Genomic DNA, 56,607 nt, shown 5'->3' with positions numbered 1-56,607 from the left:
CGACCAGGAAGTAAGGCGCCGAGGCCAGCAGCGAGACCGGCTCGAAGTCCTTGACCGGGTCATACGGCAGGTGGCGGTACAGGCTCTGGTTGACCGCGAGCTGCGAGGTCAGCGCGAGCGCCAGCGTGTAGCCGTCCGGATCGGACTTGGCCACCAGGTCCATGCCGATATTGCCGTTGGCGCCGCCGCGGTTGTCGACGATGATGCGCTGGCCCATGTGCTCCGACATGTACAGCGTCAGCGGGCGCGCCACGGTATCGCCGCCCCCGCCCACCGGATAAGGCACCACCAGCCGCACGGGGCGGTTCGGGTAGGTGTCGGCCTGCGCGGGGGCCGCCAGCGCGGCGCCCATGCACAGCAGCGCCAGCGCGGCCATGCGTTCCAGTATCCTGCCAATCCGGTTCATGGTTTTGTCTCCTGTCTGTTTGTCGTGTGTTTGTTGTGCGTGGCCCTGGCGCGCGGGCGCCGTCAGTCCAGCCAGCCGCTGGCCCGGGTCTCGGCCAGGAAGCGCTCGACGATGCGCGGCGCCAGGCCGACATAGGTAGCCGGGTCGAGCAGCGCCTTCAGCGCGGCCGGCTCGAGCGCGGCGCGGATGGCCGGGTCGCCGGACAGTGCCTGCTCGAAGGTCATGCCGCCCTCCATGCCCCGCATGGCGGCGGCGTAGACCAGTTCGTGCGCGCTCTGCTTGCCGACCTTGTCGGCCAGCGCGAACATCACGCGCTCGGACATCAGGAAGCCGCCCAGCAGGTCGAGGTTGGCGCGCATGCGCGCCGCATTCACGGTGAGGCCGGACAGCGCGTACTGCATCATCTGCAGCATCGCCGCGGCCATCATGCAGGCCTCCGGCACCGCCTTCCACTCCATGCGCACCGCGGCCACGTCGCGCTCGTGCTCGGCCATCTGGGCGTCGTGCATCATCGCCACGCTGTAGCGGATGGCGCGGCTGAGCGTGACCACGGTTTCCACCACGGCCGGGTTGCGCTTGTGCGGCATGGTGGAGGAGCCCACCTTGCCCTCGCTGAACGGCTCGGCCAGCTCGCCGGTCTCGTCGCCCTCGAGGTTCATGATCTCGTTGGCGATCTTGCCCAGCGTGGCGCCGGCCAGGCCGAGGACGCTCACGTACTCGCCCAGGCGGTCGCGCGCGGGCTGCCAGCTGATCGGCGCCACGCCCAGCCCGAGGCGCGCCATCACGCGCGTTTCCAGTTCCCCGGCCTGCTCCCCGAACGAAGCCTGCGTGCCGACCGCGCCCACCATCTGGCCGACGAAGGTGCGCTGCTCCAGCGCGCGCATGCGCTCGTGGTGGCGGCCGAGCTCCGACAGCCAGATCGCGCACTTGTGGCCGAAGGTGATCGGCAAGGCCTGCACGCCGTGCGTGCGCCCGGCCATCGGCGTGTGCTTGTGCTCGTCGGCCAGCCGGTACAGCTCGCGCGCCACCGCCGCGAGGTCGCGCATCAGGATGGCGTGGGCCTGCCGCACCTGGAGCATCAGGCCGGTGTCGTAGACGTCCTGCGAGGTCGGGCCGAAATGCACGAACTCGCCCAGGCCGCCCGCGCACTGCCGCTGCAGCGCGCGCACCGCCGGCACCAGCGGGTGCTTCACGCGGCGCGTCTCGGCGGCCAGCGCGGGCAGGTCGATGTCCGCCACGCGCGCCTTGGCGGCGATCTCGGCGGCGGCCGCCGCGGGAATGATGCCGAGCTCCGCCTGCGCGGCCGCCAGCGCGGCTTCGAAGTCGAACCACTTCTGCACGCGGTTCTCTTCCGAGAACACCGCGCGCATTTCATCGGTACTCCACATGTGCTGCTGGAGCGGCTGGTCGAACACGCTGCTTGTCATAGCGGGAAGCCTTTGTCTCCTCGATCGGTGAGGCCATTCTGGGCTTCCGGCTTCTTTCTGTAAAATGACATGTTCGTAGACAATCATTACCGGAATGGCATGATATGACCCTCCAGCAATTGCGCTGCCTGCAGGCGGTCATCGCCAGCCAGCTCAGCATCTCGCGCGCCGCCGATGCGCTGCACACCACCCAGCCGGCGGTCAGCAAGCTGATCCGCTCGCTGGAAAACGAGATCGGCGTGGAGCTGTTCGTGCGCCGGGGCAACCGGCTGGTGAGCCTGACCGACGCCGGCCAGGAAGCGCAGGCGCTGTCGCGCCGCGTGCTCAACGACACGCGCGCGCTGGCGGGGCTGGCCGGCGCGGGCCAGGGCGGCGGCAGCGGCACGCTGCGCGTGGGCACCACCCACATCCATGCGCGCTACGGGCTGCCGGACGTGATCCGCCGCTTCAGCAAGGCCTATCCCGCGGTCGGCCTGGAACTGCTGCAGGGACACCCCGCGCAGATCCTGCAGTGGGTCAGCGACAACGCCGTGGACCTGGGCATCTCCACGCTGCCGGACAGCACGCCGGAAGGCATCGTCGCGCAGCCGGCCTACCCCATCCCGCGCTGCCTGATCGTGCCGCGCCGCCATCCGCTGCTCAAGCTCGCGCGCGTGAGCGTGGAGGACATCGCGCGCTATCCGCTCGTGACCTATGACGAGCACTTCAACTCGGGATGGATGGTCACGCGCGAATTCCAGCGCCGGGGCCTGTCGCCGCGCGTGGTGGTGCGCGCCACCGATGCCAACGTGATCAAGGCCTACGTGGCCGCCGGCCTCGGCGTGGCGGTGGTGCAGCAGATGGCGGTGGAGCCGCGGCGCGACACCGACCTCGCCGTGATCGACACCGGCGACCTGTTCCCGCCGTCGATGGCCTCGGTCAGCCTGCGCGCGGACCAGTACGTGCGCGGCTACATGCAGGACTTCATCGACATGATCGCCGCGGGCGGGCCGCGCTGAAGCTCCCGCGGCCGCCATCGCCCGCAGCTCCCGCCGCGCCGCCCTGGCGCGCTCCCGAATCCCCCGCGCTTGCCCGCCGGCCGCCGCCGCGCCCGGCCTGCGGGCCGCGCGCGGGCGGCGCCGTTGAAATACCACTCGTGCGGGGGGATTTTAGGTGCATGTGCTTTCTACACGAATACTATAAAACTAGAGTCTGTTTGAAATACAGTTTTTTGCAGACCGGATTATTCAATCTCCAACAGTATCAGCCTTGCATTTAAAAAGGCCCGCCGCAATTCGACGCAGTTGAACCAGGGGGGAGACGCAGATGCAATTCAAAGTGCTTTTGGCTTTAGCTGTTTTCACGGCAGCGACCGCGCTGGGGGGATGCGGCGGGGGCGGCGACGGCCCGGCCGGCCCGGCCGACACAATCGCCTCGCCCACGCCAGCTCCGACACCGGCGCCCGTCGCCGACAACCCCGCCAACCCCGCCAACCCGCCCGCCACGCCGACCCCTGGCGGCTCCGACGCCCAGGCGCACACGCTGGTGCTGGCCGGCATCGACGGCCTGACCGAAGGCTCGCACGGCAGCACGTGGCGCACCTACTTCCTCGACGCGACCCGCGGCGGCCTCGGCGACGGCGGCCCGGGCTACATCGGCTTCGGCGACTCCGCCACGGTCAGGACCGCCGACCTGCAGCGCTTTCGCATCCGCGACGCCATGGGACGGCTCTCGCTCGACGGGCGCGGCCTCGCGGTCGCCGCGGGCACCGGCAGCGCCGCCTTCTCGCTGACGCCGCCCAGCCTGTGGTCGAGCGCGCGGCTGTTCTATCTCAGGCAGCCGGGCGGCGGCTCGATGCAATGCCAGGCCACCGCCGCCGACGCCGCCAGCCAGGCCGTGCAGACCGATGCCGCCGCCAACACGCTGGCGTGGATCGACCTGGCCTACCAGCCGGCCGCCGGCGGCGGCGGCACAGGCGTGGGCTGCAGCCAGATCACCGGCAAGGTGACGGTCTTCGGGACCCTGTTCTCGCTGGGCAGCGCCGGCATCCAGCTCAGCAACCTGGGCCGGCGCGGCGAGTGGCTGGCCTCGGTGGCGGCGCAGGACAGCGACATGCGCCGGCAATGGTTCGCCGCGCTCAAGCCGGCCGCCTACCTGCTCAACGGCGGCCTGAACGACCGCGACGCCCGCACCCCGCAGCAGCACGAGTCCGACCTGCTCGCCATCGTCCAGGACATCGTGGCGGCCAGCCCGGCCACCCGCATCCTGATCGTGCAGGCCAACGAGACCCGCGACTGGTACACCTCCGCGCTGGCCGCCTTCGCGCCCCGCAAGCAAAGCGTCGCCACCCGGACCGGCGCGGCATACGTCGATCTGCGCAGCCTGCTCGGATCGTTCCCACTGGCCACGGCCAGCGGCTACATGGCGGACGACTACCACCCCAGCGACGCGGGCAACCGGCTGATCGGCCCTTACCTGGCGGACCAGCTTGGCCTGCGGTCGCTGCTGCCCGACCCCGGACCCACGGCATTTCCCTCTTTGGCCACGCCGTAACCTTGCCAGGAGCCCACCATCGGTGGGCTCCTTTCACAAAGGACGCCGGGCCGGCACGGCCGGCGGTCCGCGAATGCCGTAGACCCGCAAATGCCTGTACCCAGGCTCTCCGAGGGAACGCATGAAAAACTCGACCGTGTTCACGAGCCAGGAACTAGACGCCTACTTTTCCTCCTACGTGGGGATGGAAGGCGGCAACCCCGGGGCTGCCGTCTGGTTCTGCGACAGCAGCCCGCAGCGCTGGACCGAGCCCCTGTCCGCCCCCCTGCTGCCGCGCCCGGTGCCGCACGCCTGGGACGCGGCCTTCCGCGCCGCGCACCGCGACAACATGGCCAGGTGGCTGAGCTACCAGCGCATCGCGCGCATCATGGCCGCCGCGCGGGCCGAGGTGCTGGGCCGGCGCCTGAGCGACACCGACTGGAAGCCGTACTTCGAGCAGGAGCTGTTCAGCCCCGACGGGGCCGAGTTCAAGCTCAACCTGTTCCCCGTGCCGGACCAGCTCGACGGCGTCACCAGGTGGTCGGCGATGTTCCGCGGCCAGCCCGCCCTGCTGCCCAAGGAGCGCTACCTGGACCTGTGCCGCCTCGGCGGCCGCTTCCGCTTCCTGGCCCGGATATGCGCCTGCTGGCAGCCCAAGGTGGTGGTCTGCTTCGGCCAGCGCCATGCGCAGGATTTCATCCGCGCGTTCGGGCTCGGCAAGGCGGTGGCCGAGGAGTGGCGGCTGCAGCCGGCCGACCAGGTCATGTCCCTGCGCGTGCTGCGCGGCAACGGCACCACCTGGATCATCTGCCCCGCGCTGGCGGGCGCCAACGGCCTGAATTCGGACGTGCTGCTGAACGCCTTCGGCAAGCTGCTGGCCGCCAGCCTGGCGCCGGCCGACTTCGGCGCCGCCCGCGGCGATCCGCTGGATGCCGCGCTGGGCGGCGCGCTGGACGCGCGCGCGCCGCAGTGGACCCCGCCCAAGGACGCCGGCGGCCACCGCTGCACGTGACCGCCGGCGGCAGCGCCTACAGCAGGGGCTGCGGCCCCTCGTCGTAGACCCTGGCGGCGGGCGCGCCCGCGCGCACCAGGTAGATGCTGTGCAGGGCCACCCGCTTGGTGGTGTAGCTCGTCGCGCTCGCGCAGATCACCTCATGGCTCGGCGCCCGGTATGTCCAGCGCCAGAAGCCGTGATCGTCCCTGTAGAGGACGAAGTACATGATCCCCTCCCGTTCATGACAAGACGCCGCTTGCCGTGCGCCTGCCGGCGCGCGGCATGCCTCATTGAGGCGCGCCGGAAATAAATGGATTGCCATTTATGAAATCACCGGCTTAGTGCATATTCCCCTGCCCTTGCCGGCCCCCTTTTCAGCGAACTCTCCGCGACCTTTGAGCGGCCTTATTGCCCCGCTATTTCTCCATTATTTACCTAAAAACAACTTAGTAGCTTGGTGGGGTATTTTCCATTCTCCCCGCATGGCAGCCGGACACCATGTATCCATATTAAGCGTTGGACGCCATATCGCCACTCTTTTGAAACAGAACGAGCGCCGCGCACCCCGGCCGTTGGGATGGCCGGCCATCCTGAAATGCCTGCGCAACGCCGGCGAAAAACCAGCCGCGCGCCCGGCCCGGCCATCCTTTTCGCCCAGCCCGCGCGATGCCGGCCGCGCCGCGCGGTTGCAGACAATGCCCGTGCCGCCGCGCATGCCCGTGCCGCTGCCGGTGCCACTGCCCGCCGCGCCCTCGCGCCGCGCCCGCGCGCCATCGCGCAGCCGTTGAGCCGGCCCGCCGCAAGCGCCGCCCGGCCCCCGGGAACAAGGCCACCGGGGCCGGCGGCGCGTGGATGTCTCCATCTTTCCGGCCATCCGAGAGCCTAGTGCTTTTAGCCGCTGTCGCAGCCGTGCCGCATCGCCAAATACTGCTTCGCGTGTGCCAGCAACGTGACATCCGGGTTTCAGGCGGCAAGCGATCACGGCAGGCAAGCAACAAGTGGCAGGCAAGTGCCCGCGGCGCCGCGATGCATGGCGCGCAACACGCGCCCGCCTTGGATGGGAAACACGGGCGTGGCCGGCGACGAGCCGGCAGCGCCTTCGCATCTGGTCGATGCAGCAGTCATGGCCCGGCAGCGCGGATCGCGCGCCGCCGCGCCAGCACCGTCCCCTCGCTTCACCGCAGCGGCGCCGGCAAACATATGCCGGGCACCGACGGGGACGCTTTTTCTGTAGTCGCAGCGCACTCCGGGGGAATCAACGTGAACTCATCGCAGCACAGCCGCAAGCGCTTGCGAACCACGCTCAAGACGACCGCCGTCTTGCTGGCGCTGTTCGCTCGCGAGCATTGCGCCACCGCCGCGGCCAGCCAGCCGGCGCCGGCGCGGCCGCCCGCGCCCGGCGTGGCGCAGCCCGCCATGGCCGGCGAGCATGACCGGCTCAGGCAACGCCTGTTCGACCTCGCCGAAGGCGGCTCGCCGGCCCTGGCGCTGGAGCAGGCCGCCGCGCGCCCGGATGTCTTCGGCACGCGCGACCTGCTGTTGCTCGAGCACCTGCGCCTGGCCCAGCAACTGCGCTGGGCGCGCCAGCAGGCCAGCGCCTCCAACGACCCGGACCGGCTGGAGCCGGCCGACCGCGCGCTGGCGGCGGCCGACGCGCTGCTGGCCCGCATCCCCGCCGACGCGGAGTACGACGCGGTGCGCCGCGCCGCCATGACCGACCGCCTGGTCGCGCTGGCCGTGCGCGGGCGCATGAAGGCCGCCACCGCGCTGTACGTGCAGCTCGCGCAGGCGCCGGAACCGCTGCCGGCCCCGGCCTACGCCGCCGCCGGCGACGCCTACAGCTACCTCGACAAGCCCGACCTCGCCGCGCGCGCCTACGAGCAGGCGCTGCAAAGCCAGGTCGATCCGCTCAAGGACACCACCGAGCCCTATGCCCTGTCGCTGCCGGACGTGGAGGAAAGCCTGTTCTTCGCCTACCTCGACCAGGGCCACTACGAAGCCGCGCGCGCGCTGATCGCCACCATGGCGGGCAAGACGCCGCAGCACGACACGCTCTCCGAGGACGCCGACAAGGTCAATCCGGAGTACGGCCGCGTGCAGAAGCTGCAGGCGCAATACCTGCTCTACACCAACCGCGTCAGCGAAGGCGTGGCCGCGCTGGAAGCGCTGCGCAAGGACGCCCCGTTCGATCCCACCCTGCTGAGCGCGCGCGCCGACGGCGCGCTGGTGCTGGAGCGCCCCTACGGCTCGCTGGCGCTCTACGAGCAGGCGCAGGCCGACCACCCCGGCGACATCGAAAGCCTGGCCGGGCTCGGCAAGAGCGCGCTGCAGATCTACCAGTACGACAAGGCCCGGGCGGTCGCGGCCGCCTTCGACGGCAACTTCCCCGACAACAACGCCGTCAAGAACTTCCAGCGCGAGTACCGCGCCTACGACAGCCCGCAGCTCATCGTCAACGCCACCGGCGAGCACGGCAACTCGGTGCTCGCCGACACCGCCTGGGGCATCGACACGCAGCTCTACTCGCAGCCGCTGGGCAGCTACTGGCGCGTGTTCGCCCACCAGTTCTCCGGGCGCGCCAATACCGGCGACGGCCAGAGCGTGAGCCGCGTGCGCAACGGCATCGGCGGCGACTTCCGGCGCGACGGCTGGGAAGCCGCCGCGGAAGTGCACCAGTCCGCCGGCGGCAACGGCAGGACCGGCGGCACCGGCACCGTGGCATTCCAGCCCAACGACCACTGGCGCTTCGGCGCGGGCGTGGACTCCGACGACAACACGCTGCCGTGGAAGGCCTACCAGGCCGGCGTCACCGGCCGCAGCGCCACCGCCTCGGCGCGCTACATGCAGGACGACACGCGCTACCTCAACGTGATGTACGGCGTGGGGCGCTACAGCGACACCAACCTGCACCAGCTCTGGGAAGGCACCTGGTACCAGCGGCTGATGAACCAGCCGCGCCACCAGGTCTCGATCTGGCTCGACGTCGGCACCAGCAGCAACACGCTGGCCGACACCGCCTACTTCAACCCGCGCCGCGACTACACCGCGCAGGTGCGCTCCATGTACCAGTGGACGCCGTGGCGCTACGCCGAGAAATCGTTCAGCCAGCGCGTCTACGCCACGGTCGGCGGCTACCGGCAGAACGACTTCGGCACCAGCATGCTGTGGGAGGTCCGCCTCGAGCAGTACTGGCAGCTCGGGCGCAAGGCGTCGCTGGCCTACGGCATCGGCGTGGGCAGCAAGCGCTACGACGGCACCCGCGAGACCTCCAAGCTGATCTACCTCAACCTCAACGTCCCGCTATAGGTCATCATGAGCCAATTCAATCGCCGAAAATTCCTGGGCCTGGCCGGCGCGCTGTCGGTGACCCAGAGTGTCCACGCCCGCTACGGCCTGCCCCTGCTGCCGCCGCCGGACCGCGACGACGGACTGACCTTCCGCGTGCTCGCCTTCCACGACATCCGCGACGACCTGCGCGCGGACGTGGACACGGTGGCCGATACCTGCGCCATCAGCACCGCCACGCTCAACAACATCTTCGCCTGGCTCAAGGGCAACGACTTCCACCCGGTCAGCGTCGACCAGATCATCGCCTCGCGCGGCGGCGGCGCGCCCCTGCCCGCGCGCGCCGTGCTGCTGACCTTCGACGACGCCTACCAGAGCCAGTACACCAAGGCCTTCCCGCTGCTGCGGCAATACAACTACCCGGCGCTGGTGGCGGTGGTGTCGAGCTGGACCAACGCCTCGGCGCAGCGGCCGGTGCGCATCAGCCACAAGTCGGTGATGCCGAGCGGCTACTTCATGAGCTGGAGCAACCTGCGCGAGATGGCGCAGTCCGGCCTGGTGGAGATCGCCTCGCACACGCACGACATGCACTACGGCGCGGTGGCCAACCCGCAAGGCAACGAGCTGCCGGCGGCAAGCACGCATCTCTACCTCGCCGCGCTCAAGCGCTACGAGACCGACGCCGAATACGAAGGCCGCGTGGGCGCCGACCTCAAGCAGAGCGCCGACCTGATCCTGGCCAATACCGGCGTCAAGCCGCGCTCGATGGTGTGGCCCTACGGCATGTACAACGCGGTGCTGATCGGCGCCTCGCGCAAGCTCGGCATGCACGTGCACTTCACGCTCGACGACGGCCCCAACACGCCCGACGTGCCGCTGAGCAAGATCCGCCGGCTGCTGGTCTCCTATGACTGGGACGCCGGCATCATGCTCGGGCAGTTCCGCCAGCAATCGGCCTACCGCGGCGACAGCGAGCCGGTCGAGCGGGTGGTCAACGTGGCGCTCGACGACGTCTACGACCCCGACCCCGAACGCCAGGAAGCGCGGCTGTCGCGGCTGCTCGACCGCATCAAGGACCTGGAGCCGAAATCGGTCTACCTGCAGGCCTACCACGACCCCGACGGCAGCGGCACCGCGCAGGCGCTCTACTTTCCCAACCGGCACATGCCGGTGCGCGCCGACCTGTTCTCGCGCGCCGCATGGCAGCTGATCACGCGCGCCGGCGTGCAGGTCTACGCGGCGATGCCGGTGCTCGCCTTCCGGCTGCCGGCGGGCCATCCGGCGGCGGCGCGGCTGGTGGTCGCCGCGCCGGCCGCCACCACGCCGCGCGACGGCTCCGGGCCGCGCCAGCGCACGCGGCTCAGTCCGTTCGACCCGCTCGCGCGCAACACCATCCGCGAGATCTACGACGACCTCGCCCGCTACACCAGCTTCAACGGCATCGTGTTCGGCGAAGACGCCAGCCTGGGCATGGACGAAGACGCCGGCGAAGCCGCGCTGGCGGCCTACGCCGACTGGGGGCTGCCGCGCGGGCTGGCCGCGATCCAGGCCGACCCCGAGCTGCTGCGGCGCTGGTCGGACGCCCGGCTCGAGCACCTGGTCAGGTTCACCGGGCAACTGGCCGACGCCATCAAGGACTACCAGGGCGGCGGCAACGTGCTGACCGTGCGCAGCCTGCCGGCGGACGCGGTGCTCCGGCCCGGCGCGGCGCTGCGCCTGGCCCAGGACCTCGACGTGTTCGCCGCGCGGTACGACTTCGTCAACCTGATGGCCTATCCCGACCCGGGCGGCGGCGCCCCGCCGGCGCCCTGGCTGGACAGCCTGGCCGCCGCCGTGGCGGCGCACCCGGGCGCGCTGTCCAGGACCGTCTTCGCGCTGCTGACGCTGGACGCGCGCACCCGCGCGCCGGTGCCCAGCACGGCGCTGCGCGCCCAGATGGAGCGCCTGCGCGTGGCCGGCGCGAAGCACCTCGGCTACTGCCCGGACCAGTTCATGGCCGGCCAGCCCGACCTGGCCGTGCTGCGCGACGTCATGTCCATGCAGAACCTGGTCCGGCCGCGCGTGGGCATCAAGGCCTAGGCGCGCGGCAACGAAAAAGGAAGCTGGGAGATACCATGAAAAGCACCGCGAGCCTGATCTCGAATTTCGTCTTCTATTACCCGCTGTTCATGTCATACCTGTGGATGACCGGCGGCCTGCTGCATTACTTCCTGATCGAACGGCGCGAGCGCAAGAAGCCGCGGGCGGACGACCCGCCCGAGTTCCCCAAGGTCTCGGTGATCGTGCCCTGCTACAACGAGCAGGACAACGTGCGCGAGGTCGTCGCCAACCTGGCGCGGCTGCGCTATCCCAACTACAACATCATCGCCGTCAACGACGGCAGCAGCGACGCCACCGGCGCCATCCTCAACGAGCTCACCGAGCAGTATCCGCAACTGCTGGTGATCCACCAGAACAACAACGAAGGCAAGGCCATCGGCCTGACCACGGCCACCATGCTGACCGATGCCGAGTACCTGCTCTGCATCGACGGCGACTCGCTGCTCGACCCCGACGCGATCGGCTGGATGCTGCGCCACTTCCTCAAGGACCCCGGCGTGGGCGCGGTCACCGGCAACCCGCGCATCCGCAACCGCACCTCGCTGCTGGGGCGCATGCAGGTGGGCGAGTTCTCCTCCATCGTCGGGCTGATCAAGCGCACGCAGGAAATGTACGGCCGCCTGCTCACCGTGTCCGGCGTGATCTGCATGTTCCGCAAGAGCGCGCTGCGCAGCGTGGGCTACTGGAGCCCCGACATGCTGACCGAGGACATCGACATCAGCTGGAAGCTGCAGGTCAACGGCTGGCGCCTGCATTTCGAGCCGCGCGCGCTGAGCTGGATCCTGATGCCGGAGACCTTCCGGGGCCTGTTCCGCCAGCGCCTGCGCTGGGCGCGCGGCGGCATCCAGGTGCTGCGCCGCTACGCCGCGCCCATCGTCGCGCGCAACCGGCCGATGATGTGGCCGATCTTTCTCGAATACTCCATCAGCGTGGTGTGGGCCTACTGCATGCTGTTCACGCTGGCCATGACGGCGGCCACCGCGCTGTTCACGCTGCCCGATTCCTGGCGCTTCGCCAGCATGCCGCGCGGCGCCGGCGTGTTTCTCTTCCTGACCTGCTGCCTGCAGATCGTGGTCGGCTGCGCGATCGACCACCGCTACGACACGCGGCTGCTGCGCTATCTCCTGGACACGATCTGGTACCCGGTCGCGTTCTGGACCATCAGCATGGTCGCCTCGGTGATCGCCCTGCCCAGCGTGCTGCTGCACCAGCGCCGCACCCGGGCCAGGTGGGTCAGCCCCGACCGGGGCATCCGCGCGGACACGCCGGCATCCGCGCCGCCGCAACCGCCTGCGCCGGCATCGTCGTACGTCACGCAACTTGAGAAGCACCATTGAGGAGGAAACCATCATGGAAAATCCGATCATCGACGCCTCGGGCACCACGCTCAGGCATTACCTGCAGCGCCATGCGCGCAGCGAGGCGCTGCGGCGCTATCTCTGGTACCGCCTGGCGCGGCCGCTGCTGGTGGCCTCGATCTGGGTGATGGCGGCGCTCTACATCCACTGGTGCGTCACCTCGGCGGGCAGCAACGAGTTCACGCTCAGGGGGATCGTGCCCGACGTGCTGGTCGTGCTCGGCATGGTCCTGTCGCTCACGCTGTGGACCACGGTGCGCCGACTCGAGCAAAGCGTCTCCGGCGCGATGCGGCCCGCCCGCGCGGCGCCGGCCGCGACGCTGGACCTGGCCCGCGACGTGGTGCTGGCGGTGGGGCCGAGCCGCCGCCTGGTGGCCTACCACGACGACGACGGCCTGATCTCGCACGTCGCGCCGCTGCAGCAGGAACTCGCCTGATCCGCGCGGCCCGTCCCGCTGCGCGCGGCCGTGCGGGCCGCAGCCGCGCGCAGCCTTCGCCGGGCACGGACTCGCCGCCGTTGCCGTGGTTGCCGTGGCCGCTGAATTGCTGAAGTTGCTGAAGTGGCTGAATTGCTGAAGTTGCCGAACTTACATATCCCGGGGGAACCATCATGTGTGGCATTGTCGGTGCAGTCTCTCAACGTAACGTGACGCCGGTCCTGCTCGAAGGACTGCGGCGCCTCGAATATCGCGGCTACGATTCGTGCGGCATCGCCGTGCTGCAGGAAGGCGAGCCGCGGCGCGCGCGCAGCGTGGCGCGCGTGACCAACCTGGCGCAGCAGGTGCGCCGCAGCCAGCTGGAGGGCACCGTGGGCATCGCCCACACGCGCTGGGCCACCCACGGCGCGCCGCTGACCCATAACGCGCACCCGATCTTCTCCAGCGGCGAGATCGCGCTGGTGCACAACGGCATCATCGAGAACCACGAAGCCCTGCGCGAGACCCTGCGCGCGCGCGGCTATGTCTTCGAGTCGCAGACCGACACCGAGGTGATCGCCCACCTGATCCACCATGCCTTCCACCACGAGGGCGACGGCGACCTGTGCCGCGCCGTGCAGCTCGCGCGCGCCCAGCTGCAGGGCGCCTATGCCATCGCCGTGTTCACGCGCAGCCAGCCGGACCTGGTGATCGGCACGCGCTCCGGCTCCCCGCTGGTGGTCGGCCTGGGCGAGGACGGCAACTACCTGGCCTCGGACACCATGGCGCTCACGGGCAATGCCCAGCGCTTCATCTATCTCGAAGAGGGCGACCTGGTCATGCTGTCGCGCGCGGGCGTGTCGATCGTCGACCGGCACGGCGAGCCGGTCACGCGCGAGACCCACGAACTCGCCGCCACCGCCGCCGCCATCGAGCTCGGCCCGTACCAGCACTACATGCAGAAGGAAATCTTCGAGCAGCCGGCCGTGATCGCCGACGCCACCGAGAACCTGGCCGCGTTCGACCCCGCCCTGTTCGGCGCCGACGCGGCCGCGATGTTCTCCCGCATCGACTCGGTGCTGATTCTGGCCTGCGGCACCAGCTATCACGCCGGGCTGACCGCCAAGTACTGGCTGGAGTCGATCGCCCAGATTCCCACCAGCGTGGAAATCGCCAGCGAATACCGCTACCGGGACAGCGTGCCGAATCCCCAGTGCCTGGTGCTGGTGATCTCGCAGTCGGGCGAGACCGCCGACACCCTCGCCGCGCTCCGGCACGCGCAGCGCATCGGCCATCGCCACACGCTGGCGATCTGCAACGTGGCGGGCAGCGCCATCACGCGCCAGGCGGGCCTGCGCTTTCTCACGCGCGCCGGCACCGAGATCGGCGTGGCTTCCACCAAGGCCTTCACCACGCAGCTGGTGGCGCTGTTCGTGCTCACCGCCACGCTGGCGCGGTGCCGGGGCTGGCTGGGCGCCTGGCAGGAAGCCGTCATGCTGCAGCAGTTGCACCACCTGCCCGCGGCGCTCAACGGCGTGCTCGCGCTGGAGCCGCAGATCAAGGCCTGGGCCGCCACGCTGGCGCGCTACGAGAACGCGCTGTTTCTCGGCCGGGGCATCCATTACCCGATCGCGCTCGAAGGCGCGCTCAAGCTCAAGGAGATCTCGTACATCCATGCCGAAGCCTATGCCGCCGGCGAGCTCAAGCACGGCCCGCTGGCGCTGGTGACGGAGCAGATGCCGGTCATCACGGTCGCGCCCAACAACGCGCTGCTGGAAAAGCTCAAGTCCAACCTGCAGGAAGTGCGCGCGCGCGGCGGCGAGCTCTACGTGTTCGCCGATGCCGGCACCATGATCGAGAACGCGCCCGGGCTGCACGTCATCCGCATGCCGGAGCACTACGGCCGGCTGTCGCCGATCCTGCACGTGGTGCCGCTGCAATTGCTGGCCTACCACACCGCCTGCGCGCGCGGCACCGACGTGGACAAGCCGCGCAACCTGGCCAAGTCGGTCACGGTGGAGTGACCATGGCCCGGCGCGCCACGCCCCGCCTGGCCGGCCTGCTGCCGCTGCTGGCCGCCGGCGCCCTGTGCGGGGCGCCGGCGCTGGCGCCGGATGCCGCGGCGGCGGCCGGCATCGACCGGCGCGCGTACATGCACGGCATCGGCGCGGCGGCGGGGCCGGCCGGCCAGACCTACGTCTTCTTCAGCAGCTCGGGCCTGCCGCCGCGCGGCCCGGGCCGCGACCGCAACTGGACCCACGACATCTACGTCGCCGCCTGGGCGCCCGGCCAGCGCGCCCTTGGCGAGCCGCGCGTGCTGTTCGCGCGCAAGGAGGCACAGGAGCCGGTCTCGGTCGCGCAGGCCGCCGACGGCCGCATCATGCTGACCTTCGAGGACGGCTGGAACACCGCCCGCAGCGTGAGCCAGCGCTACCTGGTGTACGGCGCCGACCTGCAGCCGCGGCGGGCGGGCGTGCGCGACGTGCGCTCCGGCGGCCACTCCGGCCACGTCGCGGCGGTCGGCAACCGCTTCGTGGTGTTCTATTCGGACGACTGGGTCGACGGCGGCGGCGTGGACGACCTGGGCACCGGCAACGGCGTCTATCTCAAGACCTACGACAGCGCCGGCAAGCTGCTGCGCAGCGCCGACGTGGCGCGCGACGCGCGGCAGTGGTGGCCGCTGCTGGCCGCCTCGGACAACGAAGTCCTGCTGGCCTGGCAGGAATACGTGCCGGACCGCACCTATGCCAGGCTGAAGACGGCGGTCTACCGGCCGGGCGACGCGGCGCCGCGCGCGGTGCAGGTGCTCGACGAGCGCCTGGCCTACTACACCTACGGCGTGGCATACGTGCCGGCCCTAGGGCGCTTCCTGGTGGTCGGCACCGGCGACGACGGCAAGGGCTTCGCCCACCTGCTGGACACAGCGGGGCGCGTCGCCGCCTCGCTGCCTTGCATGCCGGCCAGCGTGCGCGAGGCCGGCATCGCGGTGATCGGGGACAAGGCCTTCACGCCGGCGCGCGACGGCCGCCTGCTCCACCTGGCGCTGTCCGCCGATGCCGTCCGCCTGGCCGGCAGCCAGCCCTCGCCGATTCCGTGGACCATCCAGGGCAGCCTGGGCCTGGCGCACTCCGCCGCGTCGCTGCACTGGATCTCGCTGACGCCGGCCGGCCTGCGCGAAGCCGATTTCGACCTCGCCGCGGCCACGCCGCCCTCGCCGGCCGATCTGTGCCGATAGCGCATGGCGCGCGCCCGCCACGGCGCGCCATGCGCTAGCCGCGGTGCCCGCACGACGCCAGGATCTCCCGGGTCTCGATGGCCGCCCGCGCCAGCGCCGCCGCTTCCTCGATGGCTTCGTCCTCATCCAGGGCCAGCCGGTGATCGAGGCCGTCGCAGACGAACCTGCCGCTGAGCACCGAGCCGAGGTCGATCGCGCCCGGCTCCCTGACCGCGAAGGCTTCGTATGCGCTGATCCACAGGCCCGTGGAACTGCGCTGCGCGAATGCCCGGATCTCGAAGCCGCGGTAAGCGAAGTACCTGGCACGCATGTCCCCACCCTTTCCTTTGCGGGCCCGCGGCAACGCCCGCGCGTCAGCCGTTGGCCGCGCGGCGCTCGCCCCGCTCGGCGTCCAGCCGGGCCCCGCGCTGGCGCGCGGCATAGATGGCTTCGGTCTTGTTGCGCACCTGCAGGCGCTGGTAGATCAGCGCCACGTGGCTTTTCACCGTGGCCACCGAGATATTGAGCATCCGGCTGACCGTCTTGATCGGGTAGCCCTGCGACAGCAGCACCAGCACCTCGTACTGGCGCGGCGTGAGCTGCAGGAGCTGGGCCTCGCCGATCAGGTCGGCGCCGCCTTGCGCGGGCAGCGTCGCCAGCGACAGGTGCCGCTCCGGCTTCGGCTCGCCGGCGCCGCCGCGCACCTTGCCGGCCAGCGCCAGGCGGATGACCGCCTCGATCGCGCCCAGCGATGCCGAGCGCGGCAGCCAGGTGCAACTGCCGCGCGCCAGCCCCGGCGGCAGGATGCCGGGCAGCATGGCGTCGGCGAACAACAGCAGGTATTGCGGCGACAGCAGCGTGCACGCGGTTTCCAGCAGCCACTGCTGGCGTTCCGCTTCGGCGGGCACCCCCAGCACCACCAGCGCGATGTCGCCGATGGGGCCGCGCAGCATCGCCAGTTCGGCCGGCGCCACGCAGATCACCTCGCCGACCCCCTCGATACTACCGAGCATGTGGAGCAATCCCAATCGGAGCAGAGGATTGTCTTCGATCAGCAATGCGTTCATGGCCCCGTGGCCAATGATGTCGGTTCTCATATGCTCTGCCTCTTATGGTTCGGCTCAAGCCCGATGCGCCGTAATAATCAGAAATATTCAATCGGCCCGATATGGAACTGGATTTACTTCCAGCCCGGCGATTGCCTGGATTTTTCGGCGGAAAGAAATTCATTGCACAGCGGCATTCCGGCCGCGCGCGAAAATCGGAAGATCGTGAGGATGGCATGCATGCGCGGCCCCCGGGGGGCGGGAAAAAATCGCCCCCATCCGGGTCCGGGATTGCGCGAAAAGGGCGGTACAGGCCCGTTTTCCCGCATCGGTGGAAAAGCTGCGCCATGCCATCTATCCTGGCGGGCCGGATGCCACCTGCATCGGAGGCCAGCAGCCGGAGGCGGGGCAAGGGCCCCGGTCTCCCGCCATTTCCGTTTTTGGAACCTGAGCCGTTATCTGTCGGCCCTTCGCTCATCCACCCGCCCGCCACCCGGCGAAATCAAGCGTGGCCGGATGCGATCGGCCCGCCGTCAATTCGCAATTTATATTCGCCCGCCTTTGCGCGGCGCCGGCGAATATATTCGATTAACAATTGATATCTTTACATGGGGAAGAATATGTCGCAGCTAGCGTTTTTTCTCCCCACTAAGGCGGGGTTTCTGGAAGTTTTATGGATGAGTCCGATTCTCCCATTTCCGCCGCCGCAATCTCCGGGTATACGTGCCCGTCCGCGGCCGATGGCATTTCCCGTCCCGGGACAAGGAGATTATCCGGCCGTGCCCGCGCTGGCGCCTCAGTCCGGCGCGCGCGCGGGCCGGAACGCGTCGCGCAGCTCGCGCTTGAGCACCTTGCCGATGGCGCTGCGCGGCAGCCCCGCCACCAGCTCCAGCGCGGCCAGGCGCTGGGTCTTGCCGACCTGCTCGTTGGTCCAGCCCATCAGCGCTTCGGCCGATAGCGAAGAGGCGCCGTCGCGCGGCACCACGAAGGCCACCGGGGTCTCGCCCCAGCGCTGCGACGGCACGCCCACCACGGCGCAGTCGGCCACGTCGGGGTGCCGCTGCAGCACGGCTTCGAGATCGCTGGGATAGATATTGAAGCCGCCGCTGATGATCATGTCCTTCTTGCGGTCCATCAGCGTGAGGAAGCCGTCCTCGTCGAAGCGGCCCACGTCGCCGGTGCGGATGAACAGCTTGCCGGTGGCGTCGCGCCAGTGGGCGGCGGCGGTCTTCTCGGGCTGCTTGTGGTAGCCGCTCATGATGGTGCTGGAACTGCCCACCACTTCGCCGATCTCGCCCACCGCCACTTCCCTGCCCTCGTCGTCGATCAGGCGGATGTCGTGCCCTTCCATCGGGCGGCCCACGGTATGCAGCTTGTGCGGAAATTCATGCGCGGCCAGCACGCAGCTGCCGCCGCCCTCGGTCATGCCGTAGTACTCCACCAGCCCGCCGGGCCAGCGCCTGAGCACGTCGGCCTTGAGCGCGGCGCTCAGCGGCGCGCTGGTGGAAAACTTCATGCGGTAGGAAGACAGGTCGTAGCTGTCGAAATCCGGGCGCGCCAGCAGGCGCTGGTACTGCACCGGCACCAGCATGCTGTGCGTGACGCGGTGCTGCGCGGCCAGCTCCAGGTAGCGCTGCGCGTCGAACTTCGGCATCAGGATCGCGGTGCCACCCAGCGCCAGCGTGGGCAGGAAGCTCACCAGCGTGGTGTTGGAGTACAGCGGCGTGGAGATCAGCGTGATGGCGTCCGGGCCATAGCCGCTGCTTTCCTGCACGCGGCGGATCTGGTTCCAGCGCAGTTCGTGCGGGTGCACGATGCCCTTGGGCGTGCCCGTGGTGCCCGACGAGTAGATGATGTTGAACACCTGCTGCGGCTCGACCGGCTGCTCCCGCGGGCGGCTGCCCGCGGGCGCGAGCCAGGCCTCGAACGACTGCCCGGCGGGCGCGCCGGCCAGCCCCACCAGCGGCACCGCGATGCTGCCGCGCACCGGCGCGAGTTCGCGCAGCACGTCCGCGTCCACGAACAGCAGCCGGGCATCGGCATCGGCCACCATGCCGGCCAGGCTGGCCGCGGTGGAAGACGGCGCCAGCGGCACCAGCGCCACGCCCGCGCGCAGGCCGCCGACCAGCACCGCCGCGTACTCGGCAGACGCGGCCGCGCAGATGGCCAGCGCCGCGCCGGGCCGCAGGCCGTCGCGCTGCAGGGCGCTGGCGACCCGGTCCGCCAGCGCGTCGAATTCGGCGTAGGTCAGCGTCCGGCGGCTGTCGATCACCGCCAGGTGCGCGGGACGCTCGGCGGCGTGCAGCCGCACGCAGTCGGCCAGGTTGCCGACCGGCCGCGCGAGAAGTTCTGTGATGCCGTCTGTGATGCCCATGGGAATTCCTGTCTCCACTTGGCGCCGCGATCGGCCGCCGCGGCGGCACGGGCCGCGGCGGCTTTCGCGAACGGATTCATGTCGCCGAACGGGCAAGGGCCGCGCCGTTCGTCCGTGCGTCCGCCCGGTTGCGGCGGAACCGGGGGATTCTCGCATGGACACGGCGTTATGTTTTGCGGCCGCGGAAACAGGAAGGCCCCGGGATTTCCCGGGGCCCTTTACCAGAATGGCATGCCGTATGCCCTATGTTCTCAGAGCGGCCCGCCCTCGCCGATCCAGTACGGCGAGCGCCCGTAATACTCATGCAGCGTGGTGCCCCACTGCGGATCGGCCATGGACGGCCAGCTATCCTTGTCGAAGCCCGGCGCGCTCTTGATCCGCTCCGCCGTGATGCCGATGCGGAAGCACTTCTCGTCGGTGTCCAGCGTCAGCGCGCCCCACGGGATGGCGTGCAGCGTGTCGCCCATGCCGAGGAAGCCGCCGCTGGTCAGCACCGCGTAGGCGATGCGCCCGCCGCGCACGTCGAGCATGATCTCGGAGATCTTGCCGACGTGCTCGCCGTCCGAGGAATAGACCTTGTTGCCGTCCAGCGTGGAAGCCGCCATCACCTCCGGGCCGGGACCGTCGCCCACGCCGCCGCCGACAATGGCCGCGCCGCCGGCGGGATCGAGTTGGTTCATGTTCGTCTCCTCAAGAAAGTAGGACGTTACGTGTGAGCGCAACGAACATGCCAGAGCGCGCCGGCGCCACCGCGCGCGCTGTCGCGGCGGCGCGGCCCGGGAAGAATTACAAAGGCGGTAACTTTCTGTGCGCGCGGCGCGGCGCGCCCCGCGCCCGCGCGGCGCCGCGGCATGGCACGGAACCTGCGCCTTGTTCCTTCCCGCCGGCGCACGTCTTGCCCGCGCCCGGCCAGGATTCCCATGCACATATCCCAAGGAGCACTCCCCATGGAAAACGAAGCCAACGCCATCCCGGGCATCGCCGGCAAGGTCGGCACCGCCACCGCCAACGTGGTCGACGCCGCCAAGGACGCCGGCAAGCAGGTCGGCACCGTGGCCCGCATCGAGGCGTCGGGCCTGAAGCGCGAGCTCGACGACCTGATCAGCCGCATTCCCGCCATGTCGGCCGACGCCGTCAACGAAGCCAAGCAGGAGTTCCTGGACAAGGTGGAATCGGCCCGGGACAAGGCGCGCGGGCTGTCCGACAACGTGCGCCAGCAGTTGTCGCAGCGGGCCGAAGACACCGCCGCCTACGTCAAGGAACAGCCGCTGCGCTCGATGGGCATCGCCGTGGGCATCGGCATCATCCTCGGCTTGATGATGCGCGGCGGCGGCCGCGACTACGACTGAAGCCACGCGCCGCGCTGCCGGCCGCGGTGCCGGCGCCCTCCGCTTGTAGGCCATTTCCCTACGCCCGATTCCGCCGCCGCCGATACGCATTTGCCGCCCCGCCGACGCCGCCGCGCGCCCCGCCCGCCTACGATGGAATCAAGGCATGCCGCGACGCCCGGCCAGACAGCAAAGACCGGAGCGCCAAGGCTGCCGCCGATGACACGGAGGACGAAATGGGCCCGGACATCACCACCCTGCACGCGATCGTGGCCAAATGGATCGCCCCCGCCGAGGGCCTGCCGGTGCATGTGGCGCGCTTCGGCAGGACGCACGGCGGGCGGGTACCTTACGTATGCGTGCAGCGCGCCGCCGACAAGCTGTTCTTTTTCCGCCACGGCGATGGCTCGTGGCGCGTGTTCCCGCCGGCCGCGCAGTTCACCGCGCGCGGCTGACCGGGGCCAGCGGCCGAAAAACGAAGGGGGGCCACGCCCCCCGCCGCTTTCGCCCCCGCTTCAGGCCGGCGCCTAGGCCGGCGCCTCATAGTCGACCTGGTGCCGCGAGATGCGCAGGTCGCCCAGCTCTTCCTTCACGCGCAGATGCTCCGGATGCGTGGCATAGCCCTCCAGCGCGCTCTGCGACTCGAACTCCGAGTACAGCACCACGTCGCAGGCGTAGTTGACCCTGCTCGAATCCACGCCCACTTCCAGGTGCCGCAGGCCCGGTATGCGCCCGCGCAGCCCTTCGAAGGCCTGCTTGAGCCTGGCCACGGCGTCGCGCTTGTCCCGCTCGGTCTCGCCGCGCAGGTTCCACATCACGATGTGTTTGACGATGGACACGATTCCTTCTCCCCTAGGTCTTCGTTCGGCCCGGCCAGCCTCAGGCCGGCGGGAAGCCGGCCTTCTGCGGCCACAGGTTGGCGAAGGCGTGGATGGTGGACTGGCCGTATACGCCGGCCCGCGTGAACGGCTCCTGCGCCAGCCAGGCGCGGGCCTGCGCCTGCGAGGGGAAGTCGATCACCAGCAGGCTGCCGACCATGGTTTCGCCGTCGTCGCCGAGCAGCGGGCCGGCAAAGGCGATGCTGTCCGCCTTGGCGCCCAGGTAGACCTTGTGTTCGGGGCGGATCCTGGCGCGCAGTTCGCCGGCGCCGGGCTTGTCGAGCAGATGGAATACGAACAGCATGGGAATTACCTCCGGTTGGATGGGGTTGCCGCCGGCGCGGCCGGCGTCGGGTTGAGGATGAAATCGAAATCGAGCGTGTAGAACGGCGTGGCCGAGACCGTGCCGTCCGGCGCGGTACCCGCGTCGTGCCGCACCCAGTCGCCGATCAGCGAGCTGCGCACGCCGAACACGGCGTCGGAATCGAGATACTCGCCGCCCTCGCGGAACACGTGAGTGATGAGCGTCTGGTAGCCGGGCGCCGAGATCATGAAGTGCAGGTGGGCGGGGCGCCACGGATGGCGCCCGAGCGCGTCGAGCATGCGGCCCACCGGACCGTCGTGCGGGATCGGGTAGCACTCGGCCACGATGGACTTGAAATGGAAGCCGCCGTCGGCGTCGGCGCGCAGCGCGCCGCGGCCCCGATGCTCCTCCAGCCCGGCCTGCTGCACGTCGTAGAAGCCCTCGGCGTCCGCCTGCCACACTTCCAGCCGCGCGCCGGGCACCGCCTCTCCGGTGATGCTCCGGACCCGGCCGCTGACGTAGCACGGCTCGCCCGCCATGCCGTTGCCCACGTCGGCGCCGAGCTCGTATTCGGGCGCGCCGTCCACGTAGAACGGGCCGAACACGGTGGACTCGGTGCAGCCGCGCGGCTTCTTGTGGTTCTGGGCGGTCACCAGCGTGGACAGGCCCAGCGTGTCGGACAGCAGGATGAACTCCTGCCGGGTGCCGCTGCAGGTGTGGCCCACCTCGGTGAGGAACTGGATGCCGGCGGCCCATTCCTCTTCGGTGAGCTGCACCTCGCGCGCGAAGGCGTGCAGATGCTGGACCAGGCTGGTCATGATCTGCTTGAGCCGGCCGTTGGGCATGTCGGCATGCCGCGCGAGCACGGCCTGGGTGATGGTCTCTTCGTCGAGGTTGCGCATGATGTCTGTCCTGTCGTTGAAAGTGTGCGTGCGCCGCTCAGGTCTTGGCGGCGTCTTCCCAGCGCGGGCAGGCACGCTTTTCCACCGGCACGTCGAGCGCCTGGTAGTTGGTCTTGTCGATCACGGTGGCGGGCAGCACGATGCTCTGCGTCACCGGCATGCCGCGCAGCTTGCGGATGGCCGCCATGGTGCCCAGGCAGCCCTGGGCGAAGCCGTTGTAGTCACCGGTGGCCAGCAGGGTGCCGGCCTTGATCGCGTCGATGGCCTCCTTGGTGCCGTTGATGCCGGACACCAGCGCCTTGCGGTTGGCGCCCTGCAGCGCCTCGATGGCGCCGATGGCCATGGCGTCGTTGGCGGCGAAGATGCCGTCGATCTGCGGGTACGACTGCATCAGGTTCTCCATCACCTGCAGGGCCTGCAGGCGCTGGTAGTTGGCCGGCTGCGACGCCAGCAGCTTGACGTTGGGATAGGCCTTGAGCGCATCGTGCAGGCCGCGCACGCGGTCGATGTTGGTGAGCGAGCCCTTGATGCCTTCGAGCACGATCACGTTGCCCTTGCCGCCCATCGCCTTGAACAGGTGGCTGGCGGTCTTCAGGCCGAGGTCGTAGTCGCTGGCGCCGACGAAGGACACGAAGCTGCCCACGTCGCTTTTGTCGGTGACGTTGATCACCGGGATATTGGCCGCGTTCATCTTCTTCACGCCAGGGCCCATCGCCTTGTAGTCCACCGGCACGAAGACGATGGCGTCGGCCTTCTTGACGATCACGTCCTCGATCTGGCTCATCTGCTCGGGGATGCTGTCCGGCTTGGTGGGAATGTAGTGCGTCACGCGCGCGTTCATGCTCTTGGCTGCCGAGTCCGCGCCCTGGCGCAGCACCTGGAAGAACGGGTTGGTCTGGTTCTTGGTGAAGACCGCGATGCGTTCGCCGTCGGCATGGGCCGGCAGGGCCAGCGCGGCGGCGGCGAGGGCCAGCAGGCCGGCCAGTTGCTTGAGCTTGGGTGCGTTCATCATGTCTCCTTGTGTGGTCTGTGTTGTGTTGCTGCGAAAGCCGGTGATGCGAAACGAAACCGCCCGAAACCGCCCTGACTAGCCGCGCGTGCCCAGCCGCTTGCGCGACAGCGTGTCGAGGAATACCGCCAGCACCACGATCACGCCGGTCACCAGCGGCTGCCAGTTGGCGCTCACCGTGAGCAGGTTCATGCCGTTGAGCACCAGCGTGAGGATGATGGCGCCCACCAGCGTGCCGGACACCCGCCCCACCCCGCCGAACAGCGAGGTGCCGCCGATCAGCACCGCGGCGATGGCCGGCAGCGTGAGCGATTCGCCGATGTCGCCCTCGGCCGAGTTCAGCCGCGCCAGGAACACCAGGCTGGCGATGCCGGCCATCGCGCCGCTGACCAGGTAGACCAGCACCAGCCGCTTGATCACCGGCACGCCCGACAGGCGCGCGGCCACCGGGTTGGCGCCGATGGCGTAGATCTCCTGCCCGTAGGTGGTCTTCTGCGACATGGCGGTGCCGGCCAGCAGGAACAGCAGCATCAGGTAGACCGGCACCGGCACGCCCAGCAGGTAGCCGCTGCCGATGGCGCGGAACCCGGGCGGGAAGCCGTGGATGGTCTCGCCCGCCATGAACCAGTAGGTCACGCCGTGCAGCACCCACAGCATGCCGTAGGTGGCGATGAACGGCGGGATGCGCAGCAGCGCCACCAGCAGGCCGTTGGCCAGGCCGATCAGCGCGCCGGTGCCCAGGCCGGCGCCCATGCCCAGCATGGTCGAGCCGGTGGCCTTCATCACGGTGGCCGCCACGCACGCCGACATGGCCACGTTGGCCCCCACCGACAGGTCCAGCCCGCCGGTCAGGATCACCAGCGTCAGGCCCGAGGCCAGCAGGAACAGCAGGCTGGCCTGGCGCAGCACGTTGAGGATGTTGCCCAGCGTCAGGAACGCATCGGACGCCAGCGCCAGCGCCAGGCACAGCAGCCCGAGCGCGAACAGCCGGTAGGCGAACGAGCGCGCGTCCGCCGACAGCGGCGGGAACAGAGTGGCCGTGTTCATGCTTTCTCCTTGCCCTTGCCGGTGCCCTTGAACGATTCGATCAGCAGCACCACCAGCACCAGCAGGCCGATGGCCGCCACCTGCACCGACGACTGCACGCCGACCAGGTTCAGCCCGTTGCGCAGCACGCCCACCGCCAGCACGCCCAGCACCGTGCCGGGCAGCCAGCCGTTGCCGCGGTCGAAGGTGGTGCCGCCCACCGCCACCGCGGCGATGGCGTCGAACTCCATGCCGATGGCGGCGGTCGGGTGCCCCGCGTTCATGCGCGCGGTCAGCAGCAGCGCCGCCACCCCGGCCATCAGGCCGCCCAGCACGTACACCAGGATCAGGTACGCGTTGACGCGCACGCCGGAGAACTTGAGCGCCTCGCGGTTGCCGCCCAGCGCGAACACGTAGGCGCCGAAGCGCGTGCGGTACAGCAGCCAGTGGAACAGGCCGTAGAAGGCCACGCCGATCCACAGCGGGAACGGAATGCCCAGCCACTCGCCGGAGTAGATCAGCGGGATGGTGTCGCCGATGCCCACCACGCTCTGGCCGTCGGTGACCACCAGCGCCAGCCCCTGCGCCACGCCCAGCGTGCCGAGCGTGGCCACGAACGGCGGGATCTCCAGCCACGACACCAGCGCGCCGTTGAGCAGCCCGAACGCCAGCCCGGTCAGCAGCGCCGCGCCCAGCGCCAGCGGCAGCGACCCGGTCGCCACCATCACCATGGCCAGCACCACGCCGCACAGCGTCAGCACGGCGCCCATCGACAGGTCCAGCCCCTCGGTCATGATGATCAGCGTCATCGGCAGCGCGATCAGCAGCAGGATGGTCGACTGCGTGCCGATGTTGAGCAGGTTCTCCACGCTCAGGAAGCCGGAAGCCGTCAGGCTGAAGGCCAGCCCCAGCAGCAGCAGGACCCAGACCGAGCCCGGCATCCTGCCGAGCGGATTGCCGAGGGCCTGGCCCGGAAGCCTCGTCATTGCATGTGTATCAGGCATCGTTCATCCCCAGTTGCAGAATGCGTTCTTCGGTCATCTCGCCATGGGCGACCTCGCCGGCGATGCGGCCGCCGCGCATCACGTAGGCGCGGTCGCAGACATTGATGATCTCCGGCAGTTCGGAGCTGATCAGCAGCACGCCGGCGCCCTGCCTGACCAGGCTGTCGATCAGCGCAAAGATCTCGGCCTTGGCGCCCACGTCGATCCCGCGCGTGGGCTCGTCGAAGATGAACAGCCGCGCCTCGGCCGCCAGCCACTTGCCGATCACGATCTTCTGCTGGTTGCCGCCCGAGAGGAATTGCGCGAGCTGGTCGCCGCTGGGCGTGGCGATGCGCAGCCGCGCGATCTCGCGCGCGGCGATCTCGCGCGCGCGCTCGCCGCGGTACCAGCGCGACGGGAACGCGCGCTGCAGCCCGGCCAGCAGCAGGTTGTCGCGCACCGTGCGGATCAGCGCCAGCCCTTCGGCCTTGCGGCTCTCCGGGATCAGCGCGGCGCCCAGCGCCCGCGCGCGCTCCGGCCCGCCGCTCATGCGCTGGCCGAAGATGCGCACCTCGCCGCGCGTAATGGGGTCGGCGCCGAACACGGCGCGCGCCACCTCGCTGCGGCCCGAGCCGACCAGCCCGGCCAGCCCGACGATCTCGCCGGCGCGCACCTGCAGGTCGATGTCGGCGATGCCGGTGGCGGCGCTCACGCCGCGCACCTCCAGCGCCAGCTCGCCGAGCCGCACGTTGCGCTCGCGGCTGTAGCTCATGTCCACCTTGCGCCCCACCATGCGCGCCACCAGCTCGTCCGGCGTGGCGTCGCCGGGCAGGCAGGCGCCGACCTTGCGGCCGTCGCGCAGGATGGTGATGCGGTCGCCCAGCGCGAACACCTCGGCCATGCGGTGCGAGATGTAGATCATCGACACGCCGTCCGCCTTGAGCCGCGCGATCACCGCGAACAGCTTCTCGGTCTCGCGGTCCGACAGCGCGGCGGTGGGCTCGTCCAGCACCAGGATGCGCGCGTTCTGCGACAGCGCCTTGGCGATCTCCACCATCTGCTGCTGCGCCACGCCGAGCTTGTGCACCGGCGTGTGCGTGCCGATGTCCATGCCGAGGATGTCGAGGATGCGGCGCGCCTCGGCATGCATCTTCGCGCGGTCGACGGTGCCCGGGAAGCGGCCGCGCGGCTCGCGCCCGAGGAAGATGTTCTGCGCGATGTCCAGGTAGGGCACCAGCGAGAACTCCTGGAAGATCACCGCGATGCCCATGCGCATGGTGTCGGCCGGACCGCTGACCTTGACCACCTGGCCCTCGTGGTAGAACTCGCCGGCGTCGGCCACGTAGACGCCGCACAGCACCTTCATCAGCGAGGACTTGCCGGCGCCGTTCTCGCCCAGCAGCATGTGCACCTCGCCGGGATAGATGGCGAAGGACACGTCGTCGAGCGCCTTGACGCCGGGAAAGCCCTTGCAGATGCCGCGCATCTCGAACAGCGGCGTGACTTCTGTGATTGCGTTCATGATTCGAGCCTGAAGATCTTGCCGGGATTCATGATGTTGCGCGGGTCGAGCGCCCGCTTCACGCTGCGCATCACGTGCACCGCGTCGCCCAGCTCGGTTTCGAGGAAGTGCATCTTGCCGGTGCCGATGCCGTGCTCGCCGGTGCAGGTGCCGTCCAGGCGCAGCGCGCGCTCCACCATGGCGTCCTGCAGCCGCATCGCGCGCGCGACCTCGGCCGGGTCGTCCGGGTCGATCAGGATCAGCAGGTGGAAGTTGCCGTCGCCCACGTGGCCGACGATGGGCACGATCAGGCCGCTGGCGTCGATGTCCTGCTTGGTCTCCAGCAGGCAGCGCGCCAGCTCGGAGATCGGCACGCACACGTCGGTGATCATGGCGCGCGCGCCGGGGCGCAGCGCCATGCCCGCGTACAGCGTGTTCTCGCGCGCATGCCACAGGCGGCTGCGGTCCTCGGGCCGCGTGGCCCACTGGAAGGCGTCCGCGCCATGGCCGGCGGCAATCGCCTGCACCTGCCCGGCCTGCTCGCGCACGGCCGACTCGCTGCCGTGGAACTCGAAGAACAGCGTGGGCTTTTCCGGGTAAGCGAGGTGGGAGTGCAGGTTGACGCCGTGCATCATCACGCTGTCGAGCAGCTCGATGCGCGCCACCGGCACGCCGGCCTGCATGGTCTCGATCACGCAATCGACCGCGTCTTCCAGCGTGCCGAACGGGCACACCGCGGCGGACACCGCCTCGGGCAGCGGATGCAGGCGCAGCGTGATCTCGGTCAGCACCGCCAGCGTGCCCTCGCTGCCCACCAGCAGGTGCGTGAGATCGTAGCCGGCGGCGGACTTGCGCGCGCGGCGGCGCGTGCGCACCACGCTGGCATCCGGCATCACGGCCTCGAGCGACAGCACGTTCTCGCGCATGGTGCCGTAGCGCACCGCCATGGTCCCCGAGGCGCGCGTCGACGACATGCCGCCGATGGACGCATCCGCGCCCGGGTCGATCGGAAAGAACAGCCCGCTGCCGTGCAGCTCCGCGTTGAGCTGCTTGCGCGTGACGCCGGGCTGCACGCGGCAGTCCATGTCGCCCTGGTTGACCGCCAGCACGCGGTTCATGCGCATCATGTCGAGGCAGATGCCGCCCTGCGGCGCCGAGGCATTGCCCTCCAGCGAGGTGCCCGCGCCGAACGGCACCAGCGGCACGCGCGCGCGGCCGGCCACGGCCACGATGCGCCGGACCTCCTCGGTGCTTTCCGGGAACACCACCGCGTCGGGCAGCTTCACCGCGTGGTACGCCTCGCTGCGGCCATGGTGCTCGCGCGCGGCGAGGCCGGTCGAGCAGCGCTCGCCCAGCATCAGCCGCAGTTCGGCGAGCGCGCGCTCGCGCTCGTCTGGTGTTGCATGCATGGTCTCCTCCTTATGGTTTTGTCGATCCTGCTGGCGAACCGGCCGGCGCCGGCCGGAGCCGCCGCTCCCCCACTACCCCACTACCCCGCCATCGTCGCCACCAGCCGCTCGCCCGACTCGCGCAGCGCATCGAGCTTGCCGGCCAGCCCGTCCACCAGCAGCCGCCCGTGCCGCTTGCGCGCCTGGCCGGCCACGAACACGCTGTCGATATTGGCCAGGCTGGCCTGCATCACGATGGCGCTGACCGGGTCGTGCAGCGGCATCATGTTGAGCCGGCGCGCATCGATGAGCACGAAGTCGGCCTGCTTGCCGGCGGCCAGCGAACCGATGCGGTCCGCCATGCCGAGCATGCGCGCGCCGGCCACGGTGACCCAGGCCAGCGCGTCGCGGCAGCTCGCCGCGTGCGCCGGCGCGATCTCGCCGTGCGCCTGCCGGTAGGCGGCATGGTCCAGCGCGCGCTGCACGCCCAGCGCGATGCGCGCGGCCACGAACATCTCCCCGGACAGGCCGGACTCCAGGTCCACGCCCAGCGACGGCATCACGCCGAGCCGCGCGAGCCGCCCCGTGATCGGGAAGCCGTGGCCCTGCGTCAGCTCGTTCTCCGGCGTGAGCGAGAAGCTCATGCCCAGCCCGGCGAAGCGCGCGAGCTGTTCGTCGCTCAGGTTGTTGCCGTGCACGATATTGATATGGGGGCCGAGCAGCCCGGCCGCCTCCAGCCGCGCCCAGCCCTCGGGCGTGCGCGCGCTGCCGCCGCCCTGGTGCATGCTGGCCAGCAGGCCGAACTCGCGCGCCAGCGCGAAGTCGTGCAGCGCCACCTCCAGCGTCGAGTAGTGCGGGCCGAGGATGGCCAGCCCCAGGCTGAGCAGCTCCGCGCCCTGCAGGCGCTTCGCCAGCCGCTCCACCTCGCCGCGCGGGTGCGGCATCTCCCAGAACGGCAGCGCGCCGGGCTTGGGGTCGGGCTTGGGCGAGCCGTGCAGGAAGGCGGCGCGGATGCCGGACTGCGCCAGCGCGTCCAGCGCGGCGTCGCTGTGCGCCGGCGTGGGATTGTTGTGGCACCAGTCCACCAGCGTGGTGGTGCCGCAGTCGAGCTGGTTCCACGCGCCCACCAGCGTGGCGATGCCGATGTCCGCCGGCGTGAAGCGCGTGGCCAGTCCCGCGTGCATCTGGCGGAAATACTCGGTCAGCGTCCAGCCCGCGGCCACGCCGCGCAGCGCGGTCTGCCACGTATGCATGTGCGCGTTGATGAAACCGGGCGCCGCGATGAAGCCGCGCGCGTCGATGATCTCCGCGTGGCCGGCGCGCGCGGCGTCGATGCGCGGCGCGATGGCGGCGATGCGCGTGCCTTCGACCAGCATGTCGCCGGTGAACTCGCCGAGCGACGGCTCCATCGTGACCAGGGTGGCGCCTTGAACCAGGATGCGTGACATGGCCGCGGCCTCCTCAGCCAAGGTCGACGCAGGCAGAGACGACGCAGGCGGCACAGGCCGCAGAGGCGGATCGGGCGCGGGTCGAAGCGAGATGGATTGCGGGCATGAAGCTGTCTCCGTAAGCGGCGGCACTGCCGGTGCCGGCGTGCCGCTCTGTCTGTCGGTATGCGCGCTGCCGGCCGATGGCCCCGGGAATGAGGCGGCTGACATGCGCTGGAACAAACTCTATACTCCCGGCAAACGGAAAAAAACGACGGACAAGGAAATCTTCTTTCCGCCAGGCGAGAGAATCAAGCAGCGCCCGGCAGCCATGTCCGCACGCCGGAATCCGTACCGGGTCAAGAGACTCAAGGCATCGGGGAGACCAAGATGGACCGCTGGACCGAACTCGAACTGTTCGTGCAGACCGCCGAACTGGGCAGCATCACCAAGGCCGCGGAGAGCCTGGACATTTCCAACGCGGCGGCCAGCCGCTACCTCGCCTCGCTGGAGCAGCGCCTGTCGGCGCGGCTGATCGAGCGCAATACGCGGCGGCTTTACCTGACCGACGTGGGCCATGAGTTCTTCCGCCGCTGCAAGGGCGTGCTGGCGGAGATGAAGGAAGCCGAGGCCGCGGTCAACGCCAACGTGCTGGAGCCGGGCGGCACGCTGACCATCACCGCCTCGCTGTCGTTCTCGATGAAGCACCTGGCGCCGCTGCTGCCGGAATTCACGCGCCTCTATCCCAAGGTGGACGTGAACATCCTCGCCGCCAACCGCTACTACGACATCATGGACAGCGGCATCGACGTAGCCATCCGCACGCGCGAATTCGAGCCGGACTCCGGGCTGACGGTGCGCCGGCTGGCCGAGACGCGGCGCGTGCTGGCCGCCTCGCCGCGCTACCTGGACAGCATGGGCACGCCGCGCCAGGTGGAAGACCTGCTGCGCCACCACATGCTGATCTACTCGTACGCCAACCGTCCCCACGAACTGAACTTCACGCGCCGCGGCAAGGACGCCGAGGAACGGACCGTGACGGTGCGCAGCAAGCTCGAATCCAACGACGGGCAGGTGATCCGCGCGGCCGCGCTGGAAGGCCTGGGCATCCTGGTGCAGCCCAAGTACATCATCTACGACGATATCGTCTCAGGACGGCTGATCCCGGTGCTGGATGACTGGGATCTGCCGCGGCTGACCATCAATGTGGCGTTCCAGAGCCGCCGTTACCTGGCGGCGAAGGTGCGGCTTTTTATTGATTTTTTGGTGGCGCATTTTGAGAGGATGGATTATGAGAGGAAGTGGACTTCTTGATATTTTATTTTTACTATATTTCTTAAAATTCTAAATCTTAAATTCAAATACTTAAATTCAAAGTCAACTTCAAAGTCAAAGGCTTTCGCTCCCCCGGAGCGACCTACTTTCTTTTTTCCGAAAAGAAAGTAGGCAAAGAAAGCGGACTGCCTGGCCGGCAGGGGCAGAAACGTTGGAATTGCTGATTGTTGGGGGTTTCGTGGTGGGGACTGCGGTTCTGCTGGCATCCTGCCGGTACCGGTTCGGCTCGCCACTATCTGGCTAGCGGTATGGGTTTCGGGGTCAGACCTATGATGGCGGGCGCACTGCTGGTTCGGGTATCTGCCGTTACCGGTTTTGGTGGCCACGACGTAGCACCCTCATGGTTTCGTGGTGGGCGTGGTGGACCGGGGCGCGGGTGTATGCGGCTACGTTTCAAACTGGTGCCACCGCGCCCACCACGAAACCAGTGCCGTGCCTATGGCGTGGCATTCGCTCCGGTCGCGGCAGCAGCCTGAACCACCTGGACTATCGCCATCATGCAGCGCCACCACGAATCCAGCACCGCTTGCAGAATAGCGGCCATTAAAACCGGTAACGGCAGGATGCCAGCAGAACCACAGGCCCCACCACGAAACCACCAACAATCAGCAATTCCAATGTTTCTGCCCCTGCCGGCCAGGCAGTCCGCTTTCTTTGCCTACTTTCTTTTCGGAAAAAAGAAAGTAGGTCGCTCCGGGGGAGCGAAAGCCTTTGACTTTGAAGTTGACTTTGAATTTGAATTTAAGATATCAAAGCCACCGTCTTTAAAACTCTTACTCCAAACCCCTTAACCCCGCCCCCACCCGCGCCGCCTTGATCACCGCCGCGTAATCATCGCCGGCCATTCCCTGCGCCGCGGCGCCCTGCAGCATCTGGCCGAGCAGTGCGGTCAGCGACAACGGCACCCGCAGGTCTGCCCCCGCGTCGAGAATCAGCCCCACGTCCTTGAGCATCTGGTCCACCGTGAAGGTGGGCGTGTAGTCGTGCTCCACCAGTTGCACCGACTTGGCCTTGACGATGGGCGCGGCCACCGCGCTGGCGGTGATGACCGACCACATGTCCTGCCACTTGAGGCCGCCCTTGGCGCCCAGCGTCAGCGCCTCGGCCAGCATGCCGGAGGTCAGGCCGATCATCAGGTTGACCACCAGCTTCATCAGGCGCGCCTGCTCGGCGTCGCCGAGGTAGAACTGCACGGGGCCGAGCGCGGCGAGCAGTGGTTTGGCCTGTTCGTAGGCGTCGGCGGGGCCGGACACCAGCGCCGTGAGTTGCGCGGCTTCGGCCATCTTGTTGTTGCCCGAGACCGTCACGCGCAGGTAGCGCACGCCGCGCTGCGCCAGCGCCGCCGCCACGCGCGCGGACGCCTGCGGCGATACGGTGCTGGTGTCGATGTAGAGCGTGCCCGGCGCGGCCAGTTCGGCCACTTGCCCGCCCACCGCCTCGAACGCGGCGTCGTGCGGCAGCGAGCTGAATACGACGTCCTTGCCGCGGCTCGCCTCCGCCATCGAATCCGCCGTCTTCAGCCCGGCCTGGCGGGCGGCGTCGAGCACCGCCGGGGCCAGGTCGAAGCCCGTGACCTCATGCCCGGCCGCGGCCAGGTGGCGCGCCATGGGCAAACCCATTTTTCCGGTTCCGATAAAGCCGATCTGCATTGCTGTCTCCTGTGTGTGGTCTTGTGTCCGGTCTTGTGTCCGGCGGTGAATCCGGTGCTGCGGTGCTTCAGTCGGGGCGCGCGCCTTCGAAGGCCGCCTGCAGCAGTTCGCGGATCGGCGCGCGCTCGATCGGGCGCGGGTTCCAGTACGGATTGGCCAGCGCGATGTCGGCGGCGCGGTCGAGGTCTTCCGCGCGCATGCCGAGGTCGCGCAGCGCGGTGGGCGCGCCGTGGCGCGCGCCGAGGTCGTACAGCGCGCGCGCCGCCGACGTGGCGCCGCCGCCGGTGGCGCGCAGGATGCGCGCCATGGCCTCGGGCGCGGCGCCGGCGTTGTAGGCCAGCGCGTGCGGCAGCACCACGGTGTGGGTCTCGGCGTGCGGCAGGTTGAAGCTGCCGCCCAGCGTGTGGCACAGCTTGTGGTGCAGCGCCACGCCCACGCTGCCGAGCACCGTGCCGCACAGCCACGCGCCATAGAGGCAATCGGCGCGCGCGCCGAGGTCTTCGGGTGCCGCGAAGACGCGCGGGATGCCGCTGGCCAGCGCGCGAATGCCCTCTTCCGCCATCAGCGAGGTCACGGGGTTGGCATCCTCGGCATACAGCCCTTCGGCGGCGTGGGCGATGGCGTTCAGGCCGCTGGTCACGCTCAGCGCCAGCGGCAGGCCGAGCGTGAGCGCGGGGTCGTAGATCACGGTGCGCGGCAGCACGCGCGCGTCGCGCCCGGTCTTCTTCAGGCCGGCGTCGGTGATGCCGTAGATCGGCGTCATCTCGGAGCCGGCGTAGGTGGTGGGAATGGCCACGATGGGCAAGCCGGCGGTCAGCGCCACCGCCTTGCCCAGGCCGGTGGTGGAGCCGCCGCCGAGCGCCACCATGCAATCGGCGCCCACCGCCTGCGCATGCGCGATGGCCGCGCGCGCCGATTCCAGCGGCACGTGCATGACCGCGCCGTCGTAGACGCCCGCGGACAGCGGCCCCAGTTGCTCCGCCACCCGCGTGGCTTGCGCCACCTGGTTGGGCGTGCACAGCACCAGCGCGCGCCGGGCGCCCAGCCGCTCGATCTCCGCGCCAAGCTGGCCGAGCTTGCCGGCGCCGAACAGGACGCGGGCGGGCAGGCCCGTATAGACAAAGGATGTCTGCATGCGTGTCGTCTCCCTGCGCTGGGTCGGGGCCGCGCCCGCCCGGTTGTATTGGGGCGTGCCTGCCGGGCCACGCCGGCGGCATGGCTCGCGCCATGCAACGCCTGCCTGCACGTTAGCCTTCCGCTGCGCGGAAAGAAATGCCGGAACGGGAAAACACTCTTGATGTGGGCGGAAGAATCGCCGGGCCGACGGCGCCCTCGGCCAGTTGCGCGCTACGGCGCCAGCCAGCCGTCCAGCAGCGCGTTGACCTCCGCGTGCGCCTCGTACTGGACCCAGTGCCCGGCGCCGGGCACGATGCGCACCTGCCGCCGCGCGCTGCCCTGCGCCATGGCCTGCCCCGCCGCCACCGGGTCGGCCGTCACGTCATGCTCGCCCCAGGCCAGCAGCACTTCGCCGCCGAAGGCGTCGAGCGCTTCGCGCAGGCCGCCCGCGCGCGAGATCGGCTTGCTGCGAAAGCGCGTGTGCCGGCACGACACGGTATGCGCGTGCAGGGCCATGGCGTCGATCCGCTCGGGGTCGGCAATCATGAAGGCCGCGAGGTTGTGGCGCATGGCCTGCGCCAGCGCCGCGTCGTCGGGCGCGCGGCGCCAGTCCACCAGCGCCTGCTGCTGGCGGCGCACGCCGCCGTGCCCGCCCGGGCCGAACAGCGCCAGGCGGCCCACGCCGCCGAGCGAGGCGGCCACGTTCGCCGCCACCAGTCCGCCGAACGAGAAGCCGGCGAGGTCGAAGCCGTCCGCGCAGCCCGGCAATTGAACGGCCGCCGCGCCCAGCGCGGCGACGAGCGCCGCCAGCTCGCCGGGAATGTCGCCGGATTCGCCGAAGCCCGGCATGTCCGGCGCCCACACGGTGCGCCGCGCGGCCAGCGCTTCGACATTGCGCACCCAGTGCAGCCAGCTGCCGTGGCCGCCGTGCAGCAGCACCAGCGGGCGGCCCTGGCCGAAACCGCGCCACACGATGCGGCAGCCGCCGGCCTCGGTGACGACGCGCCGGGCCTGGCGCTCGAGCGCCGCGACGGCGGCCGCGGCGCAGGGAAGGGAAAGATGGGGAATCGTGCCTTGCATGGCGAGCCTGCGGAAAAAGCGGTGGACGAACGATGGACGAACGGTGAATATCCGCCGGCGCGGGCCGGCGGCGAGCCAGGCGGCAGTGTAGCGCCATGTGCCGCCATGCCGCGCGCCTGCCGCGAACGCGCCCCGGCGCCGTGCCGATGGCGCAGGACCAACACCCAACCGAAGAGGGGATTGGATTCCCGCAAGCGGGGCGGCGCAACGGTTCCCGGCGCGCGCGGTCCATGGCGCCGCGGCCATGTGGCGCAATTTCCTCATGGCAGCCGGCCGCGCCGATAGAATACCGCCCCGGAACGCCGCCTCCTCGCCTCTGCGCCCGCGCAGCCGGGCGGCCTCCGGGCCGGCAGTCCCGTCCGGGACTGCCGGCCCAGCAGGGTCACTGCGCCATCGGGCGCGCCAGAAAACACAACGGCAAACACAGACGCCCGGCCCTTCGGCGGCGGGGCGCGCAGCCAATCGGGAAACCAGGGGAACATCATGAAGCAAGCCAAGACACGTTCGATCTATCTGTCGGTCATCGCCGCCTCGGTGCTGAGCGCGTGCGGCGGCGGCGGCGACGACGGCGTCCAGTCCGCCGGCGCCTCCGCCGGCACCGCGCCGCCGCCGGCCACCATCTCGGGCGTGGCCGCCACCGGCGCGCCCATCGCCAACGCCGTGATCGACATCAAGTGCGTGGCCGGCGCGGCCTCCGCCACCACCTCCGCCACCGGCGCGTGGAGCGTCTCCGCGGCAGGGCTGGCGCTGCCCTGCGCGGCCCGCGTGACCGGCCCGAGCGGCGTGCTGCACACCCTGATCACCGGCCCGGGCACCACCAACATCACCCCCATCACCGAACTGGTGGTGGCCAGCGCTACCGAGAATCCGGACACCGAAGCGTTCTTCAACACCTTCTCCGCGACCGCCGGCAACGCCGCCATCAACCGCCTGCCGACCGCGCTGACGCTGACCAGGCAGCGGCTGGCCAACCTCGGCGTCACGGTGGACACGCTCAACCTGATGAACCAGGTGTTCCAGCCCCAGGCCGGCGACGCCTACGACGACAAGCTCGAAGCGCTGATCGTGCGCCTGAGGGCCACCAACGCCACGCTGACCACGGTGGCGCAGGATCTCGCCAAGGGCGACGTGGGCGCGCCCGGGCCGCAGGGCCCGACCGGCGCCACGGGGGCGGCGGGCGCCACTGGCGCAGACGGCGCCCCGGGCGCGCCCGGTGTTCCGGGCGCCACCGGCGCGACCGGCCCGCAAGGCAGCACGGGCCCGGTGGGTGCGACGGGCGCGACCGGCGCCAACGGCAATGACGGCGCCACGGGGGCCACGGGGGCGACGGGAGCCACGGGCGCGGCGGGCGCCACCGGACCTGCCGGGGCAACCGGCGCGACTGGCGCGACTGGCGCCACGGGCGCCACGGGCGCCACCGGCATCACCGGCGCGACGGGCCCTACCGGCCCCCAGGGTAACAACGGCGCTACCGGCGCGACGGGCGCCCCGGGCGACGCAGGAGCGACGGGGGCCACCGGGACCACCGGCGCGACCGGACCCACCGGGGCCACGGGTGCCACCGGCGCGAACGGGGCCACGGGCGCGACGGGTGCGACCGGTCCCAAGGGAGCCACGGGCGCGACCGGGGCCACCGGTGCGACCGGCGCCACGGGCAGCGTGCCTGGCCTGGGCACCCCGGGCAATGCCGCCGAGGGATCGAGCGGCGAGGATTGCACGATCGGGACCGTCTGGCTGACCGCCGCCACGGTCGGCCCGGGCATGGTCGCCAACGGCCGCCTGCTGCCGATCAACGCGTATCAGGCGCTATTCACTTTGCTGGGCACCAACTTCGGCGGCGACGGCGTCACCACGTTTGCGCTGCCGAACCTGACGTCCGTCACGCCCAACGGCCTGACCTACATGATCTGCGTCAACGGCCTCTACCCGAGCCGCCCCAACTGATAGTTCGCCACGACGGGCGGATGGCCTGACCCGAGGCCATCCGCCCGCGCCGGCTTGCCTGGTCGACGCGCCAGGAAACTCACGGACTCAGCAGCTTCCCCGTGCGGAACGCCCGCGCGCCCGAGACGCGGCCGATCTGGTCGCCCGGCTTCACGTAGCGCACCTCGCGCCCCATGTAGAACACGCCGTCGGTATGGCTGACGGTGGTGGCGCGCATGCCTTCCACCGGGTCGACGATGTCGAACAGCGGCTGCCCCGCCGTCACCCGCTCTCCCACCTGCGCGCGATACACCAGCAGGCCCGCCGCGGGCGCCACCAGCTGCTCGCTGCCGGCCAGCGGCGTGGCCGGCTGCGGCAGCGGCGGCAGCGGCGGCGCTTCGCCGGCGATGGCGCCGATGTGGGTCAGGTAGTCGAGCAGCGCCTGCGCGTCCTGCCGCGCCAGCGCGTCGGTCACGTCGCGCTGGCCGCGGTGCTCCACCGTCACGGCGATGCTGCCGTGCGGGATCGGGAAGCGCGCGCCGAATTCCTGCTGCAACTGCCACCACGTATAGCTGTGCGCTTCGTCGAACGAGTGCGCGCCGGAATCGAGCGCCAGCAGGCTGGCGGTGGCGCCGAGATAGCGCGCCAGCGGCTCGACCTCGGGCCAGATCGCGTCGCCCGTGTAGACGTGCATGGCCGCCTCGCGCGAGCAGTGCAGGTCGAGCACCACTTCGGCATCGTGCGCCAGCAGCATCAGCGCGTGCTGCAGCGACTGGAAAGCGTTGACCGGCGGCTGCGCCAGCAGCGCCTCGCGCCAGGCCGCGCGGATGACGCGCAGGTTGTGCGCGCCGTCCTGCGTGAGCTTGCCTTCCACCGCCGCGGCGATCGGCTTGAACAGCATCGGGAAGCCGCGGTTGAAGTTGTTGCCGCTGGACAGCTCGAAGCGGCCGATGAAGCCGCCCAGCACGGCCTGCCCCAGGCCGATCGGGTTGGCGGCGCTGACCAGCACCACCTGCGCGCGCAGGCGGCCCTGCGCTTCCAGTTCCTGCAGGCGCGCCTTGAGCGTGACGGCCACCAGCATGGCGGGGATCTCGTCGGCATGCAGGCCGGCCTGCAGGTAGATCTTGCGCGCGGCGCCGGCGTCGCCGAAATGGTGGCTGGTGAGTTGCAGGGCTAGGCCCGGCGCCGGGGCAATCAGGGGATGGATCTGGCTTTTCATGGTGGGGCTTCGCTTGGTCGGCGCCCGGCGGGCGCCCGGTTGATGCTCGGTTGATTGCTCGATTGGTGCTCGATCGGTGCTCGGTTGTCGCCTGGCCGGTCACGGGGCGGCAGCGGTGGCGCCCTGTTCTGCCAGCGTCTTCTGCAGGATCGCCGGAATCACGCCGCCGCGCCGCAGCAGCTCGACCTCCAGCCGGGTTTCCACGGCGGCCGTGGCGTCGAAGGTTTCCACCGTGCCGTCGCCGCGCACGATGCGCACGGCCACCGCGCAGCGCGGCGCGAGCCGGTCCGGCGCCGCGCTGACATGGATCCGGTCGCCGGGCCGGATGGCCAGCGTCCGCGGATGCGCGCCGGCCGGCAGGCGCAGCGGCAGGATGCCCATGCCGATCAGGTTGGAGCGGTGGATGCGCTCGAAGCTGGCCGCGATCACGGCGCGGATGCCCAGCAGGCGCTGGCCCTTGGCCGCCCAGTCGCGCGAAGACCCGGTGCCGTAGCGTTCGCCGGCCACCAGCACCACCGCGTCGCCATCCTCGGCGTAGCGCCGGGCCGCTTCGAAGACCGGCAGCACGGCGCCGCTCGGCGCGTGCACGGTATGCGCGGCCGGCGCATCGGGCTTGAGCAGGTTGACCAGCGTCTTGTTGTAGAACGCCGCGCGCACCATCACTTCCCAGTTGCCGCGCCGCGACGCGAACACGTTCAGGTCGTCGCGGTCGTCGCCGCGGCTGACCAGGAAGTCGGCGACATGGCAGTCCTTCGGGATCGCGCTGGCCGGCGAGATGTGGTCGGTGGTCACGTCGTCGCCCAGCACCAGCAGCGCATGGGCGGTGTACTCGCCCAGCTGCGTGCCCTGGTCCGCCGCGGCGAACGGCGGCCGGCGCAGCGCCGTCGAACACGCGTCCCACGGATAGCGCGGCGCCCCGGGCGACGGCAGCGCGGCCCACACCGGGTTGCGCGACGCCTCGGCGAACGCCTGCCGGTAGTCGGCGGCTTGCGTGCCGGCGGCCAGCAAGGCCGCCACCTCCTCGCGCGTGGGCCACAGGTCCTTCAGGTACACGGGCATGCCGTCCGGCGCGGTTTGCACGGGGTCCTGGCCCAGGTCGCGCGCCGCGTCGCCGGCCAGCGCGAAAGCCACCACCAGCGGCGGCGACATGATGAAGCCGAGGTCGAGGTCCGGATGCACGCGCCCCGGGAAATTGCGGTTGCCGGACAGCATGGCCACCGGGCGCGCCGCCCGCTGCGCGATGGCCTCGCGGATCGGCGCGGTCAGCGGCCCCGAGTTGCCGATGCAGGTCGTGCAGCCGAAGCCGACGATATCGAAGCCGAGCGCCGACAGATCGCCCAGCAGGCCGCTGCGCTCCAGGTAGACGGCCGCCGCCGGCGAGCCCGGCGCGAGCGAAGTCTTGACCCACGGCGCCGCCGACAACCCGAGCGCGCGCGCCTTGCGGGCCACCAGGCCCGCCGCGATCAGCAAGGCCGGGTCCGAGGTATTGGTGCAGCTCGTGATGGCCGCGATGGCCACCGGGTGGCGGGGCAGGCCACGCCCCTGCCCCGCCTGCCCCGCCTGCCCTGCCTGGTCCGGGGCAAACGGGGCAAGCGCGCGGGCGGTCTCCGTATAGGACAGCAGGTCCTGCGGCCGCCGCGGGCCGGCCACGTGCATGCGCACGGCCGACAGGTCGATGTCGAGCACGCGCGTGTAGCGCGGCGCGGCGTCCGGCTCGAACCACAGGCCGGCCCGCCTGGCATGGTCGCCGGCCAGTGCCACGCTGGCTTCGCTGCGGCCGGTGGCGCGCAGGTAGTCCAGCGTGCGCGCGTCGATGGGAAAGAAGCCAGTGGTGGCCCCGTACTCGGGCGCCATGTTGGCCACCACCGCGCGCTCTGGCGCGCTCAGCGTCGCCACGCCGGGGCCGAAGAATTCGACGAACTCGCCCGCCACGCCGATCGCGCGCAGGCGCTGCGTCACCGTCAGCGCGAGATCGGTCGCCAGCGCCCAGGGCGGCAGCGCGCCGCTGAGCCGCACGCCGATCACGTCGGGCAGGCGCTGCATCACCGGCATGCCGAACATCACGGTCTGCGCCTCCAGCCCGCCCACGCCCCAGCCGAGCACGCCGATGCCGTTGATCATCGGCGTGTGGCTGTCGGTGCCGATCAGCGTGTCGGGCACGGCCCAGGTCTGGCCGTCGCGCTGCACCGTGGTCACCACCGTGGCCAGCTGCTCGAGGTTGATCGTATGCATGATGCCGGTGCCGGGCGGGTGGATCCGCACGCCGCGCAGCGCCTTCGACGCCCAGCGCAGGAAGCTGTAGCGCTCCGCGTTGCGCCGGGCTTCTATCTCCAGGTTGACGGCCGCGGCGTCGGGCCGGGCGAACGCTTCCACGGCCAGCGAGTGGTCCACCGACACGTCCACCGGCAGCCCGGGGTTGAGCACGGCGGGATCGACGCCGGCCTCGGCCAGCGCATCGCGCATGGCGGCGATGTCGACCAGCGCCGGCGTGCTGGTGGTGTCGTGCATGAGCACGCGGCCCGGCTGGAACGCGATCTCGGCCTCGCTGGTGCCATGGTCCGGCCATGCCACGATGGCGGCGATGGCGGCATCGCGCTCGGCGCCCTCCATGTTGCGGGCGACGTTCTCCAGCAGCAGGCGCAGCACCACCGGCAGGCGCGGCAGGCGCTCGCCCAGCATCGCCGGCAGGTCGACGTAGCGGTAGGCCAGGCCGCCGGCGCTGGACTGGCCGGCAAGGGGACGGCAGGGCGTCATCAGGGCAGCGGGTGGGCAAGCTCGGCCGCGGGCGCCGGCGCCGGCGGCGCCGCCAGCGACAACTGCGCGAACAGGTTCTTCGGATCGTCCAGCGCCGGGATCAGCGCGACGCGCTCGCCGACCTGGAGGGCCGCGGCCTGGTCGCGCAGGTAGCGCAGCGCGGAGAAGTCCTCCAGCGCGAACCCGACCGAGTCGAACACCGTGATCTCCCCGGCATCGCGGCGGCCCGGCGCCTGGCCCTTGAGCACGCGCCACAGCTCGGTCACCGCGAAGTCCGCGGGCATCTGCTGCACGTCGCCCTCGATGCGGCTTTGCGGCTCGTATTCGACGAACACGCCGGCGCGGCGCAGCACGTCCGGGTGCAGCTCGGTCTTGCCGGGGCAGTCGCCGCCCACGGCATTCAGGTGCATGCCGGGCTCGAGCATCTCCGGCGTGACGATGGTCGCGTAGGCCTTGTCGGCGGTGACCGTGGTGACGATGTCGGCGCCGCGCACGGCTTCGGCCGTGCTCGCGCACACGCGGAATTCGAGCCCCGGCACGTCGGCCAGGTTGCGGCGCAGCTTGGCGGTGGCGGCGGCATCCACGTCGTAGGCCTGGATGCGGCGGATGCCCAGCAGGTGATAGAACGCCAGCGCCTGGAATTCGCTCTGCGCGCCGTTGCCGACCAGCGCCATGGTGGTGGCATCGGCCCGCGCCAGCAGGCGCGCCGCCACCACCGAGGTGGCTGCCGTGCGCAGCGCCGTGGTCAGCGTCAGCTCGCTGAGCAGCAGCGGCATGCCGGTGGCGACCTCGGCCAGCACGCCGAAGGCCATCACGGTGGGCAGGCCGATGCGCGTGTTGCCCGGATGGCCGTTGACGTACTTGAAGCTGTAAAGGCTGGCGTCGGCCGTGGGCATCAGCTCGATCACGCCGGTCGGCGAGTGGCTGGCCGAGCGGGCCGACTTGTCGAATTCCTGCCAGCGGCGGAAATCCTCCTCGATGTACCCGGCCATGCCGCGCAAGGCATGCGCGATGCCGCGCGTGGCGATGATGCGGGACACATGCTGGGTGGAAAGAAACTGCGTCATCTGTGACTCCGGTGATTGGATCTGGAAAGCTGCAAGGCAAACGCTGCAAATCGGTGCAGACCATTCTCACCGCCGTTTCACCCAAAATGAAGTGGTTATTGTGCTCACAAAATACTATCATCACGTCAAACCGAGCACAATGACTTTCATTTCGACACATGGATGACTTCGACCACAAGTTGCTGGGACTGCTGCGCGCCGATGCCAGGGCGAGCGTCGCCCTGCTGGCGCACCGGCTCGGCGTGGCGCGCACCACCATCACCAACCGGATGGCGCGCCTGGAAAAAGCGGGGGTGATCGTCGGCTATACGGTGCAGGTGCGTCCGGCCGCGCAGCGCGACACGATTGCCGCGTGGATGAGTATCGCCGTGGATGGCAACCAGGCCAGGGAGGTGATCGCCCGCCTGCTGGGCGAGCCCGGCGTGGTCGCCCTGCACGACACCAACGGGCGCTGGGACCTGCTGGCCGAAGTGCGCGCCGCCACGCTCGACGGGCTGGCCTCCGTGCTCGAGCGCGTGCGGCTGATCCGCGGTATCAGCGCCACCGAGACCAGCATCCACCTGACCAGCTACAAGGTGTCGTGAATCTGGCGTGAATCTGGCGTCGATCTGGCGTCGATCTGGCGTAAAGCGCGGCCAGCCGTTGCGGCGGCCGCGCTCAGGCGCCCGCCGGCGCGGCGCCCTCCGGCGGCGGGGTCTCGCTCGCGCCGGGCCGGCGCAGGCGGCTGGCCACGTCCAGGTGCCGGCGCATCAGTTCCGCCGCGCCCTCGCGGTTGCCGGACTCCAGCGCCACCAGGATGCCCAGGTGCTCGTGGCAGCTCACCTCCGCGCGCTCCCGGCCGTGCTTCCAGTCGTAGTTGGAAAGCCGCCGCATGCGGTTGAGCCGGCGGATCGCGTCGACGAAGAAGCGGTTGCCGGAAGCCACCGCGAGCCCTTCGTGGAACGCCGCGTTGGTCTCGAAGAACGCCACCGGCGAGGCCTCGGTCCACGGTTGCGTGAGAAATGCCGAATGCTGGATGCGCATGTGCGCGGCCCATTCGGGCGCGAGCGCGAAGGTCGGCTCCAGGATGGCGGCCGGCTCGATGACCATGCGGAAGCGATAGCCTTCGATGCGCGCCTCGCGGTGCCACATCGCATCCTGGAATTTCCAGCGGTAGCCCAGCCGCCGCTCGACGATGCCGAGGTCGGCCAGCCGCACCAGCGCCTGCTTGATGGTGGCGCGCGTCTCGCCGTAGGTCTCCATCAGGTCGCGCTCGGACACCTCGTCGGCCAGCGCGCCGCGCTGCCGGTCATGGGCGATGCGCGTGAGCAGCTGGTCCTCGCTGGCCGGCGCGGTCTCCTCGGCCTGGACCACGGGCGGCGCCGACAGCAGCGCCACGCCCTTGTTGCGCCGCCGCTCCACGAAACCCTGCGCCTCGAGCTGGTCGAGCGCCGCCCGGATCGGCGTGCGCGACACCCCCAACGACTCCGCGAGCTTCTGCTCGTTGAGGCGGTCGCCCGCCGCCAGGGCTTCGTCGCGGATCCACTGGGCGATCCGGTCCCGCAGCGCCAGGCGCGCGCGGCCCGCCGACTCGTTCGGAATATTCATTTATTTTTGTATTGCCAAAATACATTTAGAATTGTACATCACCGCCACCCACCTGCCCGGCTCGCTCGTGGTCACCTCGCGCTTGCCGCGGTGGCGGCGCCCCCTCCGCCAACGGCCAGCCGCAAGCTTAGCCGGAAAGTGGCGCACAGGCGCACAGGACAGGCGCGCAGGCGCGTGCGCGCGTTGGCCGCGCGGACGATGAAGCCGGCCGGTCATGGCCCCGGCGCTATCGCCTCGGCCATGATGCGGTCGCGGCCGGCCTGCTTGGCCTGATACAGCAGCCGGTCGGCGCGCTTCATCAGCCCGTCCGCGTCCTGCGCCTCGCCCGGCATGACGAAGGCGGTGCCGAAGCTGGCCCGGATGCTGAACCGTTCGCCGCTGTCGGCCACCAGGGGCGCCGCCGCCAGGCGCTCGCGCAGGCGCTGCGCCATGTCCAGCGCATCCTGGCACGCCGGCACGCAGGCCAGCACCGCGAATTCCTCGCCGCCGATGCGGGCCACGATGTCGCCTTCGCGCCATACCTCGCGGCTCAGCTCGGCGATCCGCCGCAGCGCGCGGTCGCCCGTGGCGTGGCCGTACTTGTCGTTGACGCGCTTGAAGTGGTCGACGTCGAACAGGGTCAGCGAGAGCAGCTGCCCGCCCGCGCGCCGTCCCGCGCCGGAGCAGGCGTCCTTCAGCCTGGTGTCGAAGGCGCCGCGGTTGAACAGCCCGGTCAGCGCATCGGTCTGCGCCATTCTCGACAGCTCGGCGATCAACTGGCGGCGCTCCTGCTCCAGCCGGGCCCGCTCGACGGCGTTGCCGCGCAACACCTGCACGGCGTCGAACAGCTCGCGGATCTCGCCGCGATAGGGATAGGGCCTGGACGACAGCGCCACGGCGAGATCGCCGGCCGCGATGGCGCGGATGGCGCGGGCGGCGTCCGCGAACGGCCGCACCACCTGCCGGCGGAACAGCCACACGCCCAGGCACAGGAACACGATCATCCCCGCCAGGATGGCCACGATGCCGCCCAGCCACGCCAGCCTGGTATCGCGCTGTGCCTGCACCTGCCGCTCGACCAGGGTGAGGATCTCGTCGCGAAAGCGCGTGATCGAGCCCATCGTGGGCACATAGTGCTGGACGAACTCGCCAGTCGAGACGCCCGCCTCGCCGGGCAGGCTCGCCAGCGCGTGCACGCGGGAGAAATAGTCCAGGCCCGCGCCGAAGTACTGCCGCTCCACCACCTGGAAGGCCCCCTGCGGCAGCGCCTGGTCGTTCAGCACGCGCGGCTGGAGCAGCGCGCGCAGTTGCGCGATGGTGCCCAGCGTGCGCTCGATGGCGAACTGCTCGGTGCTGTTGAGCTGCCGGTTGGTGCCCAGCGCCGGCGTGAGCTGCGAGCCGAGCAGCCCGGCCTGCTCGCGCAGCAAGGCCGCGAGCCGGGCCGCCAGCAGGCGGCTGAGCGCGCCGGGCACGCCGCGGTCCACCTTGGCGGCGCTGACGTCGGCGATGGCCGTCAGGGGCGGCATCACCCGGATCATGCCTTGCACCGCGCGATGCAGCGCCTCGCCGGTGCGCTGGCCGTGCGGCTGGCGCAGCAGGCCGTCGATGTCGGCGCGCGCCATGACGAGGTCGGCGCGCGCCCGCAGCACCGTGTCGCGTTCGCCGAGGCAGTTGCGGCACGCCGGCGCCTCGAGCAGGACCAGCAGCTCGGCGATGCGCCGGTCACTTTCCGCGCGCGCGGCCAGCAGCGCCTGCTCGCGCGCCTGCGGCAGCGGCAGCGCCTCGCCCAGGGCCGCGTTGCTGGGGCCGCGTTCGACCGAGACTTTCTCCATCGCGAGCAGGATCGCGCGAAAGATGCGCAGGTCGGCGACCGCACCGTCGGCATTCGCATAGGCGGACCACTGATATTGAAACAGCCAGCCGGACAGCGTCAGCAAGACGAGGCCCAGAGTGGCGGCAAGCAGCGCAAAGCGGCGTTCCAGCGGAGAAGCTGGCAAGGGGATCTTTAGCATCGTGGGCGGGGCACTGCCGGGGCCGGCGCAAGCGCTGCGCGCAGCGCCGGTCCGGGGCTTCGTGGCGTGTCGAGGTCGCGCGGCGCCCGCATGCGGGCGTTGCCGCCCGGCGGGCCGCAATGTCGAAAATCCTCGGAACAAGGACTGCATTCTAGCGGGCGCGGTCCCCGCGGTGTTGCGGATGTCGCCCTCGCGCCCACCGGTGTGCGGTGCCCCGGACATGCTTCCCGCATGAGAAAAGTGTCTCTTCAGCCTCCCATCACGGGGAATGCCCCCGGCTCCCCCGCCTCCCCGGCACCCATGCGAGGCGCGCCGGGCGCACGGGTCAGCGCCCGCCGGCCTGCGCCCGCACCCAGCCCGCCGCCTTCTCGGCCATCATCAGGGTGGGACTGTTGGTGTTGCCGCTGGTGATCGACGGCATCGCGCTGGCGTCGACCACGCGCAGGCCGGCCACGCGGCCGCCCCGGCCGTCGCGCACCCGCATCCGGCTGTCCAGCACGGCCATGGGGTTGTCGTCGTGGCCCATCGCCGCGGTGCCCACCGGATGGAAGATGGTGGTGGCGATGTCGCCGGCCAGCCGGGCCAGATCCTCGTCGGTCCGGTATTGCGGGCCGGGCTTGTATTCCTGCGGGCGGTACCGGGCCAGCGCCGGCTGCCCGACGATGCGGCGGGTCACGCGCAGCGAGTCCGCCGCCACCCTGCGGTCCTCGTCGGTGGACAGGTAGTTCGGCGCAATGGCCGGCGCCTGGCGGAAATCCCCGCTGCGGATGCGCACGGTGCCGCGGCTGGTGGGGTTCAGGTTGCAGACGCTGGCCGTGAAGGCCGGGAAGGCATGCAGCGGCTCGCCGAACGCCTCCAGCGACAGCGGCTGGACGTGGTACTGGATATTGGGCCAGGCATGGTCCGGCGAGCTGCGCGTGAAGGCGCCCAGCTGCGAGGGGGCCATGCTCATGGGGCCGCTGCGCGACAGCAGGTATTGCAGGCCGATGCGCGCCTTGCCCCACCGGCTGGACGCCAGCACGTTGAGGGTGGCCGCGCCCTCGATGCGGTACACGGCGCGGATCTGCAGATGATCCTGCAGGTTCCCGCCCACGCCGGGCAGGTCGGCCAGCACCTCGATGCCGTGTTCGCGCAGCAACGCGGCCGGCCCCAGGCCCGAGAGCTGCAGGATCTGCGGCGAGCCGATGCTGCCCGCGCACAGGATCACCTCGCGCGCGGCGCGTGCGGTGACCATCTGCTTGCCGTCCCACACGCGCGCGCCGGTGCAGCGCAGGCTGCCGTCCGGCCGCCGCTCCACCAGCAGGCGCGCGACCTGCGCGCCGGTCCACAGCGTGAAGTTGGGCCGGCCGTGGCAGGCGGGCCGCAGGAACGCCTTGGCGGTGTTCCAGCGCCAGCCGGCTTTCTGGTTGACCTGGAAGTAGCCCACGCCCTCGTTGTCGCCGCGGTTGAAATCGCCGGTGTGCGGCACGCCGGCCTGCGCCGCGGCTTCGGCGAAGGCGTCGAGGATGTCCCAGCGCAGGCGCTGCCTTTCCACCCGCCACTCGCCGCCGTGGCCGTGGTACGCGGCGAACGCCGCGTCGGCCTCCGGGGTGTCGCCCAGGTAGTGGTCCTCGTGCTGGCGGAAGGCCGGCAGCACGTTGTCCCAGCGCCAGGTGTCGTCGCCGGTGAGCCGCGCCCACTGCTCGTAGTCGCGCGACTGCCCGCGCATGTAGATCATGCCGTTGATGCTCGAGCAGCCGCCCAGCGTCTTGCCGCGCGGATAGCGCAGCCGCCGGCCGTTGAGGCCCGCGTCCGGCTCGGTATGGTAGAGCCAGTCGGTGCGCGGGTTGCCGATGCAATACAGATAGCCGACCGGAATGTGGATCCAGTGATAGTCGTCCTTGCCGCCGGCTTCGATGAGCAGCACGCGCCGGCCGCGGTCCGCGCTGAGCCGGTTGGCCATCAGCGCGCCGGCGGTGCCGGCGCCGATGACGATGTAGTCGAAGGTGGAATCGGTGCGGTGGGTCACGACGCTGTCTCCGGATGGCAGCTTTATTTGCCGCGCTAAAATCGTTATGTCGGTGCGTGTAGTTTCCTCCCGCGATATCCCGAAATCCATTGAGTTTCGGCAATCTGAGATATAGGTTTAGCAAATATGAATCCGGCCAATCTGGATCTGCAGACGCTTCGGGTATTCGTCGCGGTGGCGCGCGAGGGCAACGTCTCCAAGGCGGCCGGACAGATGCACCGCTCGCAGCCGGCGGTCAGCCTCCAGCTCAAGCGCATGGCGGAGATCACGGGCCTGACGCTGTTTCACCGCACCGCCCACGGCCTGGTGTTGAGCGCGGACGGCGCCGCGCTGCTGCCGCAGGCAGAGCGCGCCTTGCATGCGGTCCAGGACCTCGCCAATGCCGTGAGCCGGCTGCACGGCACGGTGCGCGGCAAGCTGCGCATCGGCACCATCCTCGAGCCCTCGTTCATCCGCCTGGGCGACTGGCTCGGGCAACTGGTCCGGTCGGCGCCGCAGATCGAGACCGAACTGCGCCACGGCATGAGCGGCAGCGTGATGGCCCAGCTGCAACAGGGCAGCCTCGATGCCTGCTTCTACCTGAGCCCCGACCGGGAAGCCACGCACCAGCTGCAGCCGGACCTGATGGTGCGCACGCTGACGCGCTTCGAATACCGGGTGGTCGCCCCGGCCGGCTGGGGGCCGCAGGTCGCCGGCTGCGACTGGGAGACCCTGGCCGCCCTGCCCTGGCTGGCGACGCCGCCGGAATCCGTGCATTCGCGCCTGCTGGCGGGCATCTTCGGCCCGCGCGGACTGGCGCCGCGCCGCACCGCGCTGGTGGACCAGGAGCCGTCCATGCTGGATCTCATCAAATCGGGGGTCGGGCTCAGCCTGGTGCGCGACGCCACCGCCATGCGCGAAAGCCAGACCTCGGGACTCGCCGTGGCGGACCGGGTGCGCATCGGCTGCGAGCTGCAATTCGTCTGCCTGGCGTCCCGGCTGCAGGAGCCCCTGATCGTGGAGGCGCTGGGCGCGCTGAACCGGGTGTGGCTGGATTGACGCACGGGGCCCGCGCTCCGTGGCGCCTCGCCCGCCGCTTCACCCATATGTGGCGCGCACGGCGGCGAAGGCCGCGCTCACCACCGGGTCCTCCATGCGCCGGGCCAGCGCGATGAACGAGAGATCCGCGGTCAGCGTGAGCGCCTGCGCCACCACCAGCCCGTGCGACTGGGCGACGCGCAGCGCCACCGAATCGCGGGCCAGCGAGAGGCCGACGCCCGACACCACCAGGTCCACCATCGACGCCTCCAGGTCCACTTCGGCCGCCACCAGCGGACGCACGCCCAGCTCGCCGAACTTGCGGCTCAGCATGCGGTGATGGGTCGAATGCTCGTGCGTCCAGACCCACGGCAGCAGCGCCACCTCGGCCCAGCTCTTGCCGGCCACCCGCGCATCCCAGCCGCGCGGCGCGATGACGTAGTAGTGGATGGCGCGCAGCTTGAGCGCGCAGATGTCGTCGCCCGAGCCGACCTCGCCCGGCGGGCCGAGGTAGAACGCCGCGTCCAGCGCGCCGCCGCGAACCTGGCTCAGGACCCAGCCCGACATGCCATGGCGCAGCCGCGGCTGCACGTTCGGATGATGCGCCACCAGGTACTGCAGGCAGGCGCCCAGGCGGATGACCTCGGGGTTGAGGATGGTGCCCAGGCCCAGCGTCCCGTAGGCGGCGCTGCGCATGGCCTCGGCGGCGCGGCCGAATTCCTCCACGGCCTCCAGGATCTTGCGCGCGGCCGGCACCAGCGCCTGGCCCTGCGGGCTGAGCATGAGCCCGCGCCCGGTGCGCACGAACAGGGTCACCTGCAGCAACTCCTGCAGGCTCTTGATCTGCATGCTCACCGCCGGTTGCGTCAGATGCAGGCTTTCGGCCGCGCGGGTGAGATTGCCCTCACGCGCGATCGCCTCGAAGGCGCGTAAGTGCTGTAGGTCCACGGGCGTTCCCATGTGGGCGGGGGGTTGGAAGTCGTTGCAAGAAAATCCCGGCGCCGTTGCGCGGCACGGCAAGCAAGCCCGCGCTGGCCAGGACCCCTGCGTGCCATTCTGAAACAACTTCCCGGCCCTGCAAACCCGGGCATCCCCCATCAGGCGGAGGCGGAGGCGGAGGCGGCTAGCCGGCCGCCGCCAGGACCCGCCGCGCCTGCTCGATGATCGGCGCATCCACCAGCCGGCCATCGACCTTGACCGCCGCCCCGCCGGCGCCGGCTGCCGCCTCGACCACGCGGCGCGCCCATTCGCATTCGGCCGCCGGCGGCAGGAAGCCCCGGTTGACGGCGTCGATCTGGGTAGGATGGACGCACAGCTTCGCGCCGAAGCCGAAGCGCTTGGCGCGCCCGATCTCCTGCTCCAGCCGCCCGGGATCGTCCAGCGCCAGGCACACGCCATCCACCGGCGGCGGCAATCCGGCCAGCCGCGAGTGCAGCGCCAGCTGCGAGCGGAAATGATGGAGTGGCGCATCGTCGTCGGGCAGCCCGATGTCGAGCATCAGGTCGGCCGCGCCCAGCATCAGCCTGCGCACGCCGGGCGTGCGGGCGATGTCGGCCAGATGCAGGAAGCCCGCGGCCGACTCGACCAGCAGGTAAAGCGCGCGCGCCGTCCCCACCGCCCGCGCCAGGGCCGCCAGCACGACCAGGTCGTCCGGCTTGGGCACCACCACGCCGTGGACCGGCAGGCCGGCGCAGGCCTGCACGTCCTGCGCATGCCATGCGCTGCCGTGGGCATTGATCCGCACCAGCAGCTCGCAGCCCGCGCTGTCGCACAAGGCCCGCAGGGCCGCGGCCTCGGCCGCGAAGACGGCGCGCGCGCGCTCCTTGTCGGGCGGCGCCACGGCGTCCTCGAGGTCGACGATCACGGCATGCGCGCCGCTGGCGGCCGCCTTGGGGAAACGCTGCGGCTGCGTGGCGGGGACAAACAGGAAGGAATGCTGGGCCGGCATGTCTGTGCGCTACTCCACGGTGATGTGGGCGGACTTGATGAGTTCGCCCCACTTGACGATTTCCGAATCGATGAAGCGGCTCCAGTCGGCCGCGCCCCGGGGATCGGGCAACAGGCCGCGCGAGAGCATCTGCTCGCGCACCGCCGGATCGTTGACGATGGCGCGGGTGTCCTCGCCGATGCGGTCGATGACGGCCTGCGGCGTGCCCCTGGGCACGGCCAGCCCGCCCCAGCTCACCGCCTCGAAGCCGGGATAGCCCGATTCGGCGATGGTGGGCACGTTCGGCAACTGGGGCATGCGCTGCGCGCTGGCCACGGCGATGGGGCGCAGCGCGCCTGCCTTGATCTGCGGCAGCGCCGAGGCCACGCTGTCGAACAGCAGCCCGACCTGGCCTCCCAGCAGGTCCTGCATGGCCGGCCCGCTTCCCTTGTACGGCACGTTGATGACCTGCAGGCCCGCCCGGAAGCGGAACAGCTCGGCCGAAAGATGCTGCGTGGTGCCCGGCGGCCCGCCGATGGCGATGGCCAGCTTGCCCGGCTCCTTGCGCGCCGCCGCCACGACGTCGGCCAGCGAATGGTATGGCGAGGCATTGCCCGCCACCAGCATGATCGGCGCCAGGTAGATGCCGCCCACCGTATCGAAATTCTCGCGCGGATCGTAAGGCAGCTTGGGATAGAGGCCGGGGTTGATGGCCATGGTCGACGACGGCGCCACGATGATGGTGTAGCCGTCCGGGGCGGCGGTCTTGCCCGCGATCATGGCGGGCAGGCCGCTGCCGCCGGGCCGGTTGTCGACGACGACCGCCTGCTTCCAGCGCTGCGCCAGCCGGTCGCCCAGCAGCCGCGCCGAGATGTCGAGGGCGTTGCCGGGCGGCGTCGGCACCAGCAGCCTGACCGGCTTGTCGGGCCACGTCTGCGCGTGCGCCGCCCACTGGCCGAGCGGCGCGACAAGCGCGGCGGCGGCGGCCCGCATGAACCTGCGTCTTTCCATGGTTTGTCTCCTGATGCGTTTTATTTGTCCTGGCGCCGCCGCGCGGCGGTGTTACATGATCCCGGCCTCCCGCATGGCATCGAGTTCGCCGGCGCTCATGCCGAGCAGTTCCTGGAAGACCGCTGCGTTGTGTTCCCCCAGCGCCGGGCCCAGCCAGTTGATCCCGCCCGGCGTCGCGGACAGCTTGGGGATGACGTTCTGCACGGCCACCGGACCCGCGCGCGACGGCACCGTCTTGATGTTCTCGCGCAGCGCGTACTGCGGGTCCTCGAAGATGTCGGCCACGCTGTACAGCGTGGCCGCGGGCACGCCGCCCGCGTCGCATTGCGCGAGCAGGTCGGCGCAATCGACCGACGCGGCCCAGGACGCCACGCGCGCATTGACCGCCGCGCGCTGCGCCAGGCGGCGCTCGACCGGGCCCCAGCGCTCGGGCTCCGCCAGTTCCGGCTCGCCCATGACCACCGCCAGCCGCGCGAAGATCTTGTCGTTGGTGCAGGCGATGGCCACCCATTTGCCATCGCGGGTCTGGTAGTGGCTGTGCGGCACCACGTTCACCGTGTCCGCGCCCTGCCGCTCGCGCACGACGCCGGTCTGCTGGTAGACCGGCACCATCTCGTCCAGGACCCGGAACATGGACTCGTAGAGCGCGAGATCGACCACCTGGCCCACGCCCGTGCGCTCCCGCGCGCGCAGCGCCAGCAGCACCCCGACGGCGCCATACAAGCCCGAGCCGTAGTCGGCAAGCGACGTGGACCCCGGCGTGACCGGCGTGCGGCCCGGCTCGCCGGCGAGATAGGCGAGCCCCGAGAAAGCGTGCGCCACCCGCGCGAAACCCGGCCGGCCGCGGTACGGGCCTTCCTGGCCGTACGCCGAGATGCGGACCAGGATGGCGCGCGGGTTGAGCCGCTGGATCTCCTCCCACGGCAGGCCCCAGCGCTCCAGCACCCCGGGCCGGTAGTTCTCCACGATCACGTCGCTGCACGCCGCCAGGCGCTTGAGGACCTCCTGCCCCTTGGGGTCGCGCAGATTGAGCGTCACGCACTTTTTGTTGCGGCTCTCGTTGAGCCACATCAAGGTGTCGCCGCAGGCGGTGTGCGTGCCGAAGCGCCGCAGCGAATCCCCCGTTCCGGGCGGCTCCACCTTGATCACCTCGGCGCCGAATTCCGCCAGGATGGTCGTGCAAAACGGGCCAGCGACGAACGTGCCGAGATCGAGGACCCGAATGCCATCCAGCGCCTGTGCCTGGTTCTTCTGGGATGTCTGCTCTGTCATGTGTTCTGTCTTGTTCCCTGTCTCACCCGCAAGCCCTGCGGTTGGCAGGATTCTAGGTAGCGGTATCAAGGCAGTCCAATGACATTCCATGAATAGCTTTATCAACGATGCTTAAGAAGCCGTCGATACACGGCGCCGGCATGCCGTCGAGGGACGAGGGGCGGACCGGGGAGCGTAGCGGCCGCGTGTCCGGGATGCGATGCAGGGGAGAATAGTCGACACCGTGCTTGCCGACGATCCGCGGCGCACGGCGCCTGGGCCAGGTTCCCGCCGCGCGCGAGGCGCGGCGAACCTGACCCGCCTTCATTGCGCCGTCAGAACTTCTGCCGGATACCCAGCAGCACGCCGGTCTGGTTCTTGCCCGGCACGGTCGAGCCGAAGCCGCCGGTGCCCAGGTCGGAGCCATCCTTGTTGCGCGTGTAGACCACGTTCAGGTAGACGTCCGTGCGGCGCGAGAACGAATAGTCCGCCGACACGATGAACAGCCACGGATCGGCGCCGGAGGCGCGGAAGTCCTGGTAGTAGGCGGCACCCGTCACCGACCATGCCGAGGTGATGTCCCACTGCACGCCCGCCCAGTACAGGTTCGAGGTCTGGTTCAGGGGCGCCGTCATGGTGCGTCCGTAGCGGTAGCCCAGGTAGGTCTTGGTGGGCCCGATGACGTAGGTGCCGACCAGTGCCGTCTTGCGCGTCTTGTCGCTCTCGGTCGCCACGGTGTCGCCGTTCTGCTCGTCGTAGACGGCGGCCACGGCCAGCGGCCCGCTCTCGTAGGCGAGGCTGGCGCCGTATTCGCGACCGACCTTGAAATGTCCCGGCACTTCGCCATTGGTGCCGGCGGTGCCGTCCGCGCCGAAGCTGTACAGCAGCTTGGCCGTCACCGGGCCGAACTTGCCCGTGTACTTGAGCGAATTGTCCGCGCGCGACTGGAAGACATCGTCCTGCACCCCGATCGAGTAGCGCGTGGAAATGCCCATCGGATCGTACTGGACGCCGATGTCGTACATCGGCGTGTTGTGCCGGCCCAGCGTCAGCGAGCCATAGGCGGTATCCAGCCCCACCCATGCCTGGCGCCCGAACAGCCGGCCGCTCTGCCCGCTCTTGCCGTCGTCGACGTTGTAGCCGCTTTCCAGCGCGAAGATGGCCCGCATGCCGCCGCCGAGGTCTTCCGCCCCGCGCAGCCCCCAGCGCGAGCCGGACAGGTTGCCCGACTGCATCCGCACCACGCTGTCGCCGGCGCCCTTCTGATGATTGGCAAATTCCACGCCGACGTCGGCCACCCCATACAGCGTCACCGACGACTGCGCGAACGCGCCGCTGCCAAGCAGCCCCGCAAAGGCTGCCACCACCAACTTGTCTTTCTTCATGCTCTCGGTTTCCCCTCGTTGTAAAAATCGAGTGCCGGTCTGGCTCGTGCCGGCGTGTGCAAGCCCCTGTCCGGCGCAAGCCACACCGCGCCGGTGAGACCCCGGCGTCATGTGTTTTTTTGCGTGACAGGATGTTCTATTCAGAGGACAAGGACGCACGAAGGAAACTGGCATGCGCCCCAAACGGCTCATGCCGGCATCCCAGTCCCCCGCAATGTCGTGATTTCGTCAATTGACGCGTCCATTGTTTCAGCGAGTGACGCCAATATGAAGTGTCTATTGTGAAAACAAAATACTATAAATACTGCATTTCGAGCGCGGGACGCTACGAAATGACAGGTCGGGAGGGGAATGAAGGGCAGGAAGGGAGGGCCGCCACGGGGCGCCGGCAAGAATCCCGGCGGGAGCGCCATCTGATGTCTTTACATTGCCGCAGGGGAAATGTCGCGCGCCGGGGCGCCGGTGGCGGCTTGCCGGGGTCCGGGCTGCGCGGCGGCGGGCGCCGGCAACATCGGTGAAGTATCCATTGATTTTTTTATAACGACAAAATACACTTCTTCGCAGCACAACCCACAGCACACCGCTGTTACACCATAGCGACAGCGCCGGACCCGCCGACGCTGCCGCGATACCCGACTCCGAGAACGCTCCCATGCCCAGCCGTCCCGACCATCCCGACTTCCATGACACTGTTCCCCACTGCCCGCTGATCGAGGTCAGCGGCGCGCCGCGCGAACGCGGCCGGCAATATGGCGAGCAGGCCGCGGCGCGCATCAAGCGCGGCATCGAGCACTATGCGCGGCAACTGGAAAGCAACAAGCTGGGCTGGCCCGAGCTGCGCAAGATCGTGGCGACCTTCGAGCCCACCATTGCCGCGTTCGACGCGACCTATATCGAGGAAATGCAGGGCATCGCCGAAGGCGCGCAGGTGGAGTACGCCGCCATCGTCATGCTCAACGCGCGCACCGAGGTGCTCAAGCTGGCCGACCGCATGCGCAACCAGCAGCCGGTGCCGCTGGACCCGGACGGCTGCACCGGCGTGGTGGCGCTGCCCGGCGCCACCGCCAGCGGCCGCGTCATCCACGCCCAGAACTGGGACTGGAAGGCGGAATGCGCCGAATCGTCGGTCGTGCTCAAGGTGCACCGCGAAGACGGCCCCGACTACCTCACCTTCACCGAAGCCGGCGCGCTGGCCCGCTCGGGCATGAACGCGGCCGGCATCTCGATCACCGCCAACTACCTCGAGTGCGAGCGCGACTACCGCACGCTCGGCGTGCCGCTGGCGTTGATCCGCCGCAAGGTGCTGGAGCAGCGGCGCCTGGCCTTCGCCATGCAGTCGGTGTACGTGACCGCCAAGTCGGCGGCCAACAATATGATGGTGGCGCACGCCGGCGGCGTGGCCATCGACTTCGAGTGCGCGCCCGACGAGACCTTCCAGGTGCTGCCCGAGCGCGGCGTGATCGTGCACGCCAACCACTGGCAAAGCCCGGTGGCGCTGTCCAAGCTGCGCGACCTCGGCATCCAGAAGATGCCGGACTCGCTCTACCGCGACGAACGCGTGCGCCAGCTGGTGCAGCCGCATATCGGCAACATCACCGTGGACACCATCAAGCGCGCGCTGTTCGACGATTTCGAAACCCCGTATTCGGTGTGCCGCCCGCCGCGCCCGAACGCGAGCAACAACCTGTCGGCCACGGTGGCGATGATCGTGATGGAGCCGGAACTGGGCGTGATGGAGGTATCGATGCTGCCTGCGCTGCATCCCGCCTTCGCCACCTTCACTCTGGACATGGAAATTCAACCGCCGCGCGCGGATGGCGCGGCCCCCGCCCACCGGCGGGCAGTCGCCGCCTGAGGCGGCCGGAGGAGAGATGGAGACGAGACGAAAAACCGCCGCACGGCCGCTGACGCGGCTGCTGACGGCCATATTCACCGTGGCGGCGTGCCTGGCCGCGGGCGCGCCCGCCCTGCACGCCCAGCCGGCGCAGGACACCCTGCGCATCCGCCTGAACGCGGATATCCGCTCCACCGACCCCGGCATCAACCGCGACGCCAACACCGATGCGGTGGTCTCGCACATCGTCGAAGGCCTGGTGGCGTTCCGCGAGGACACCAGCGTGGGCCCGCTGCTGGCGCAGAGCGTGACCGCCTCGCCGGACGGTCTGACCTACACCTTCGCGCTGCGCCCGGGCCTGAAATTCCATAACGGCGCGCCGGTCACGGCCGACGACGTGGTGTTCGCCTGGAACCGCTACATGACGCCGGCCAACAACTGGCGCTGCCTGTCCGAGTTCGACGGCCGCGGCCAGGCCAAGGTGCTCAAGGTGGAAGCGAAAGACCCGCTGACCGTGGTCTACACGCTGGACCGCCCCTCCGCGCTGTTCCTGGAAACGCTGGCGCGCCCCGACTGC

General features: G+C 70.1%; 47 protein-coding genes (2 of these 47 only partly in view). 17 read left to right on the top strand and 30 right to left on the bottom strand.

Annotated features, from left to right (window positions below; genetic code table 11):
• Together ACKI2N_RS25205 and purB are read right to left on the bottom strand one after the other, a co-directional pair.
• Positions 1-406: the 5' portion of a Bug family tripartite tricarboxylate transporter substrate binding protein gene (locus ACKI2N_RS25205; protein WP_420991524.1), read on the bottom strand. It extends 584 nt beyond the left edge of the window; the window shows 406 of its 990 coding nt (coding positions 1-406); its start codon is at positions 404-406; its stop codon lies off the left edge, out of view.
• Between the two features lie 62 nt (positions 407-468).
• Positions 469-1,833, bottom strand: a complete 1,365-nt coding sequence (gene purB / locus ACKI2N_RS25200) for an adenylosuccinate lyase (RefSeq protein ID WP_420991523.1) — start codon at positions 1,831-1,833, stop codon at positions 469-471.
• A gap of 104 nt (positions 1,834-1,937) precedes the next feature.
• On the opposite strand from purB, the gene ACKI2N_RS25195 reads away from it, so the two are divergent.
• The 3 genes from ACKI2N_RS25195 to ACKI2N_RS25185 all read left to right on the top strand — a co-directional run bounded on the left by ACKI2N_RS25195 (position 1,938) and on the right by ACKI2N_RS25185 (position 5,356).
• Complete coding sequence (locus ACKI2N_RS25195) at positions 1,938-2,831, top strand: LysR substrate-binding domain-containing protein (RefSeq protein WP_420991522.1); 894 nt, start codon at positions 1,938-1,940, stop codon at positions 2,829-2,831.
• A gap of 307 nt (positions 2,832-3,138) precedes the next feature.
• Positions 3,139-4,365, top strand: a complete 1,227-nt coding sequence (locus tag ACKI2N_RS25190; RefSeq protein ID WP_420991521.1) for an SGNH/GDSL hydrolase family protein — start codon at positions 3,139-3,141, stop codon at positions 4,363-4,365.
• 121 nt (positions 4,366-4,486) lie between these two features.
• A complete protein-coding gene (locus ACKI2N_RS25185; RefSeq protein WP_420991519.1) occupies positions 4,487-5,356 on the top strand; it encodes a transcriptional regulator in 870 nt (289 codons plus the stop codon).
• A gap of 16 nt (positions 5,357-5,372) precedes the next feature.
• Here the strand turns inward: ACKI2N_RS25185 and ACKI2N_RS25180 are convergent, their stop codons facing one another.
• Positions 5,373-5,564 carry a YegP family protein gene (locus ACKI2N_RS25180; RefSeq protein WP_420991518.1) on the bottom strand — a complete coding sequence of 64 codons (192 nt, stop codon included), beginning with the start codon at positions 5,562-5,564 and terminating at the stop codon, positions 5,373-5,375.
• Positions 5,565-6,598: 1,034 nt separating this feature from the next.
• Between ACKI2N_RS25180 and pgaA the strand changes: the two genes are divergently transcribed.
• From pgaA to ACKI2N_RS25150, 6 genes are all read left to right on the top strand, one after another.
• The gene (pgaA, locus tag ACKI2N_RS25175; protein ID WP_420991517.1) at positions 6,599-8,644 is read left to right on the top strand and encodes a poly-beta-1,6 N-acetyl-D-glucosamine export porin PgaA; all 2,046 of its coding nucleotides are present in this window, start codon (positions 6,599-6,601) and stop codon (positions 8,642-8,644) included.
• A gap of 6 nt (positions 8,645-8,650) precedes the next feature.
• Positions 8,651-10,702, top strand: coding sequence for a poly-beta-1,6-N-acetyl-D-glucosamine N-deacetylase PgaB (pgaB, locus tag ACKI2N_RS25170; protein WP_420991516.1), 2,052 nt, complete (start codon positions 8,651-8,653; stop codon positions 10,700-10,702).
• A 35-nt stretch (positions 10,703-10,737) separates the two neighbouring features.
• Positions 10,738-12,060, top strand: coding sequence for a poly-beta-1,6-N-acetyl-D-glucosamine synthase (gene pgaC / locus ACKI2N_RS25165; RefSeq protein WP_420991515.1), 1,323 nt, complete (start codon positions 10,738-10,740; stop codon positions 12,058-12,060).
• 13 nt (positions 12,061-12,073) lie between these two features.
• Positions 12,074-12,517 (top strand): hypothetical protein, encoded by a 444-nt coding sequence (locus ACKI2N_RS25160; RefSeq protein ID WP_420991514.1) that lies wholly within the window; start codon positions 12,074-12,076, stop codon positions 12,515-12,517.
• A 173-nt stretch (positions 12,518-12,690) separates the two neighbouring features.
• Entirely contained in the window at positions 12,691-14,520 is a 1,830-nt protein-coding gene (glmS, locus tag ACKI2N_RS25155) for a glutamine--fructose-6-phosphate transaminase (isomerizing) (protein ID WP_420991513.1), read from the top strand.
• 2 nt (positions 14,521-14,522) lie between these two features.
• Positions 14,523-15,731: a hypothetical protein gene (locus tag ACKI2N_RS25150; RefSeq protein ID WP_420991512.1), complete on the top strand. Its 1,209-nt coding sequence runs from the start codon at positions 14,523-14,525 to the stop codon at positions 15,729-15,731.
• 34 nt (positions 15,732-15,765) lie between these two features.
• Here ACKI2N_RS25150 and ACKI2N_RS25145 read toward each other — a convergent pair whose 3' ends face one another.
• The 4 genes from ACKI2N_RS25145 to ACKI2N_RS25130 form a co-directional block, all read right to left on the bottom strand.
• Entirely contained in the window at positions 15,766-16,041 is a 276-nt protein-coding gene (locus tag ACKI2N_RS25145; protein ID WP_420991511.1) for a hypothetical protein, read from the bottom strand.
• A 43-nt stretch (positions 16,042-16,084) separates the two neighbouring features.
• Positions 16,085-16,723 (bottom strand): response regulator transcription factor, encoded by a 639-nt coding sequence (locus ACKI2N_RS25140; RefSeq protein WP_420991510.1) that lies wholly within the window; start codon positions 16,721-16,723, stop codon positions 16,085-16,087.
• A gap of 829 nt (positions 16,724-17,552) precedes the next feature.
• On the bottom strand, positions 17,553-19,130 hold the full coding sequence (locus ACKI2N_RS25135; protein WP_420991509.1) for a class I adenylate-forming enzyme family protein: 1,578 nt from the start codon (positions 19,128-19,130) through the stop codon (positions 17,553-17,555).
• A gap of 251 nt (positions 19,131-19,381) precedes the next feature.
• Positions 19,382-19,810, bottom strand: coding sequence for a PRC-barrel domain-containing protein (locus ACKI2N_RS25130; protein ID WP_420991508.1), 429 nt, complete (start codon positions 19,808-19,810; stop codon positions 19,382-19,384).
• A 267-nt stretch (positions 19,811-20,077) separates the two neighbouring features.
• On the opposite strand from ACKI2N_RS25130, the gene ACKI2N_RS25125 reads away from it, so the two are divergent.
• Together ACKI2N_RS25125 and ACKI2N_RS25120 are read left to right on the top strand one after the other, a co-directional pair.
• On the top strand, positions 20,078-20,479 hold the full coding sequence (locus tag ACKI2N_RS25125) for a DUF883 family protein (RefSeq protein ID WP_420991506.1): 402 nt from the start codon (positions 20,078-20,080) through the stop codon (positions 20,477-20,479).
• Positions 20,480-20,694: 215 nt separating this feature from the next.
• On the top strand, positions 20,695-20,913 hold the full coding sequence (locus ACKI2N_RS25120) for a hypothetical protein (protein ID WP_420991505.1): 219 nt from the start codon (positions 20,695-20,697) through the stop codon (positions 20,911-20,913).
• A gap of 72 nt (positions 20,914-20,985) precedes the next feature.
• On the opposite strand, the gene ACKI2N_RS25115 is transcribed toward ACKI2N_RS25120, so the two are convergent.
• The 9 genes from ACKI2N_RS25115 to ACKI2N_RS25075 form a co-directional block, all read right to left on the bottom strand.
• Entirely contained in the window at positions 20,986-21,297 is a 312-nt protein-coding gene (locus ACKI2N_RS25115) for a Dabb family protein (protein ID WP_420991504.1), read from the bottom strand.
• A gap of 40 nt (positions 21,298-21,337) precedes the next feature.
• Positions 21,338-21,640 carry a YciI family protein gene (locus ACKI2N_RS25110; RefSeq protein WP_420991503.1) on the bottom strand — a complete coding sequence of 101 codons (303 nt, stop codon included), beginning with the start codon at positions 21,638-21,640 and terminating at the stop codon, positions 21,338-21,340.
• Positions 21,641-21,645: 5 nt separating this feature from the next.
• Complete coding sequence (locus ACKI2N_RS25105; protein WP_420991502.1) at positions 21,646-22,542, bottom strand: intradiol ring-cleavage dioxygenase; 897 nt, start codon at positions 22,540-22,542, stop codon at positions 21,646-21,648.
• 37 nt (positions 22,543-22,579) lie between these two features.
• Positions 22,580-23,554, bottom strand: a complete 975-nt coding sequence (locus ACKI2N_RS25100) for a sugar ABC transporter substrate-binding protein (protein WP_420991501.1) — start codon at positions 23,552-23,554, stop codon at positions 22,580-22,582.
• 75 nt (positions 23,555-23,629) lie between these two features.
• On the bottom strand, positions 23,630-24,598 hold the full coding sequence (locus ACKI2N_RS25095; protein WP_420991500.1) for an ABC transporter permease: 969 nt from the start codon (positions 24,596-24,598) through the stop codon (positions 23,630-23,632).
• Positions 24,595-25,563 carry an ABC transporter permease gene (locus tag ACKI2N_RS25090; protein ID WP_420991499.1) on the bottom strand — a complete coding sequence of 323 codons (969 nt, stop codon included), beginning with the start codon at positions 25,561-25,563 and terminating at the stop codon, positions 24,595-24,597. Before ACKI2N_RS25090 ends, ACKI2N_RS25095 begins: the two co-directional genes overlap by 4 nt.
• A gap of 10 nt (positions 25,564-25,573) precedes the next feature.
• Entirely contained in the window at positions 25,574-27,082 is a 1,509-nt protein-coding gene (locus ACKI2N_RS25085; RefSeq protein ID WP_420991498.1) for a sugar ABC transporter ATP-binding protein, read from the bottom strand.
• Entirely contained in the window at positions 27,079-28,470 is a 1,392-nt protein-coding gene (locus tag ACKI2N_RS25080) for an FAD-linked oxidase C-terminal domain-containing protein (RefSeq protein ID WP_420991497.1), read from the bottom strand. The genes ACKI2N_RS25085 and ACKI2N_RS25080 overlap by 4 nt, the downstream gene beginning before the upstream one ends.
• A gap of 80 nt (positions 28,471-28,550) precedes the next feature.
• The gene (locus ACKI2N_RS25075) at positions 28,551-29,897 is read right to left on the bottom strand and encodes an amidohydrolase family protein (protein WP_420991495.1); all 1,347 of its coding nucleotides are present in this window, start codon (positions 29,895-29,897) and stop codon (positions 28,551-28,553) included.
• 369 nt (positions 29,898-30,266) lie between these two features.
• On the opposite strand from ACKI2N_RS25075, the gene ACKI2N_RS25070 reads away from it, so the two are divergent.
• A complete protein-coding gene (locus ACKI2N_RS25070) occupies positions 30,267-31,190 on the top strand; it encodes a LysR substrate-binding domain-containing protein (RefSeq protein ID WP_420991494.1) in 924 nt (307 codons plus the stop codon).
• Positions 31,191-31,984: 794 nt separating this feature from the next.
• Here ACKI2N_RS25070 and ACKI2N_RS25065 read toward each other — a convergent pair.
• The 3 genes from ACKI2N_RS25065 to ACKI2N_RS25055 all read right to left on the bottom strand — a co-directional run bounded on the left by ACKI2N_RS25065 (position 31,985) and on the right by ACKI2N_RS25055 (position 35,056).
• A complete protein-coding gene (locus tag ACKI2N_RS25065) occupies positions 31,985-32,860 on the bottom strand; it encodes an NAD(P)-dependent oxidoreductase (protein ID WP_426990949.1) in 876 nt (291 codons plus the stop codon).
• 67 nt (positions 32,861-32,927) lie between these two features.
• Entirely contained in the window at positions 32,928-33,995 is a 1,068-nt protein-coding gene (locus ACKI2N_RS25060) for a maleylacetate reductase (RefSeq protein ID WP_420991493.1), read from the bottom strand.
• Between the two features lie 212 nt (positions 33,996-34,207).
• Complete coding sequence (locus tag ACKI2N_RS25055; protein ID WP_420991492.1) at positions 34,208-35,056, bottom strand: alpha/beta fold hydrolase; 849 nt, start codon at positions 35,054-35,056, stop codon at positions 34,208-34,210.
• A gap of 483 nt (positions 35,057-35,539) precedes the next feature.
• Between ACKI2N_RS25055 and ACKI2N_RS25050 the strand changes: the two genes are divergently transcribed.
• Entirely contained in the window at positions 35,540-37,000 is a 1,461-nt protein-coding gene (locus tag ACKI2N_RS25050) for a tail fiber protein (RefSeq protein WP_420991491.1), read from the top strand.
• Between the two features lie 79 nt (positions 37,001-37,079).
• On the opposite strand, the gene ACKI2N_RS25045 is transcribed toward ACKI2N_RS25050, so the two are convergent.
• From ACKI2N_RS25045 to ACKI2N_RS25035, 3 genes are all read right to left on the bottom strand, one after another.
• Entirely contained in the window at positions 37,080-38,198 is a 1,119-nt protein-coding gene (locus ACKI2N_RS25045) for a succinylglutamate desuccinylase/aspartoacylase family protein (protein ID WP_420991490.1), read from the bottom strand.
• Between the two features lie 99 nt (positions 38,199-38,297).
• Entirely contained in the window at positions 38,298-40,952 is a 2,655-nt protein-coding gene (acnA, locus tag ACKI2N_RS25040) for an aconitate hydratase AcnA (protein WP_420991489.1), read from the bottom strand.
• Positions 40,952-42,019 (bottom strand): ornithine cyclodeaminase, encoded by a 1,068-nt coding sequence (locus ACKI2N_RS25035; protein WP_420991488.1) that lies wholly within the window; start codon positions 42,017-42,019, stop codon positions 40,952-40,954. The genes acnA and ACKI2N_RS25035 overlap by 1 nt, the downstream gene beginning before the upstream one ends.
• Before the next feature lie 158 nt (positions 42,020-42,177).
• Between ACKI2N_RS25035 and ACKI2N_RS25030 the strand changes: the two genes are divergently transcribed.
• Complete coding sequence (locus tag ACKI2N_RS25030) at positions 42,178-42,603, top strand: Lrp/AsnC family transcriptional regulator (protein WP_420991487.1); 426 nt, start codon at positions 42,178-42,180, stop codon at positions 42,601-42,603.
• Between the two features lie 73 nt (positions 42,604-42,676).
• Here ACKI2N_RS25030 and ACKI2N_RS25025 read toward each other — a convergent pair whose 3' ends face one another.
• The 3 genes from ACKI2N_RS25025 to ACKI2N_RS25015 form a co-directional block, all read right to left on the bottom strand.
• Positions 42,677-43,606: a GntR family transcriptional regulator gene (locus ACKI2N_RS25025; RefSeq protein ID WP_420991486.1), complete on the bottom strand. Its 930-nt coding sequence runs from the start codon at positions 43,604-43,606 to the stop codon at positions 42,677-42,679.
• A 212-nt stretch (positions 43,607-43,818) separates the two neighbouring features.
• Positions 43,819-45,582 (bottom strand): GGDEF domain-containing protein, encoded by a 1,764-nt coding sequence (locus tag ACKI2N_RS25020; protein ID WP_420991485.1) that lies wholly within the window; start codon positions 45,580-45,582, stop codon positions 43,819-43,821.
• 340 nt (positions 45,583-45,922) lie between these two features.
• The gene (locus ACKI2N_RS25015) at positions 45,923-47,539 is read right to left on the bottom strand and encodes a GMC family oxidoreductase (protein WP_426990961.1); all 1,617 of its coding nucleotides are present in this window, start codon (positions 47,537-47,539) and stop codon (positions 45,923-45,925) included.
• A 192-nt stretch (positions 47,540-47,731) separates the two neighbouring features.
• On the opposite strand from ACKI2N_RS25015, the gene ACKI2N_RS25010 reads away from it, so the two are divergent.
• On the top strand, positions 47,732-48,643 hold the full coding sequence (locus tag ACKI2N_RS25010; RefSeq protein ID WP_420991483.1) for a LysR substrate-binding domain-containing protein: 912 nt from the start codon (positions 47,732-47,734) through the stop codon (positions 48,641-48,643).
• A 39-nt stretch (positions 48,644-48,682) separates the two neighbouring features.
• Here the strand turns inward: ACKI2N_RS25010 and ACKI2N_RS25005 are convergent, their stop codons facing one another.
• From ACKI2N_RS25005 to ACKI2N_RS24985, 5 genes are all read right to left on the bottom strand, one after another.
• Entirely contained in the window at positions 48,683-49,570 is an 888-nt protein-coding gene (locus ACKI2N_RS25005; protein ID WP_420991482.1) for a LysR family transcriptional regulator, read from the bottom strand.
• A gap of 175 nt (positions 49,571-49,745) precedes the next feature.
• A complete protein-coding gene (locus ACKI2N_RS25000; RefSeq protein ID WP_420991481.1) occupies positions 49,746-50,570 on the bottom strand; it encodes an HpcH/HpaI aldolase/citrate lyase family protein in 825 nt (274 codons plus the stop codon).
• Positions 50,571-50,579: 9 nt separating this feature from the next.
• Positions 50,580-51,560 carry a Bug family tripartite tricarboxylate transporter substrate binding protein gene (locus ACKI2N_RS24995; protein ID WP_420991480.1) on the bottom strand — a complete coding sequence of 327 codons (981 nt, stop codon included), beginning with the start codon at positions 51,558-51,560 and terminating at the stop codon, positions 50,580-50,582.
• A 51-nt stretch (positions 51,561-51,611) separates the two neighbouring features.
• Positions 51,612-52,832 carry a CaiB/BaiF CoA transferase family protein gene (locus ACKI2N_RS24990; RefSeq protein WP_420991479.1) on the bottom strand — a complete coding sequence of 407 codons (1,221 nt, stop codon included), beginning with the start codon at positions 52,830-52,832 and terminating at the stop codon, positions 51,612-51,614.
• A gap of 314 nt (positions 52,833-53,146) precedes the next feature.
• Positions 53,147-54,196 carry a porin gene (locus ACKI2N_RS24985; protein ID WP_420991477.1) on the bottom strand — a complete coding sequence of 350 codons (1,050 nt, stop codon included), beginning with the start codon at positions 54,194-54,196 and terminating at the stop codon, positions 53,147-53,149.
• Positions 54,197-54,848: 652 nt separating this feature from the next.
• On the opposite strand from ACKI2N_RS24985, the gene ACKI2N_RS24980 reads away from it, so the two are divergent.
• Together ACKI2N_RS24980 and ACKI2N_RS24975 are read left to right on the top strand one after the other, a co-directional pair.
• Complete coding sequence (locus ACKI2N_RS24980) at positions 54,849-56,051, top strand: C45 family autoproteolytic acyltransferase/hydolase (RefSeq protein WP_420991476.1); 1,203 nt, start codon at positions 54,849-54,851, stop codon at positions 56,049-56,051.
• 16 nt (positions 56,052-56,067) lie between these two features.
• On the top strand, positions 56,068-56,607 hold the start of the coding sequence (locus ACKI2N_RS24975; protein WP_420991475.1) for an ABC transporter substrate-binding protein. It continues 1,062 nt past the right edge of the window; 540 of the gene's 1,602 nt are visible here — the first part of the coding sequence; the start codon lies at positions 56,068-56,070; its stop codon lies beyond the right edge, outside the window.

Source organism: Cupriavidus sp. 30B13 (assembly GCF_049059565.2).
Lineage (GTDB): Bacteria > Pseudomonadota > Gammaproteobacteria > Burkholderiales > Burkholderiaceae > Cupriavidus.
Note: the sequence above shows the minus strand (reverse complement) of the source record. Positions and strands in the feature narration are given on the sequence as shown.

What these genes read in the sequence shown, in the direction of transcription:
- ACKI2N_RS25120 (WP_420991505.1), top strand. Translation starts at nt 20,695, where the DNA reads ATGGGCCCGGACATCACCACCCTGCACGCGATCGTGGCCAAATGGATC.
- ACKI2N_RS25000 (WP_420991481.1), bottom strand. Translation starts at nt 50,570, where the DNA reads ATGCCGGCCCAGCATTCCTTCCTGTTTGTCCCCGCCACGCAGCCGCAG.
- ACKI2N_RS25110 (WP_420991503.1), bottom strand. Translation starts at nt 21,640, where the DNA reads ATGCTGTTCGTATTCCATCTGCTCGACAAGCCCGGCGCCGGCGAACTG.
- ACKI2N_RS24995 (WP_420991480.1), bottom strand. Translation starts at nt 51,560, where the DNA reads ATGGAAAGACGCAGGTTCATGCGGGCCGCCGCCGCCGCGCTTGTCGCG.
- ACKI2N_RS25190 (WP_420991521.1), top strand. Translation starts at nt 3,139, where the DNA reads ATGCAATTCAAAGTGCTTTTGGCTTTAGCTGTTTTCACGGCAGCGACC.
- ACKI2N_RS25045 (WP_420991490.1), bottom strand. Translation starts at nt 38,198, where the DNA reads ATGAAAAGCCAGATCCATCCCCTGATTGCCCCGGCGCCGGGCCTAGCC.
- ACKI2N_RS25085 (WP_420991498.1), bottom strand. Translation starts at nt 27,082, where the DNA reads ATGAACGCAATCACAGAAGTCACGCCGCTGTTCGAGATGCGCGGCATC.
- ACKI2N_RS24985 (WP_420991477.1), bottom strand. Translation starts at nt 54,196, where the DNA reads ATGAAGAAAGACAAGTTGGTGGTGGCAGCCTTTGCGGGGCTGCTTGGC.
- ACKI2N_RS25185 (WP_420991519.1), top strand. Translation starts at nt 4,487, where the DNA reads ATGAAAAACTCGACCGTGTTCACGAGCCAGGAACTAGACGCCTACTTT.
- ACKI2N_RS25075 (WP_420991495.1), bottom strand. Translation starts at nt 29,897, where the DNA reads ATGTCACGCATCCTGGTTCAAGGCGCCACCCTGGTCACGATGGAGCCG.
- ACKI2N_RS25095 (WP_420991500.1), bottom strand. Translation starts at nt 24,598, where the DNA reads ATGAACACGGCCACTCTGTTCCCGCCGCTGTCGGCGGACGCGCGCTCG.
- ACKI2N_RS25105 (WP_420991502.1), bottom strand. Translation starts at nt 22,542, where the DNA reads ATGCGCAACCTCGACGAAGAGACCATCACCCAGGCCGTGCTCGCGCGG.
- ACKI2N_RS25025 (WP_420991486.1), bottom strand. Translation starts at nt 43,606, where the DNA reads ATGAATATTCCGAACGAGTCGGCGGGCCGCGCGCGCCTGGCGCTGCGG.
- pgaB (WP_420991516.1), top strand. Translation starts at nt 8,651, where the DNA reads ATGAGCCAATTCAATCGCCGAAAATTCCTGGGCCTGGCCGGCGCGCTG.
- ACKI2N_RS25080 (WP_420991497.1), bottom strand. Translation starts at nt 28,470, where the DNA reads ATGCATGCAACACCAGACGAGCGCGAGCGCGCGCTCGCCGAACTGCGG.
- ACKI2N_RS25055 (WP_420991492.1), bottom strand. Translation starts at nt 35,056, where the DNA reads ATGCAAGGCACGATTCCCCATCTTTCCCTTCCCTGCGCCGCGGCCGCC.
- ACKI2N_RS25180 (WP_420991518.1), bottom strand. Translation starts at nt 5,564, where the DNA reads ATGTACTTCGTCCTCTACAGGGACGATCACGGCTTCTGGCGCTGGACA.
- ACKI2N_RS25140 (WP_420991510.1), bottom strand. Translation starts at nt 16,723, where the DNA reads ATGCTCGGTAGTATCGAGGGGGTCGGCGAGGTGATCTGCGTGGCGCCG.
- glmS (WP_420991513.1), top strand. Translation starts at nt 12,691, where the DNA reads ATGTGTGGCATTGTCGGTGCAGTCTCTCAACGTAACGTGACGCCGGTC.
- ACKI2N_RS25195 (WP_420991522.1), top strand. Translation starts at nt 1,938, where the DNA reads ATGACCCTCCAGCAATTGCGCTGCCTGCAGGCGGTCATCGCCAGCCAG.
- ACKI2N_RS25090 (WP_420991499.1), bottom strand. Translation starts at nt 25,563, where the DNA reads ATGACGAGGCTTCCGGGCCAGGCCCTCGGCAATCCGCTCGGCAGGATG.
- ACKI2N_RS25100 (WP_420991501.1), bottom strand. Translation starts at nt 23,554, where the DNA reads ATGATGAACGCACCCAAGCTCAAGCAACTGGCCGGCCTGCTGGCCCTC.
- ACKI2N_RS25150 (WP_420991512.1), top strand. Translation starts at nt 14,523, where the DNA reads ATGGCCCGGCGCGCCACGCCCCGCCTGGCCGGCCTGCTGCCGCTGCTG.
- ACKI2N_RS25160 (WP_420991514.1), top strand. Translation starts at nt 12,074, where the DNA reads ATGGAAAATCCGATCATCGACGCCTCGGGCACCACGCTCAGGCATTAC.
- ACKI2N_RS24980 (WP_420991476.1), top strand. Translation starts at nt 54,849, where the DNA reads ATGCCCAGCCGTCCCGACCATCCCGACTTCCATGACACTGTTCCCCAC.
- ACKI2N_RS25135 (WP_420991509.1), bottom strand. Translation starts at nt 19,130, where the DNA reads ATGGGCATCACAGACGGCATCACAGAACTTCTCGCGCGGCCGGTCGGC.
- ACKI2N_RS25070 (WP_420991494.1), top strand. Translation starts at nt 30,267, where the DNA reads ATGGACCGCTGGACCGAACTCGAACTGTTCGTGCAGACCGCCGAACTG.
- pgaC (WP_420991515.1), top strand. Translation starts at nt 10,738, where the DNA reads ATGAAAAGCACCGCGAGCCTGATCTCGAATTTCGTCTTCTATTACCCG.
- ACKI2N_RS25050 (WP_420991491.1), top strand. Translation starts at nt 35,540, where the DNA reads ATGAAGCAAGCCAAGACACGTTCGATCTATCTGTCGGTCATCGCCGCC.
- purB (WP_420991523.1), bottom strand. Translation starts at nt 1,833, where the DNA reads ATGACAAGCAGCGTGTTCGACCAGCCGCTCCAGCAGCACATGTGGAGT.
- ACKI2N_RS25125 (WP_420991506.1), top strand. Translation starts at nt 20,078, where the DNA reads ATGGAAAACGAAGCCAACGCCATCCCGGGCATCGCCGGCAAGGTCGGC.
- ACKI2N_RS25065 (WP_426990949.1), bottom strand. Translation starts at nt 32,860, where the DNA reads ATGCAGATCGGCTTTATCGGAACCGGAAAAATGGGTTTGCCCATGGCG.
- ACKI2N_RS25130 (WP_420991508.1), bottom strand. Translation starts at nt 19,810, where the DNA reads ATGAACCAACTCGATCCCGCCGGCGGCGCGGCCATTGTCGGCGGCGGC.
- ACKI2N_RS25145 (WP_420991511.1), bottom strand. Translation starts at nt 16,041, where the DNA reads ATGCGTGCCAGGTACTTCGCTTACCGCGGCTTCGAGATCCGGGCATTC.
- ACKI2N_RS25035 (WP_420991488.1), bottom strand. Translation starts at nt 42,019, where the DNA reads ATGACGCAGTTTCTTTCCACCCAGCATGTGTCCCGCATCATCGCCACG.
- acnA (WP_420991489.1), bottom strand. Translation starts at nt 40,952, where the DNA reads ATGACGCCCTGCCGTCCCCTTGCCGGCCAGTCCAGCGCCGGCGGCCTG.
- ACKI2N_RS25015 (WP_426990961.1), bottom strand. Translation starts at nt 47,539, where the DNA reads ATGGCCAACCGGCTCAGCGCGGACCGCGGCCGGCGCGTGCTGCTCATC.
- ACKI2N_RS25060 (WP_420991493.1), bottom strand. Translation starts at nt 33,995, where the DNA reads ATGCAGACATCCTTTGTCTATACGGGCCTGCCCGCCCGCGTCCTGTTC.
- ACKI2N_RS25030 (WP_420991487.1), top strand. Translation starts at nt 42,178, where the DNA reads ATGGATGACTTCGACCACAAGTTGCTGGGACTGCTGCGCGCCGATGCC.
- ACKI2N_RS24990 (WP_420991479.1), bottom strand. Translation starts at nt 52,832, where the DNA reads ATGACAGAGCAGACATCCCAGAAGAACCAGGCACAGGCGCTGGATGGC.
- ACKI2N_RS25010 (WP_420991483.1), top strand. Translation starts at nt 47,732, where the DNA reads ATGAATCCGGCCAATCTGGATCTGCAGACGCTTCGGGTATTCGTCGCG.